Here is a 57,671-nt window from a genome sequence, read left to right as displayed (position 1 = left end):
ACACTGTTAGCGGCTGCTCAGGGGTGCAAACACATAACTGTTGGATACGGACAGTGCGGGAATATTATTCAAGACATTGCGGCAATAAAAAGTTTAAAAAAAATAACAAGAAAATATTTAGATTTAAATGGATTCTCTGATGTAACAGTTACAACTGTATTACACCAATGGATGGGCGGTTTTCCACAAGATGAATCTAAGGCTTTTGGCGTAATATCATGGGGAGCAGCTACGGCATCCCTGGCAGGGGCAACAAAAGTAATTGTCAAGACACCACATGAAGCTGTGGGAATACCTACAAAAGAAGCAAACGCAGCGGGATTAAAAACAACAAAGCAGATAGTATCTATGTTAAAAGATCAAAGTTTATTAAGTCTTAAAGAAGTTATAGACGAGTGTAGAATTATTGAAGCTGAGATGGAGAATATACTTTCTATCACTGAGGAATTGGGCAAGGGGGATTATGCTATTGGTACTGTCAGATCATTTGAAGCAGGAATCATAGATATTCCATTTGCACCAAGTAAGTACAATATGGGCAAAGTTATGCCAGTTAGAGATAATAATGGAGCAGTACGTTTCTTAGACTACGGCAATATACCTTTTTCAAAAGAGATTATAGATTTTCACAGAGCTAAACTTGATGAAAGGGCAAAGAAAGAAAAACGCGATGTAAATTTCCAGATGGTTATAGATGATATTTACGCTATTGGTAAGGGGTATTTAGTTGGAAGGCCAAGACAATAAATCAAACATTTTATATCTAATATATTGGAGGTGTGTTTATGAAAATAATTGATTTGATTTGTTCAAAAGGTAAGACAGGTTTCTTTTTTGATGATCAAAATTCTATTAAACAAGATGCCAAAGCAGACGGAAGTACATATGTTGGAAAACCTGAATTGCCTGGATTTAAGAGTATTAGAGTTGCAGGTGAATCCATATCTGTTATGTTTTTATTAGAAGATGGTCAGGTGGCATATGGAGATTGTGCAGCTGTTCAATACTCTGGTGCAGGAGGTAGGGATCCGCTGTTTTTAGCTGATGATTTTATACCCATTATAGAACGATGTATTAAACCTATATTTATTGATAAAGACATTACAACTTTTAGAGAGATGTCAGAAGTGGTAGACGGTTTAAAAGATGAAAAAGGGAACAAACTTCATACAGCTATACGTTATGGTGTAACTCAGGCTGTTCTAGATGCTGTAGCTAAATCAAAGCACAAGTTAATGGCACAGATTATAGCTGAAGAGTACGGTCTAAAAGTATCGGATAAACCAATACCTATATTTTCACAGTCTGGAGATGATAGATACTTAAATGCCGATAAAATGATTTTAAAATCATCAGATATTTTGCCTCACGCTTTGATTAATAATGTAGATTTAAAACTTGGTAAAAATGGTAAAAAATTAAAAGAATACGTTGGATGGCTTAGAAATAGAATTATTGATAAACGACCTCATGAAAATTATAATCCAATACTACATATAGATGTTTATGGTACATTAGGAATTGCGTTTAATATGGACTTTGCAAAAATTGTGGATTATTTAGGAGAGCTAGAGAAAGAAGCGAGACCCTTTAAGTTGCGAATAGAAGGACCTGTAGATGTAGGCGGTAGAGAAGCGCAGATGGAAGCATTGAAAATTATACGCAGTATGGAAGAAGAAAAGGAAATTAATGTAGAGATTGTTGCAGATGAATGGTGCAATACTTATGAGGATATACGCTATTTTACAGACAATAAGGCTGGACATATGGCACAAATTAAAACACCCGATTTAGGCGGAATAAATAATACTATTGAAGCTGTAATGTACTGCAAGGAGAATGGTATGGGAGCATATCTTGGAGGAACTTGTAATGAGACAGATCGTTCAGCTCAAGTATGCGCACATATTGCTATGGCCACAATACCAGATCAATGTCTCGCAAAACCAGGTATGGGTGTCGACGAAGGATACATGATTGTTTACAACGAAATGCAGAGAATAATTATGCTTAATGATAAAATGGGAGGTAATTAACATGAAGGAGTTAAGAGTACTTTCACCTACAGCTATATTAGGTTATGGATTTCCAGAGGAATCATTTCTTGAGGGAATAAAAAAAAATCCTCATGTAATAGCGGTTGACGCTGGGTCAACAGATCCGGGGCCATACTATCTTGGAGCTGGGGTTTCATTTACGGATAGAAATGCAGTTAAAAGAGATATGGAGTATTTGCTAAAAGCTGCTGTAAAAAAGAATATACCAGTGATTATAGGAACGGCTGGTGGATCAGGTGCGAATTGTCATTTAGAGTGGAATCTAGAAATACTAAAAGAGATTGCTAAAGAAAATCAGTTATCTTTTAAGATGGGCATAATTGAAGCGGAAATAGACAAATCGATAGTTATGCAGGAACTAAAAAATGGAAAAGTCACACAACTTTACCCCGCACCCAAAACAACTGAACAAGATGTTGAAGATTCAGTAAGAATTGTAGCGCAAATGGGTGTGGAACCTTATATTAAAGCTTTGGAAGGAGGAGCGCAGGTAATTTTAGCAGGAAGAACTTATGATCCTGCTGTATTTGCATGTTTAGCGGTTAAAGAAGGTTTTGATAAGGGGTTAGCTATCCATATGGGGAAAATACTAGAATGTGCTGCCATTACTGCTACTCCGGGAAGTGGAAGCGATTGTATGTTTGGATATTTAAGAGAAGATCATTTTGAATTAGAGCCATTGTCATCTATACGCAAGTGTACAACGATGTCTGTTGCAGCACATACTCTATATGAAAAGAGCAACCCAACTAGTCTACCAGGTCCAGGGGGAATATTGGATTTATCGAATACCAAATTTGAACAGTCTAAAGAAAATACTGTTATAGTGAGAGGAAGTCGATTTATACCGACACAAGGAACTTACTATGTGAAGCTAGAAGGAGTTAAAAAAGTAGGATATAGAACGCTTTCTATTGCAGGTGTTAGAGATTCTATTATGATAAGCAAAATAGACGAAATTATCGATACAGTTAAAGATAAGGTGTGGTCTAACTTTGAAAATTTCAATTCCAACGAATCCTTCTTGGATTTTAAAATATACGGTAAAAATGGAGCTATGGGGATTTTTAAAAATTTAGAGTTTGAAAGTAGTCAAGAAATTGGAATTGTTATTGAAGCTGTGGCACCGACACAAGAATTGGCAAACACTATCTGTAGTTTTGCTAGATCTACCTTATTGCATTTTGGATATGAAGGTCGAATCTCAACAGCGGGTAATTTAGCATTTCCGTTTTCTCCTTCAGATTTTAAAGCTGGGGAAGTATACGAGTTCAGTGTATATAGTTTATTGGAATCACCTGATCCATGTAAGTATTTTCCAGTAGAAATTAAGATGTGTAACGAGGGGGAGTTAGAATAATGTATAAATTAATTGATGTTGCTGATGTTATAAGGAGCAAGAATTCAGGACCATATGAATTGACTTTTGATATTATATTTTCTGATCTTGAAATATATAATAAATTTTTTAAGGCTAGTGTAATAACTAAAGAATCTTTTGCGAAATTGTATAAAATTGATATTAACGATGTAATAGATGTTATATACTTTGATCCAGCAAAGGCAGTTAAAATCACAATAGTTAGACCTATAAGTTCAGGAGCACTTGGAGAAACAGATGTGTATGGAGCTCAACAACATTCTCCGCTTTTAGATTTCGAATTCGATCTTTAGGATTCGTTATATTAATCTAGAAAATATTAGCTATGATAAGCTTATTATTATAAATTTGGAGATGATTTAATGAGAGCATTGCACGAGTTTCATATATACTCTGTATATTTTGCCCCTAGGGGAAGGGAGAGGCTTCTAAAGATGGGGGATCAGATTTCACAGTGGTATTTAAGTTATGAGGATAGATTAATCGGGATAGTTGGTGACTCTGGAAGTGGTAAATCACTAATATTAAAGGGAATGTTTCCGGGTGTTGACCTTTCTAATGATGATGATGGACTGGATATACATAAGGTAATGCAGGTTCGCAACGCTCTAGACCAAAATTATAGAAATGCGTCTTATCATATAGATATGAGATTTCAACTGGCCTTTGCTCAGATGTATGAAATCGTGGATTTTGTGAAGGGTGCACTAGATAACGGTAGAAGGGTTATAATTGAACATTTTGATTTGATTTATCCGTATTTGAAAATTAATGCAGATTTATTATTGGGTATTGGCGAAGAGATTATAGTAACCAGACCGAACCTGTTTGGACCTCTGCCTAAAGATATCTACAATATAGTTATATCTTCATTAAAATACCGAAGAATGGCCCATACTGCGGAAGATTTGACTACCTTAGTTTTAACTAAGGATTATGAAAAACCATTTAAACCTATAAACAGTGATGTCAGGGGTGGATTTATTCTAAACTTTGAAAAAAACCTGATATTAATATAGAAGAGTTGGAAGACAAAGTGAAAAATATTATATCAAAAAATTTGGATATTAGTTATCGTGATGAGGAACATATATGTATTGGAGAGTCAGAGATAGTGAATTGTACAGGTCCAAGGATACATGTTAGAAATACCTCTGAAATAGAAAATTTTAATTTGTTAAAGGAGTTTAAATATGACCGTTCAATAGATTTATACTCTTTAGTAGGAACTGTAGGGAAGCGCAGGACTGATATTGAAGGTGACGATTTAAATAAGATATTCTGGAAGGAAATGTAATCTATTTTAATGAGATATCAGCGTGATAATATTAGATTATAGCTTTAGGATATGATTAAAGTTATATATTTATAAAACATTTATTGTAAATTTTATATAAAAATATAGTTACCTATATAATTGTACAATTATATAGGTTTTTTGCGTAACTTTTTTTAAAAAATATAAAAATATTATAAAAACTTATAAAGTCGCGTATAGTAAAAAATGTTATAATAAAATAGTTAATTGAAAAAATGATATGTTATAATGGAATATGAGTAAGTATGTAATAAATAATTGAAACTTTACTGAATTTTGATTAAAAAATGAGAAAGATCATTTGACATAAATTAAAGTAAAAATACGTTGTTGAGGAGTGAAAAATTTGGAAGAAAAGAATAACTTAATAAAAAATACTGTTTTGAATGTAGCATCGAATTTCTTAAAACAAGAGACTAAGATAAATGAAAAAATGGATGCTACTCTAAATAAAAAATTTGAAAAAGTAGACCTGAATGAAAGTAAATATGTTGAACTACTTAAGTTTAATATACTATTCTATAAAACTCTGTCTAGAAACATAGAGCCTTTGATAGGCAAGTGGATAACTGACAAGTACATACCTAATATAGACGAGCTGGAAAAAGATCTTGAATTAATCACCGCAAAATGTAGAAAGTATATAAATAAAGCTATGAAAGAAGATATAAAGCTACTTAAAGTAGACGATTTAAGAAGCTTTTTAGCTTATGATAAGATGGAGATATATGAGAAAAAGAGAAGACTAGAAAAAGATTATAAAGTACTTAATCTATATAAAGATCTTTTAAATATTCTATTTAGAAAAATAAGTTTAGATAGAGATGAATTTGAATTTATATACGATTTAGATTATGTAGAGGTAAAGAGAGATCTAAAAAAAGAAATAATTATATGTGTAAATAAGATATTATCAGATCCAAAATCAGAAAGTGTAGGAGATGCTTTAGATGAAGAGGAGTTCGACTACTCAGAGGAAATGGAACTTGTGTCTGAAGAAAAGAACGATCAATTTAAAAATCACAGTGAGCATTCTGGTTTAAATGATGTTGAGGTAACGTATCTAACTAAACTTGGAGGCCTAAGCGCAAATGGCGTAGAAAAGTACATAAACAATGAGTACAAGAGAATTTTAAAGCTAGAGGATATAACTAATGATGAAGCTCTGGGATTCGGTACAGAGGGAATAATTGACTTTGCAGCGGGATCTATTATTCTCGAATTTTTAAATAAAAAGAATAGAGACCTAATTGAAGGCGCTATGAGACTAGTAGCAATAGGTGAATTTGGAGAAAAAAACTTCAATGACTACATGAAATCCATTATTAAGGATGAAACAGTTATAAATCTTGAAGTATGGAACGAAGCTTGTAAGATAATTAAAAAGAATTTTGAAAATATAACAGGTTCAGAAATTGCATCAAAAAATGTAGCTACTTTTAACGATATAGATATGGATGAATACATCTATATGATAAAAAATGCAGACAAAAATAAGCATTTTAAAGATAGTTTTACTACAAGAGAGGTAGTTATAGCTAAAGACGACAAAAATAAAGGCACGAACGATAATATAAGCAGTGATACCCATCCAGAAGAAACCAAAGTATTTAAAGAACTTGAATTACTTAAATCAATGGGAGAGAAAGATGGAGAAAATGTTGAAAGAAACGAAAAGCATAAGTTTATAGAATTAGCTGATAGTATTGAGGAAAAAGAAAATCATAAAGAGAGCCATAAAGGTGATGAATTAGAAAATAATGGTTACGTAGCTGGATTTGAAGATTTAGAAAAATTTGATGAAAAGTACAAAAAAAATACAAGCTTTGGCAATTCAAGCAATAGTGAAGATGAAATAATGTTTGAAGATATAGTGATCAATGAGCAAGTAAACTCAAATAGCAAAGACAAAGACGGTCGTGATGAAGATGGAGAAGCCCTTCCGAAGACGAGAAGAGTTAGGGATACTATAGTAGGCATAGCGGTAGTAGCGGTGGTAGTTGTGATGTACTTTACAACAGTTAAAGGAAGCAATAGACCAGATCAAAGTGCATCAAATAACACTCAAACACAGAGCCAAAATACAAATAATAACACAAATAACAGTTCAAAAAAAGCAGTAGACAGGAAAGCTGCGGCTGAGAAAAAGGTAAAAGAGGCTGAAGCAAAAAAAGCAAAAGAAATGGAAGCTCTGAAAGACGGTGGCGGTGAGTACTACAGAGTGTATGCTGGAGCTCACAACAGTGAGGGCAGTGCTAAAGAAGCTCAGGACAAGTTTTCTTCTAAAGGTATAGATACTAAAATTGTTAAGAGCAATGGATACTTCAAATTAGATGCAGGCGATTTTGACGATTACAATGAAGCTACTGAAAGAACTAGTGAACTTTCAAAAAAATCAATTGATACGTATATTGCTAAATATGATAAATATTACGACTACAAATTAGAGGAATTTAAAAAATCTGCAAAGAAGATGAGTGACGAAGAATTAAAAGAAGAGTACAATAATCTTAAAGACGAATTAAAAAGTAAATCGGGTTCTTCTTACAGGGAATACTCTAAGAACTTAGATGAGATTTACGATGAACTTCAACAATAGTATTGGTGTAAATTATTATTTATTGTAGTTAGTGGTGTTTTGTAATTACAAATATCTGTTAGGAGTGTGTAATTATGCTAAAATTAGGTGAAAAAATTATATATGAATTAACTTCGGACTGTTTTGATCTTAATGGAATAAATGGTTTTTCTAAAACAAATAAGAATCTATTTATAACTAATTTAGGGAATATAGTAATTGGAGAAGGTAAAGATATAGATGACTTAGTTGGAGTTAAGTATATCTACAGTTTTTCTGAAAATAAAGAAAAGCTTGTATCATATTTAAAGGATAATAAAATATTTGTTGAAGGTATAGGTTTTTCATTTTATTTGGAGAATGATGGATCTAAAAAAAGTGCTAGAGCGGATTTGAAGATGGTTTTAGGAGTAGTTGATTATGAGATGATATGCACTAATCAGAGGGATTTTATATTTGCTATAAAAGATAGTGCAACTATACTCAGCATCGATGGTTCTAAAAACTTTATGGGTGGTATAAATTGTGATCACGAAAAATTCGTATTTATGGGCAGTAAAAATAGATTTGAGATATACTTTTCAGATATTGAAAGGGATGTTGTAGAAAACGGATACGTCTCTTTAAAAGGATACTTTCATATAGAGAGAGAAGGAATTGTAGCTAGATCTATTACAATATTTAATGATAATATAAAAAATATAATTCCATCAAATATAGCGGAAACAGTAAAAGAAAATCACAAAATCGGTAACTTACCTCCAGAATCGGATGTAGTTTTTTGTAAAGTTACTGGTAATATACAGGGTTGTGACTATAAAAACGCAAATACCCTTATGATAAGATACCAAGGTCAGCTTATATTTATAAATAAAAAGACTAAGAAACAAATACTTACTGTCGATGAAAATAGATGTTACAAGCTTTCATTAGTTAAAGACTTAATTGTATTTGACGGAAAAAATGTTTTTAATTTATATATAAATGATAAAAATAGAGATTTAATGAAAATTGACAGTTTAAATGATATTGAAGATGAAAAAGTCGGTTATACGGGAAATCATACTCCATTTTTTATAGAACAAGTCGATGACAAGCTTAAGATAAGCAAGTATAAGGATTTAGATATACTATCTATAGATAATGAAAAAATTCTAGATATAGTAGTAGACAACAATAAAGTAACAGTAGATAAGGGCTATGTTGAAACCAAGATAGTGTTCCAAAACCAAGTTGTAAGCATGTATTTGAAAAAGTCTATGACAGAAAAACTTATAAAGGATATATATAGATTTTCAAAAGAATCACTTCTCAAAGAAATGACCACTGAAGTTGTTTTTGACAACTGGGCAAAAGCTATGAATGATATGTTTCTTTACAATTTCTTCTCTAATATGTACTATATAAAAGAAGAATTAGATAAAAATTTAGCTAGTCAATTAAATGATGAAATTAGAATCGATTTAGTCAATAGATTTTATAGAGATATACAAATTCAAAAAAATGACTTAGATTTGATTTCAGCTTACTATCCTATAGTAATAGAAGCTCAAAATAATTCTATGTTAGGTAAATTTGGGGTAGACTTTAATAGCGACACATTTAATGTTTTACTTAATATAAAAAGTGTGGCTTTAGATTTGTTAGATAAATTTTATAGACACTTAAATCAGATAGAAGATAGTCTCAATAAAATTATATTTGTTATTTCTGAGGAGGAGCATAAAAAGTACAATTACAGAATGCTTAAAGAAACTGATAGCGATAAACTAGATATATTTTTGAGACAAGCTTTGAAAAAGCTAAATCATTTAGTGAAAGATATGTACCCATACTATATCGAAGAAGCTAGCATATCGATAAAAAGTGTTTTTGACTCTTTAAAGAAATACTATGTAGACATAAAAAGTGATGATATAAAAGATATATTATTTGATAAAATCACAGAGACATATGTATTTAAGCAATTACCTATAAATGAAGAGACAAATTATAGAAGAAAAGATATAATTGAAGATATGTACAAGCTTATAGGCAATGGGCTAAACAATTTAGATAATAAAAAGTTTTTTATTGGAGAAAATACATCTAATACAAATTCTACTGTGTGGAATCTAGAATATAAATTATTAGATTTAAGCTCTCAAGTTAGAGATGAGGTATCGACTTACATCGAAGTTGATTTGGATAAAGAAATCTATGAAAATTTAGTAGAAGAAGAAAGTATCGATGAAATAAGTGAAGATGAGAGTATACTAGGAGAAATTATAACAGAAATGGATATAGACGATGAATCTAGTATAGATATGGCATTTCAAGAGCTTGATGTAGATATAGACGAATTGGATCCGGATTTAGACGATGTAGATTTTGATATAGATATAGATGAAGATATAAAAGAGTTATTAGATGATATATAGAGTAGAATTAGAAAATATTAGTAAAATATTAGCAGAATATGATAAAATTAAGATGAGAATCAAAGTTTAGGAAAGAGGTAAAAGAATGACAGTTTTAGTAACCGGAGGCGCAGGGTATATTGGAAGCCATACCTGTATAGAATTGTTAGAGGCAGGTCATAATGTTGTCATAGTAGACAATTTGTGCAACAGCAATAAAATTGTTGTAGATAGAATTGAAGAATTGTCTGGAAAGAAACCTGTATTCTACGAATACGATGTAACTAATGTGGAAGAAATGGAAACGGTTTTTAGGGAACAAAAAATAGATTCTATAATACACTTTGCGGCTTTAAAAGCAGTTGGAGAGTCTGTAAAAAAGCCTATTGAATACTACAGCAACAACCTTATAAGTACGTTAGTACTATTTGATTTAATGAAGGCTTTCAACGTAAAAAATTTTGTTTTTAGTTCTTCAGCTACAGTTTATGGAGAGCCAGAGACTTGTCCTATATTGGAGGATTTCCCACTATCAGTGACAAATCCATACGGAAGAACAAAGCTAATAATAGAAGAAATGCTAACAGATATATATAAGTCTGATCATTCTTTCAACATAGCACTTCTTAGATACTTTAATCCTGTAGGTGCGCATAAAAGCGGTAGAATAGGTGAAGAGCCTAATGGTATTCCAAACAACTTAATGCCTTATATTACTAAAGTTGCAATTGGAACATTACAAGAATTAAGTGTGTTTGGAGGAGATTATCCTACTCACGATGGAACTGGAGTAAGAGATTATATACATGTACTAGATTTAGCATCTGGACATGTCAAAGCACTTGAGAAACTAAAAGAAAATCCAGGGCTTGTAACATACAATTTAGGGACAGGTAAAGGCTACAGTGTAATTGATTTAGTAAAAGCTTTTTCAGAAGCTAGTGGGAAGGATATTCCATACAAGATAACTGACAGAAGAGAAGGAGATGTAGCTATTTGCTATGCAGATTCTTCTAAAGCATATAAAGAGTTTGGTTGGAAAGCTAAATATAAAATAGATGAAATGTGCCAAGATTCATGGAGATGGCAAAAAATGAATCCAAATGGTTATGAAGATTAATTATAAGTGAATTGATAGTAAGTAATTTGATTTTAAATAGTTCGATTATAAAGAGTTTAATCTTAAATAGTAAAAAGCATTGAGATATGGAATTATAAAATCCACAACTTAATGCTTTTTTTATTTTTTAATTTATTTTACGATGTTAATATTGTCAATTTTCTCTATATTTGTTGAAAATTTATCTCCGTCTATATTCAACTAATACTGTACAAAGTATATTATAGCCTCCTGGAATTACAAAGATAGAAAAAAGCTACATGTGTTTATAGAACTATTTAAGTGTGAACTTGAGTTAAATATCGCTTTTATATAGAAAATAGCTATATTTGTGAAGTAGATTATAAGAAATTTGTATACAAATTTTGGATACAAATTTAACTATATTATATATAATATTATTTGGTATAGAATAATTTGTCGACTTAAAGTCGAACATTAGGAGGAATTATTATGGATAAGAAATTAAAATTAAAGGAAATCGTTGTCGTAGCTATGCTAAGTGCAATTATAGGAGTTGTTTTTACATTTTTAGACGGAATATATAAACCACTTGAGGCTATAGCAGGACCAGTAGGTGGTGATATCATTGGTGGTCTTTACTTTATATCAGCTCTGCTATCAGTGTATATAGTTAGAAAACCAGGTTCGTCACTTATGGGATCTTTATTTACAGGACTTATAAACCTACTTATGGGAAGCCCATATGGTATACATATTATAGTTGCGTCTACACTACAAGGGATAGGAGTCGAAGCAGTTCTTGCTACTAAAAAGTATGAGAATTATTCATTCATTTATATGAGTTTATCTGCGATTTTGGCAACATTATTAGTTACGACTAGAGACTACTTTATATTTGGCCTAGACTTATACGCTGGATTACTACCAGTTATGATCATTATAAGAGTATTAAGTGCAGTAGTATTTGGAGCAGGTTTCACAATAGTACTCGGAAAAGGTTTAAATTCTACTGGTGTTTTAAGTGGATTTAATATAAATAAGAAGAAATAAAAGTTGATGTTAAATCATAATTATGGAGGTGTACATAGTTGTTAGAAATTAAGAATTTATGCCTCAAATTTTTAGAAGAAGAGACAGTATTTGAAGATGTCAATTTCAAGGTTGAAAAAAACACAATAAATCTAATAACAGGTAAGAGCGGTTGTGGTAAAAGTTCGCTACTTATGTGCTTAAGCAGAGTTATTCCAGAGACTGTAGAGGCAATAATGAGTGGTGAAATTATATATAATGGAGAAAACATCGATCATAAGAAAGCAGAAGATATATCTGGAGATATAGCATATATGTTTCAAGACCCTGACAGCCAATTGTGTACATTTACTGTAGAAGATGAGATTGCTTTTGGATTAGAAAATATAAATATTGATCCAAATGAAATGGAAACAATGATAGATAATATCTTAGATTTAGTAGGAATAAGAAATCTTAAACACAGTTATCTCAATAAATTGTCTGGCGGTGAGAAACAGAAGGTAGCATTAGCATCTATCCTAGCACTTGATCCAGATCTAATACTTATGGATGAGCCAACTGCAAATTTAGATCCAATATCGACTAGGCAAATAGTAGAGCTAGTTAGAAGACTTAGGGATGATATGGGTAAAACAATAATTATAATAGAACACAAGTTGGATGAGTTTAAAGATATAATCGATCAAGTTATTGAATTGAACAACAAAAAGACAAATATATTAGATGTAGATTACTTTGTACGAGAATTTAAGAAAAACTCTATTTATCCTAAGAGGCCTTTTATGGATATACAAGGTGATGTTGTTCTGGATGTAAAGGATTTAAGTTTTTCATATAGTTCTGAAAAAGAAGTATTAAAAGATATAAATTTTTCTTTAAATAAGGGTGAGATAGCTGCCTTGGTTGGGCACAATGGAGCGGGTAAATCCACTTTATCAAAGTTACTGATAAGTTTTATGAAACCAACTAGAGGAAATATAATATTAAACAATAAGGATTTAACAAAGTTAAATGTTAAAGATATTGGAGAATATATGGGTTTAGTTTTTCAAAATCCAGAACACCAATTTATTAAGATGTCAGTAGAAAAAGAGTTATCTCTGAGCTTAGAAATTAGAGGTAATAGTGAAGAACTAGTAGAAGAAAAAACAAATTTATATCTTAAAGATTTTGACTTACTAAACAGTAGAGAAGCGAATCCTTTTAATCTCAGTCAAGGGCAGAAGAGAAGGCTTAGTACTGCCAGCATGATGATAAATGGACAACCTATACTTATTCTCGACGAACCTACATATGGTCAAGATAGAGAAAATCTTATTAAATTAATAGAACTTTTATACCAGATTAATTCATATGGGACATCAATACTTATAATAACGCACGACATTGAAATGGTCGAGAGATGTTGTGACAAAATCATTTATTTAAATAATGGTGAAATTGTATACTGTGGTGAAGATGTAGATAAAATGAAAAAACTGTATTTTGACAGAGGGGATAAAACAGATGAATGATAAAATAAAATTGATCGAGAAAATGAACCCTTTTCTTAAAATAATGATTTTAATTGTAGTTACATTAATTGGTTCATTTGAATTTATGCCATATCTACCCCTTGTTTTAACATTACTGGCTTTAATTACAGTATTTTTATTCAGCGATTTGAAAATGTTAGATCTATTTAAAGCGGTTAAAGTATTTATATTAATGTCTATAAGTTATATGGGTTTTATATTACTAGCTAGATATATTAGCGGTCAGCCTCTTATGATTATTACGGTTTTGGGATTAGGTTTTAAAATAATTTTAATAAGCGTTTACTCAGCAATATTTGTAAAGACTACTGATCCTACTGAGCTAGTTATATCTCTTATAAAGTACTTTAAAGTTAGTCCGAAATTTGCATACGCATTTTTAACTGCATACAGATTTTTACCAACATTTAAGGAAGAATTTGAAATCATTAAACACGCCCACCAAGTAAGAGGTATAGAAGAAAGCATAAATGTTTTATTAAAGATATGGAATACAAAAAGATACGTTATTCCTATGATGGCTACCGCAGTTCGTAAAGGGATAAGAATTTCTATGTCTATGGAGACGAGAGCATTTGGAAAAACAAAAAGTAGAACTTACTATAGAAAGCTGACTTTACACAAAGATGAAATAATTTATTCAATAATTTACATTTTAGTAGTATTGTCAATTACTTTGATTCTTTCATATTTTGGACTTACTAATTTTGGTCTAAAATTTGTTTCATAAATATATAAGAGGGGTGATGAATATGCCAATTAAGAATAAAGCAATATCCTATGGTCTACCACAAGATAAATTCAACACAGAGCTTGTAAAGGAATACTGTGAGGATCTAAATTGTATACTGGATATGCCTAGGAAGCCTGTTGGGGTAAAACTTTTATTTACAGAGGAAGAATACGACGATATAGAATGGAGAGAGCCAGGAGGACAACTTGCTTACTGTTGTATAGTTGAAAAAGCTACTAGGGGAATGTCGTTTAAAGCTAGATTAAAACACATAAACTGCGATGGAGGTACAACTGCACTAGCTTTAGAGCCATCTACACCTAGAATAGAATCTGGCGCTGAGTATTTTTCATATAATTTATACGCTACTCAAGCCACAGCTAGAAGAGTAAGAGAAGGAGTTAAAGGGCTTTATAGAACTGGATCTCCTACTTATGGGATTGCAGTAGCACCATTAGAAGATTTTGAGATTACACCAGACGTAGTTATACTTATAGTAAATCCATATCAAGCGATGAGATTACAACAAGGCTATGTATATCATACAGGAGAAAGAATAAACTCAACAGTAGCAGCAATGCAAGGTATATGCTCAGAGGTGACTGTAGAGCCGTATATGGAAGGAAGAATGAATATATCTACACTATGTCCAAGTACTAGATTCTTGGCTAAATGGAAAGCTGAAGAGATGTCGATTGGGATACCTTTTGAGAGATTTACTAGCACTGTTGAGGGAGTTTTAGCTACTTTAAACACAACTGACAATGTAGATACAAAAGAAGAAATAGCTAAGAGGTTTAAAGAGAAAAATAAAGATGCGAGTTTCATTACATATGACATAAAATAATATATAAAAAAATATATGTAAAAATACGTACAAAAAATATGCTAAATTAGTAAAGCAAAAAGAGAGCTGGGGAAGCTCTCTTTTTGCTTTATTAATGATTAAATTAAATTAAAAATATTTATGTTATCTTAGAATTAAGTTAACATCAAGTTTACTGCTGCTAAAATTCCGATTATCCAAAGCGCGATGCTTATCTTATTTGTCTCTTTAGCTACTACGTGCATAAGTACATATGATATAAATCCGAAACATAATCCTGTACTTATACTGTAAGTAAGAGGCATCATTATTATTGTTAAAAATCCTGGTACAGCAATCTTCATATCAGTAAAGTCGATATTTTTAATGTTTTGGAACATAAACACTCCAACCATTACTAATGCTGGTGAAGCTGCATATGTCGGCACTATTCCCAATAGAGGAGTAAATATTAAAGCTAGTATGAATAGAGACGATGTTACTACTGTTGCTAGTCCAGTTCTCGCTCCTGCTGCAATACCTGATGCTGATTCAGCATAAGTAGTTACAGTACTAGTACCTAAGAATGAACCTATGATTGTTGCAGATACGTCTGCGTAAAGCATTTTATTTAATCCTTTTATGTTTCCGTCTTTGTCTTCTAATCCCATTTTCTTGCAACAAGTAATTAATAGTGATAGAGAATCAAATAAATCTATAAACATAAAAGAGAAAATTGGTCCGATTAGTGAAAATTTAAGTGCCGCCATAATATCTAATTTAAAGGCTATTGGAGCTATACTTGGTGGCATTGATATAATTGCTTTTGGTAATTCTGTAAAACCAAATATTATTGAAATTATAGTAGTAATTATTATACTTATAAGAATACTTCCTGTAACCTTTTTATATTCTAGGATAGCCATAAGAGCTAGACCTAAAATTGATATTAAAACTGTTGGAGTAAATTTACCCATAGCTACAATAGTGTCAGGATTTGAAGTTACAAGTCCCATACTTTTAAGTCCTACAAATGATATAAAAAGCCCAATTCCTGCCGCAGCTGCCTGAGCTAAATCTTTTGGTATAGCGTCTGCTACAGCTTTTCTAAGTCCAGTTACTGCTAGAACTAAGAATACACATCCAGATAAAAATACAACACCTAGAGCTGTTTGCCATGGTATGCCGGCTCCAAGTACTAATGAGTATGTGAAAAAGGCATTTAATCCCATGCCAGGAGCTAATGCGAATGGTGCATTTGCTATAAGTGACATTATCAATGTACCGATTGCTGATGCTAATATAGTAACTGTTATAAGTGCTGCTTTGTCCATTCCAGTAGTTGATAGTATTGCGGGATTTACGAATACTATGTACGCCATAGTTAAAAATGTAGTTATTCCGGCAATTACTTCAGTTTTGATATTAGAACCACGTTCACTTATTTTAAATTGCTTGTCCAAAAAAACTGAAAGCTGACCATTATTGTTATTTGTCATTGCTTCATATACCTCCATGTATTATTTATAACTTTTTATTTATATTTTGTATTATAAACCAAAATAAGATTATTTGCAATAAATAAACGTATAATATTCGTGTTTATTACTTTAAAAACAGGTAAAGAGATATAAAGACAAAATAATATTCGTATTTATTGATCGGATTTTAGATATATAATGATAGATATCGATCATTTAGATCATAGTTTGATTCTATAGCTTCTAAAAATATTTTATTATAGTATTTTGTTCATTTTTCAAGTATTATATTAATAGTTTATAGTATTGGAGGGAATAAATAAGTGGTAAAATTAATAAATATTGATAAGCCAAAAATATCAGAGGTACTTACTGAGACAGCAGACGTTTACGAGGAATTAAAATTTAATAATAAATTAGAAGATAGTATAGTTGAAGATGTGGTTATAGAAGAATTGTATAATTTAAAATTAAGTTTTGATTCATGTGTATTTAGAAATGTCGTTTTTTTAGATTGCGATTTAAAGAAGATAGATCTTTTAGATGTAGTTTTTGAAAACTGCGATTTCTCTAACTGCATATTTAGTGATAGCAGTATATACAGAGTTGAATTCAAAAACTGTAAACTTTTAGGGACTAGGTTGGAGGACTCATTTTTTAAAAATGTGTTGTTTATAAATTCAATGGCTAGATACTCTAATTTTTCTTACTCAAAATTTAGCGGAGTAAATATAGTTCAATCTGATTTTTCAGAAGCTGTATTTCAAGAAATAAAAAATGAAAAATTTGCTGTGGACAAAGTCGAATTAAATAGAGCTATTTTTACAGGATCAAAATTAAAAAATCTAGACATATCAACGAGCAGTGTAGAGGATATTGAAGTTCGTATTGAAGATATAAAAGGTGTTAAATGCAGTGTTGCTCAAGCATTAGATTTTACTAGATTTATGGGAATTAAAATCAAATAAAAAAAAGGTACATTTAACAGAAAATTTAATTTATTTAATGAAATCTAAAAAATTGACACAATTCTGCAAATTATATTATACTTTATTTCTGGAATATAAAAAATTAATTTAATTTGGGATTGGAGGTTGGCTTATGAGTAAACAGATGAAAGACATTATTATAGTAGGATTTGCACTTTTTTCAATGTTCTTTGGAGCTGGTAATTTATTGTTTCCACCGTATTTAGGTTTAGTATCTGGGCAAAATTGGCTTTTATCAATATTTGCGTTTGTTTTAGCAGATGCTGGTATCGCACTTTTAGTCATAATAGCTTCAGCTAAATGTTCGGGAAGTCTTGACGATATACTTTCTAGGTCAGGTAAAACTTTAGCAAGAATTATAAGTATTGCAGCGCTTTCGTGCCTTGCTCTACTAGTAATACCAAGAACGGCGGCGACAACTTACGAAATGGGAATAATGCCTATAATAGGTGATTTTGGAAGCCTATCAAGAATAATTTGTTCGATGATATTCTTTGCGCTTACACTTGTTTTAACAATAAAAGGTTCAAAAGTAATCGACATAATAGGGAAGTTTTTAACACCTGCATTATTATTAGTACTATTTATATTAATTATTAAAGGAATTATTTCTCCAATAGCGGATCCAAATCCAGCACAGTTGATAGATCGAAATTTATTTGCAGAAGGATTTACGCAAGGATATCAGACTATGGACGCGTTGGGCGCTGCTTCAATGGCAACTATTATGTTGTTATCTTTAGCGCATAAAGGATATACAGACGAAAAACAAAAAATAAGCATGACTATTAAATCTGGGGTAGTAGCTTGTGTATTCCTAGGTCTTGTGTACGGTGGTCTTGCATTCTTAGGATCTACAGTATCTACGATGTTTGGTACAGATGTACCACAGGCGTCTTTACTAGTTGAGATCACAAACTTACTATATGGATATACTGGCAAAGCTATACTTGGACTTATAGTAGCACTTGCTTGTTTGACTACTGCAATAGGGCTTACTTCTGCTATAGCAAACTATTTTGCCGGAATAACAAAGATCAAGTATGAGCAATATGTAATTGGAATTTGTGCGGCAAGTACAGTAATAGCAAACTTAGGTGTTGATTTTATAATTACGTTTTCAGTACCTATACTTCAACTTGTATATCCAGTACTGCTTGTGTTAGTATTGATGACACTTGCAGGAGCTCACATTAAAAATGACAATGCATTTAAAGGGGCTGCATATGCGACACTAGCTACGAGCATGTTTAATATACTTTACAGTTTGACTGGTACATGTGGATTTATAAATCAAATTCCACTTGCAGATTTAGGTTTCAACTGGATTATACCAGCAGTAATATTTGGGCTTATAGGATCTTTTATAAATAGAGGATCAAACGATCATTCTCAAAATGCATAAAGTTAAAATTCTATAACGCATTATGTAACAGTTAATATAAGAGTAGCGAATAAAAATAAGTGAATTAGTAAAGCTTGTGAACTTATATAAAAACCTATGGAGAACTCAAGGAAAAGTTTGAATTCTTAATAGGTTTTTTTATGCTATCATTCCTATATAAATTTGACATAAAATATGATAAAATTAAATGATAGTTAATTTGTAGATATTAATATAATTATGCGATAATTTAATGCAATCAGGAGGCTCTAGAAATATGTTTAAAAAAGTTACAGCACTGCTGATGACGATGACATTAGTGGTTATGACGTCAGGATGTAGTATGTTGACAAAGAATAAAAATAAAAAAGAAGAAGTAAAAGATTTTAAGGTTATTGTATTTACCGAAAGTAAAAATGTAAATAAAAATCAATACGATGCCGTAAATACTTTAATAAAAGACATTAAAAAGAAGAAATTAGAAGAAGAAGAGAAAGGTAAGAAAAACCCAAAGCAAGAGATCATTCACGAAGTTCTTCCAATGAATTTTGAAAAAAATCCATCTGAAACTGAAAAGAAGATAGAGAAACTTGCGAAGGATAAAACTGTACAGGCTTTTGTAATTGCAACAGAGGAGCCAGGACTTTTACCCGCACTAAAGAATGTTAAAAAGAAAAGACCTGAAGTAATAACTATGTCTGCACCAATGGGAGAGAGTGTAAACGATTTAAGTGAATATGTAGATGTAAACTTAGGGATGAATCCAAAACAGAGAGCTATTTCGATGGTTAAGTTAGCTAAAAAGCTTGGAGCGAAGACGTTTGTCCACTACTCAACACCACAAGATCTAACTGATAAGAAGATATTAGAAAGAAAAGATCAAATTAAAATTGCTTGTAAAGATGAGCAAATAGGATTTGTGGAAATCGGACTACCGAACTATACAAATGACCAAGAGAAAGAAGTTATGAAGGATTTTTTAGAGAAAAATATTGAAAGCCAAGTTAATAAATTTGGCAAAGAAATAAATGTGTTTGGGGCTAATGAAGATTTAGATACTATTATACTCGACAAAGCTAAGGATTTAAAATATATTGTAGCTGAGCAAAGCACTCCAAATCCATCTAAGAGTTATCCAGAAGTTATGGGATTTAAAGTTGCTAAAAAGGATGAGGTAAACTACGAGAAGTTAAATGATAAAATAAGCGAAGGTGCAAAAAATATGGCCTATCTAGTAGGCTTGGAGGATACATAATGCCTTACGATGTATTTTTGACAAGGTTTGCAACAGAATTAGCTTATGAGATGGTAATAGAAGACCTTACTCAAGAAGATGTATGCGATGATGAGTATTTAGAAGCTTTTGCAGAGAATAAGTACGGAGTTGGGACAAAGTTTGAAGATTTTAGCGATACAATTTACAATTATCAACTTATGGGATTAGATCCGTTAATCTATTAAAGGGCTTGCCACAAAACATATCGATTTATCATATTCGCTCAAAAGCAATTTTATCGGTACGAAATTGATTGTCGATCATATAATAAAATCGATATGTTTTGCAGGTTAAAGCTATTAAATTACATTATTGTTTAACTCAGGTGATTTTTGTTGCCTGATTTTTTTATAAAGATTTGGGGTATTTATATTTTTTAGAAAGTTGTTTAAAAACAACTTTTAAAAATTATTTGTTTAAAAATATACTAATAATCAGATATAATGCAGTTGTAAGAAACTATGATTTTTAACTTTTTTGGAGGTGTTAAAATGGGTAAGTATGATTTTGACAAAGTAGTAGATAGAATAGGTACAGATTCTGTGAAGTGGGATTTTAGAACTATGTGCTCTCCTAAAGCTCAAAAAGATAGTCTACCTCTATGGGTTGCCGATATGGATTTTGAATGTGCTGATCCTATAATAAAGGCTCTACACGATAGAGTTGACCATAAGATATTTGGCTATAGCTCTAATAATTCTGATGAGTATTTTGATGCGTTTTGCAATTGGTTCAAAAGAAGATTTGACTGGGAGATAGACAGAAAAAGCGTGGTATTCGCTCCTGGTGTTGTTCCTGCATTGGCTATACTAGTTAGAATTCTTACCAATCCTGAGGATGGGGTTATCATACAAAGACCCGTTTACTATCCTTTTGCTAATAAGATTGAAAAAAATGATAGAAAAGTTGTAAATAATTCTTTGATTTATGAAGATGGTACATATAAAATGGATTACGATGATTTAGAGGAAAAAGCAAAGGATCCAAAGAATAAGGCTTTAATTTTGTGTAGCCTCATAATCCAGTCGGTAGGGTTTGGCATGAAGACGAGCTTAGAAGAGTAGTTGATATATGTAAAAAACACGATGTATGGATAGTTGCTGATGAAATACACTCTGACCTTGTAAGAAAGGGAATTAAGCATACACCGATACAGTTACTTTGTAATGATTACAAGGAAAAGATAGTGACTTGTGTTGCTCCGAGTAAAACTTTTAACTTGGCAGGAATGCAATTATCAAATATTATTATAAATAATGCTGAACTTAAAAAGAAATATCTAGATGAGGTAATTGCAACTGGTGGAGTTAATACTCCAAATCCATTTGCGATAGTATCTACAGTAGCGGCATATAATGAAAGCGAAAACTGGCTTGATGAATTAAACGATTACCTAGATAAAAATATTGATTTTATTAAAGAGTATTTAGAAATTAACCTTCCAAAAGCAAAGTTGATTTATCCAGAGGGAACTTATTTAGTGTGGTTAGATTTGACTTCTTACGGATTAAACGAAGTGGAACTTGAAGACTTGATGATTAAAAAAGCAAATATTCTTCTTGATGAGGGATATATATTTGGAAAAGAGGGAATTGGTTTTGAAAGAATCAATGCAGCTTGTTCAAAATCAATACTTGAAGAGTGCTTAATCAAAATGAAAGATGCACTTGGCTCATTATAAATTTAAAATAATATTTAAAAAATTCAAAATAAAATGTATTGACAAAAGATAATTAATATCTTATTATAGTCAATAAGAATTAATCGAACTGATAAAGACTTTGAAAGGAAGAGTAAATACGGCTTAGAGTTTTAGCGAGTTGGTGATGGTGAAAGACCAATAACAATATCTGTATTGAAGAACGTCCCGGAGTTTCTAACCGAAAGCTTTTAGTTAGTAGGCTTAGACGGAGCCAAACCGTTACAATATTGGAATGTATCGAGATAATCTGTACATATGAGAGAGTTTAATTATAAACTAATTCGGGTGGTACCGCGGAAGAGTAGCCTTTCGTCCCTTTGTAGGGATGAAGGGCTTTTTTTATTGAAAATTATTAGATATAAATTTATATTATAAGGAGTGTAACGATATGAAAAAGATAATACCAAAAGGATATAAAAGCAATTTGGGAACTTTAGAAACTCAAATAGCTATAAAAGAATTAAAGGATTTTTTTGAATCTAATTTAAGTAGAGAATTAAATCTAACGAGGGTATCTTCACCGTTATTTGTTCTACCAGAGACTGGGGCTAACGACAATCTTAATGGAGAAAAAGCAGTTAACTTTGATATTCCTTTCATGGGAAAAACGCTGAAATAGTGCAATCTCTTGCTAAGTGGAAGAGACTTGCCCTAAAGAAATACGGATTTCCAGTAGATAGTGGAATATACACTGATATGAACGCAATAAGAAAAAATGAAGAGCTAGATAATATACATTCACTTTACGTGGATCAATGGGACTGGGAATTTGTAATCGATAAAGAGAGCAGAAATATAGATAAATTAAAAGAGACGGTTAGCAGATTATACAAAGTGTTTAAGAACACAGAAGAGTATGTATGCGGTATTTACGATATAAAACCGATTCTTCCAGAAGAGATATACTATTTAACTTCTCAGGAACTACTTGATATGTATCCTGATTTAGATCCAAAAGAGAGAGAAAATGCAATAGTAAAAGATAAGAAAGCTGTATTCTTGATGCAAATAGGAGTTACATTAACTTCAGGGCAAAAACATGATGGAAGAAGTCCAGATTATGATGACTGGGAATTAAACGGAGATATACTATTCTACAATCCAGTACTAGATGAAGTTTTAGAACTATCGTCAATGGGAGTTAGAGTAGATGAAGAGACTTTAGACAATCAGTTAAATATAACTGGATGTCAGGACAGAAAAGAACTTGACTACCATAAGATGTTACTTAATGGGGAGCTTCCATACACTGTAGGTGGAGGTATCGGTCAGTCTAGAATATGTATGTTCTTCTTGAGAAAAGCTCATATAGGAGAAGTTCAAGTTGGAATATGGCCACAGGAAATGATAGATGAATGCAATGAATCTGGAGTTAGGTTATTATAATTTAAATTCAATACTGTAGGTGCTTTTACTAAAGTAAGAACGCTATTTCATTCTGTCAGTATGAAAAGTGTATAACTGATTAATTGAATAATATTATTGGAGTATTAAAGAAGTCTCATTTGTTTTGGTTTGTTACTGTCGTGGGGCATGGGATGAAGATGTGATGATTTTTAAAGATAAAACACTCTGTAAATTGTTACAAAAAGCAGTTGCTAAAAAAGACCCAGAAACCTATGAACCATGGCAATCTGCTTTGATGTGTGCATTGGGTCAGAAATGCGATTGGACAGACAAAAAAAATTGGAACCTTTACTTGCGTATATTGGTATGTGAATTACAATATATATGTAAGTTAAAGAATTTAATTAGAAATAAAACATCTATGAAAAAAATCCAGAAGATAAAATTGCTAAATAAGAAAAATTTATATCTACCCTAAACTATTTCATAAGATTATAAAGGATAAAATGTAGATGCATAATAAACACCTTGTTTACCCTAATTTATAATGATACAATTTAATTACTATTAGATAAATAAGTATTTGAATGAGATATAGGGTCAGTGATGAAAATCAAACTCACGTAGTAAGCTTGGAAGGTGATAAATATGGATATTTTCATTAATATAATAAACAGAATTTTAGATTTCTTTAAGAAAATACTAGTTCGATTTAAAAATGCAAAGTTTGGTCTTTTATTTATTACAAATATATTCAAACTGCCAGAATTTTTATTTGACGTCAGAGGGAGTGTATTTAGCAAATTAAAGGTTATTGGTTCGTTCGTATTCACGTTAGTATATTTTGGATCTCCTATTGATCTAATGCCAGAATCTATTTTCGGAGGATTTGGATTTATCGATGATCTAATAATTCTAATTTGGTTTTTAGGTATTATGAGCGAGGAAGTACAAAAGTACAAAAAGAGTATCGGCGAAGCAAAGGATCCAAACGTTATAGACGATGTTAATTTCAAAGTAAAAGATGATGATTAATGTATAGGTTAAGTTGAAGTCAAAATCGAATTAGAATTGAAGTCGAGATTAAGGTAAAAAATAAGATCCTTAATATTGTTTAGAATTAAAATAGCTATCTCAAAATAAATTTGAGATAGCTATTTTTTATGTAAATAATATCAAATAAAATAAAATCAAAAGTTGTGTTTAATTATTTTTTAAAAAGTTTGATATATTTTAAATTTAGGAAAATTAGACATAATCTTGACTAGAGTGATTAAATTTACTATTATAAAGGTATTGCATTTGTTAAAATAATGTTATATTTGTTAGAAATGTAATGAAAACGTTAACTATGCAAAAAAATTATGGGGGGAAAAGAATTATGGAAAAGAAAAAATTAGGTTTGGTGCCTAAGCTAATTTTAGGTATCATAGCCGGTATTCTTATCGGAAGCTTTTTACCAAAAGGATTCGTTCAAGTTTTAGTTACAATCAGTACTCTGTTTGCTGCATTCTTAAAATTCGTTATACCATTTATAATTATTGGATTTGTAACAGCAGGTATAGCGGACCTAGCAACTGGAGCAGGAAAATTATTGGGAATAACAACTGCAATATCTTATAGTTCAACACTAATAGCAGGTCTTATAGCTTTTACTATTGCAACATTAGTATTCCCATCGTTTATAGATCCTAGCGTTGCTAGTCAAATAGGCGATCCAGAGGCAGGAATGTTATCTGCAATTTTCACGATACCACTTGAACCAATGGTAGATGTAACTGCTGCAATAATATTTGCATTTATGATGGGTCTTGGGATATCAGCACTTAGAAATCATGGAAAAGGAGAAGTAATGTTTAGTTTCTTCCAAGATTTCCAAGAAATAGTTACTAAAACGTTGTCAACTGTAATTATACCTTTATTACCATTATACATAGCTGGTACGTTTGCTAATATAACTTATGCAGGACAAGTTTGGAATATACTTAATATATTCTGGAGAGTGTACTTAATAGTTATACCTCTGCACTTAATATACGTTGCATGTATGTTTGTGGCTGCAGGAGCTTATTCAGGTAAGAACCCTTTCCAACTTATAAAAAATCAAGTACCAGGATATTTAACAGCTGTAGGAACTCAATCTTCAGCGGCTACTATACCAGTTAACGTAGAATGTGCTGAAAAGAATGGTGTGAGCAAGCAGATAAGAGAGTTTGTTGTTCCACTTTGCGCTACTATACATCTAGCTGGAAGTATGATATCTATCACTTGCTTTACAGTTGCTGTTTTAATGATGAACGGTATGCCATACGGAGCAGGAGTAATATTCCCATATATTGCTATGCTAGGGGTTGCAATGGTTGCAGCGCCAGGAGCACCAGGTGGAGCGATAATGAGTGCACTTCCATTCTTACCAATGGTTGGAATACCTTCAGATGGAGGATTGGCAAGTTTAATGATCGCTTTATACTTAACTCAAGACAGTTTCGGTACTGCTGCCAATGTATCTGGAGATAATGCAATAGCTGTAATTGTCGATAAGATAAACAACAGACTTAATAGAAAAAATGGCGGAAAAGAAAAGACTGCCTAGTCTCGATCGAGAATATTCAATCTCGAATAAGTACAAACAATTTATACAAACAGTAAGGGATGAACAAGTTATATTTAGACCTGTTCATCCCTTTATTTATTGAAGTAAAATACCTGAAAATTCTATCGACTAATCACAGAAAATTTCATTTAACGATTTAATTAAAAGCTCATTCTCTTCGTGTTTCAATGTACACACTCTAAAGAAGTACTCATCTAAACCTTCAAATGAAGCACAGTCTCTAACAATTATCTTATTAGGAATAAGCTTCATTCTAAGATCAGCAGCAGTCATAAGACCTGATTTTATCTTGCAAAGTATAAAGTTTCCTTGTGTATCAAAAGCTTCGATTTTATCTATTTTTTCGAGTTCGTTTAAAAGATAAGACCTCTCATCGCTTATAGCATTTATAGTTTCGTTTATATAGCTTTTATCTGCAAACATTATTTCTCCCATATTAGATGCGATAACATTTATATTCCACAGATCCATATGGCTTTGGATTTTATTTTTAATATCGTCATTTGAAATAAGTCCGTATCCAAGTCTAATTCCCGGAGTAGAAAAAAATTTAGAAGTACCTCTAATTACAAAAAGATTTGGATAATCGTCTACTAACTGTGTAGCTGAGTAGATATCGGTATCAGTAAACTCGATGTAAGTCTCATCCACCATTATAAATGTATCTGTAGATTTTATTATTTTTTCAAGTTCAATTTTAGTAAAAGCAAATCCAGTTGGATTATTGGGATTGCAGATCACTATAATATCGTACTTGTTGTTTGATATATGTGAAATTAAGTTGTCCACATTTATTTTGAAGTTATCCTCAGATTTATTAAAGTACTTATCAATTTTTGATCCAATCGACTTTAGTTCTTTTTCGTACTCAGAATAAGCAGGTGATAACAGCAGCGATTTTTTAGGATTAATTGTATTAATATACTGAGATATAAGTTCTGTTGCACCACTTCCAAGTATCATGTTTTCTTTTTTACATTTACAGTATCCTGAAATAGATTTTTTTAAATTTATATAATCAGGGTCTGGGTACATAGATACAAAATCCATGTTATTTATAATAAAATCTTTTGCTTTTTGAGATGCCCCAAAAGGATTTATATTCGAGCTAAAATCCATAAACTCTTCTTTAGAGAATCCATATTTTCTAGATAGATCGTACAAATTTGCACCATGGTTATTTTTCATTTTAAATCCTCCATTATAATTATCTATTTGATATAGTAATTATAATATAAATAATAGTATATTCCAAATTTTTATCAGAAATTTAAATTATATCTAATTTAGCATCAAAATGTCTGAAATTTATTCAATTTGAGATTTTCATATGTTATACTTTATATGAGTTGATTTTTGAAACGGAGGATAAAAATGTATAAGATCACAGGGGTAATGTTGTCAGAAGAAGAGATAAAAGCTAAAGTATTTGAATTAGCAAAACAAATAGAGAAAGATTATAAAGGAGAAGATGTCCTTGTAGTTGGAATCTTAAAAGGAGCAAGTGTGTTTGTTGCAGATTTAATCAGATGTATCGATTTAGATGTAAATATCGATTTTATGAGCGTATCTAGTTATGGTGCAGGAACTCAAACATCTGGTTCAGTTAAAATATTAAAGGATCTAGATGTAAATATCGAAGGTAAAAATGTTTTAGTAGTTGAAGATATAATAGATTCAGGTCTTACACTTAGCAATTTAGTTGCGACTTTAGAGACTAGAAAGCCAAAGTCTTTAAAACTATGTACACTTTTGGACAAACCAGAAAGACGTACAGCAGATATATATGTAGATTATGTAGGATTTGTTATTGAAGATAAATTTATAGTTGGATATGGAATTGACTATGATGAGAAGTATAGAAATCTACCTTATATAGCTTTTGTAGAAGATATATAAGGTTTTAAGAGTTTAAATACAGAGGCTTACCTTAATTGGTAGGCTTTTACTTTTTAATTATTTGTGAATTTTAAATAATTTGCTAGGAGATAAATATGGATATACTGTTGTTTTTGCAAAGTATTAGATCAGTTTTTTTAAATATGGTATTTTTAATGTTTTCAATTAGTGCTGAAGTTATTATTGTGTTTATAACTGCTATTGTATACTGGTGCATAAATAAAAAATTTGGACAAAAGATTTTGTTTTCACTGTGTGGTAATATAGCATTAAATTCTTTTATAAAGGAATTTGTAAGGGCTCCTAGACCAATTGGTAGCCCAGGGTTAAAATCGTTGAGAGTAAATACTGCAGGAGGTTATTCATTTCCGAGTATGCACACGCATATGGCAACAACATTTTGGATTAGCATTTCAGACTGTTTTAAAAAGAAGTTTTTATATGTAATTGCATTCATTATGATAGTAGGCGTTGGAATATCGAGACTATATTTAGCGGTGCATTGGCCATTAGATGTACTTTTCGGTTGGATTTTCGGCATAATTTTTACAATTTTACTTGGAAAAGTTTTTGACTACGTGGATGGTACTAAAAACTATACACCTATGATTTTAATGTTTATAGCGTTTTTTGTATACGCATTATTTATACAGAGTCATGAGTTTTTAAAAATGTTTGGTATATTTACAGGGTTTTTATTTGGATATATCGTAGAAGATAAATATATAAATTTTAGTACAGACTTAAGTAGAAAATCAAGACCTGGCGTAATCGGAGGAAGGTATGGAAGATTTTCCAGCAGAAGATCAGTAAAAGAATTAGCAGAAATATACGTTAAGAGACTGGTTTTTGGGCTTTTTACTCTAGGAGCTTTATATATTATATTAAAACTTTTAACAGTTTTTATAACTGGCAATCTAGGTTTGGAGTTTTTAAGATGGATTCTAGATTATACAAGGTATGCAGCGGTTATTTTTTACGCAATAGCAGGAGCACCTGCGCTTTTTAAGATTATTAAATTAGATTAGAAGAGAGTGGATTATTTGAAGAGAATAATAGTGATTGGTGGCGGTCCAGCTGGAATACTAGCTGCTTGTACTGCCTCAGATAGAGGAGAAAAGGTAACATTAATAGAAAAGAATCACAAGCTTGGAAGAAAGCTTTTGATAACAGGAAAAGGTAGATGTAATATTACTAATGATTGTGATACAGAAGATTTTATAGAAAATGTTCCCACAAACGGTAAATTTTTGTACAGTGCATTTTATACATATACAAATTACGATGTTGTCAAAATGTTTAACGATGGTGGAGTAGCTACAAGAGTTGAAAGAGGGAAGAGAATATTTCCTGAGAGCGACAAATCAGTAGATGTAGTAAAATGTCTTGAGAGAAAGTTGAAAAAAAGCAATGTAGAAGTGTTATTGAACACAAAGGTGCTAAAGATAGTAGCAGAAGATAAAAAAATTGAAAAAGTAATCTTGGATAATAACAAAGAGATAGAATGTGATTCAGTTATTATTGCTACTGGTGGAGTAAGTTATCCGCTTACAGGATCAACAGGCGACGGATATAAATTCGCTAAATCACAAGGTCATACAATTGTTGATACAAAGCCATCTCTTATTGGAATAGAGGTTCAAGAAAAGTTTGTGTCATTGCTTGAAAAGCTTTTGCTTAAAAATGTGAGTATAGATGTGTACAACAGTAAAAATAAAAAAGTGTACACAGATTTTGGAGAGATGGAATTTACTAAATTCGGACTAGATGGAGCGATAATAAAATCAGCAAGCTCTAGGATGAAGGATACAACTAAAGAAAACTACACTATTATAGTAGATCTAAAACCAGCTTTGAACGAAAGTAAATTGGATAGCAGAATTCAAAAAGATTTTAAAAAGTACAACAATAAAAAATTTGAAAACTCTTTAGACGATTTACTTCCTAAAAAGATGATTCCTATAATTATAGAGCTCAGCGAAATAGATCCGCATAAACCAGTGCACCAAATTTCACGTGAAGAGAGAAAAAATTTAATCAATCTACTTAAAAATCTTAAGTTTACTGTAAAAAAATACAGACCAATTGAAGAAGCGATTGTTACTTCTGGAGGAGTAAAAGTAAGTGAGATAAATGCAAGTACAATGGAATCTAATTTAGTAAAAGGATTGTACTTTGCTGGAGAAGTTATCGATGTAGATGGCTATACTGGAGGATTCAATTTACAGATAGCTTTTTCAACTGGATACTTAGCTGGGTTAAATTGTTAGATAAAAAGATACTAAAATAAAGGAATTGCTGTAAGAATAAAAGCTTTTTATTAATTAATTTTTTTTGTTAATAATTACCTGAATTAAAAAAGATTATCTTCACATAATATAATCAGCAACACAAATAAATCAACAGAAGGAAGGTAATCATTATGGCAAGTAATAACAACAGTTCAAACAGAGTAGTAGTTCCAGGAGCTAAACAAGCTTTAAACCAAATGAAAATGGAGATAGCTAACGAGTTAGGAATGAATAACTACCAAGCTATGGACAAAGGAAATTTAACATCAAGAGATAACGGTTATGTAGGTGGTTACATGACAAAAAGACTAGTTGAAATGGCTGAGCAACAAATGGCTGGTAAACAACAATAGTCTAAACAATTTAAAGAGCTACAAGATGTAGCTAGAGCTATCTCAATTTTGGAGTAAATCTTCGAAATGGAGATAGCTCTTTTATTTTAAAAAAAATGTAATAAAAATTTTATTTGAGGATAGACTAATAACAAGAGAATTATCAAATAAGGAGTGAAAATGATGGTAAATTTTGAAGAAATAAAAACTCAATTTATAAATGCAGATTTAGATGAAAAAATAAGAATTTATACAACTACAGAAGGTTTAACAGTGGAACAGTTTAAAGAGTTACTTAAATACTATCCAATACAGTACTTATCAAAATTAGAAAAGGCACTTGGATAAAATAAAAATACCGATATGCAAATTTTAATTTGAATATCGGTATTTTTATATTTATATCCCTAAAACAATTGAAGCGACATAGAAATAAAGAACTAAAACTATAGAATCAACTATAGTCGTTATAAGTGGACTTGCCATCAAAGCTGGGTCAAAACCAAGCTTTTTAGCTCCAATCGGTAAAACTCCTCCGACTAATTTAGCAATTATAACAGTTAAAGCTATAGTTATACAGACGACAAAAGCAATTCCAATTCCAACTTTGCTTATATAGACAAGCCTTAAGAAGTTGACAACTGATAGGATAAGTCCACATATCAAACTTACCCTAAACTCTTTCCACAAAACTTTTAGAAAGTCTCCTGTTTTAATTTCTCCAAGTGCTAGTCCTCTTATTACAAGAGTTGCAGACTGTGATCCTGCATTTCCTCCAGTATCTGTAAGCATAGGTATAAATGTAGTTAAGATTATCATTGCGGCTAGTGTATCTTCAAAATAAGAAATAATAGAGCCTGTGATTGTTGCGGATAACATAAGGATTAATAGCCAAACAATTCTGTTTCTAGCCAGTTCCCATACTCCTGTTCTAAGGTATTCATTTTCTGATGGAGATATAGCCGCCATTTTTTCGAAGTCTTCTGTATTTTCTTCTTCTATTACATCCATTGCATCATCTACAGTGATTATGCCGACCAGCCTATTTTCGCTATCTACAACAGGAAGGGAAAGAAGATCGTATTTTCTGATCATATCTGCAACTACCTCTTGATCTTCATTTGTAGTAATAGATATTATTTTGGTAGTCATAACATCTTCAACTAGAATTTCATCAGATTCAAACATAAGTGTGCGAAGAGGTACTATACCAACCAGTTTTCTTTCATTATTTTTCACATAACATGTGTAAACCGTCTCTTTATTTGATCCAGTCTTCTTTATTATATCTATTGCTTCTTTTACAGTGTTTTTTAAACCTAGCTCTACAAACTCTGAAGTCATTATACTACCAGCTGAGTCCGATTTATATTTCAAATATTGATTTATAAGAACTCTTTTTTCATCGTTTATATTTTCTAGAATTTTTTTCACCATACTAGCTGGAACTTCTTCTAAAAGATCCACTGCATCATCGACAAATAGTCCGTTCAAGAGATATCTTATTTCGCTGTCGGTAATAGACTCTATTAGATATTGCTGTTGATTGCTCGTAAGATATGAAAAAACTTCTGCACTCATATCTTTAGGGAGCAGTCTAAATACAAGTACCATTTTATCTTGTTTCAATGTTTCTAAAAAGTCTGCAATATCAACTACGTTGTATTTTTCAAGCTCCATTTTTAAACCTATATAGTCGCTGGAATTAATAAATCCCATTAATCTCAATATACTTCCCTCCTTATAAATGCAAATAATTCCTTATTACTATAATTTCTTCAAATATACAATTTATTCATAATAACAAAAATACAATTACAACATGTGTTTGAATAGTCAAATAGTTTAGCGTATTATAAGATAATTTATAAAATTAGGATAGATCATGTAAATATCAATATATTGACGTATAGATACAATCGATTGGATTACCACAGATTGGCAGTGTAGACTAGTGATAAGACGGTATTTACATTAGCCTGTATACAACTTTAGGGAGATACTCAAAAAGAAAACCTATACGCATATATTTATGCAGCGAAAAAATACGGCAAAGAGGCTCAAATAGGTAAAATTTGCAGAGGTGTTTTGGAAGAAGTAGATAATGTAAGCATAATATATAAGCCATGTAAACAAGTGGTGGTATATAAATAGATAATTTGAATACGGTGATTGAATTGTATAGATACAACCGATTTGATTAGCGTTAATTGTAAGTGTAGACTAATAATAGACAATGATGAAATAGTCTAACTGCACTGTTTAGAGACAAAATTCTAAAGGGGGAATTTAATGAATTACGAAGAGCTTTTACGTGATACAGATAATTATAAAAATACTATGACAGTTAGTGAACGTATGGCAGCCTATTTTAAAGGCGAGTTAGTCGATAGGATACCATATAAAATGATTGGTCCAGACGTTTCTGCTCCACTTTATGGCATTCAATAGGAGAATTTGGAAGGTCTAAAGCTGTGTCAAGGTCTTGATGAAGAGAAGCTTCTGAAACAAGTTTTTCTGAAATAAGCCTTTCAGAATAAATAAGAACTTTGGAGATGTATTAAATGACTAAGATACATGTGATTTCGGGATTTTTAGGGTCAGGCAAGACCACATTAATAAAGAAGTTAATCGAGAAACTAGATGGAAAAAAAGTAATAATAGAAAATGAATTTGGAGAAGTTGGAATAGATGGAGAGATTATAGGTAGAGAAAACTACGAAGTCGTTGAATTAGCTCAAGGATGTATATGCTGTTCAATGAAGACAGATTTTGAAGAGGCTATACTCTCAATATTAAAGGACTTAGATCCAGATCATATAATTATAGAGCCTACAGGAATAGGTATGTTAAGCCAAGTATTAAGCATACTTAAGTATAAAGAAATTAGGGACAAGTGTGTGGTAATGTCTCCTATAACTTTGGTAGATACACTAGATTATTTTGAACAGCTAGATAATTTTGGAGGATTCTTTACTGATCAAATTGGCAATGCAGGTACAATAGTTTTCAGTAAGGTACAGTTAATAGAAGATGATATTATAGATAAAATCGTAGGCTCAGTTAGAGAGTTGAATAAAAATGCTGAAATTATCTCATGTGACTGGGATAACTTTGATGAAATAGATTATAACTATCTTACAAATTTACAGTATGATTTGGATGAAATGGATACAAGTTTTATAGAAAATTCAAATGAAATAAGCGAAAGAATACATAGTATAAGTGTAAAAGAACCGAAGAGATTTAGTAAAAGCGAATTAGAACAAATGTTGATAGATATATCAAATGATGAATATGGAATTGTAATAAGAGCTAAAGGATTTATCACAGGTAATGATGGAGACTTTGAATTTAGCTATGTTAATGGGAGATACACTATTACAAAAAACATTCTCAGCAATTCTGAGAGAATCTGTGTAATAGGTAGAAATCTCGATGAAAATAATATATTTAAATTATTATTAGATTAAGGGAGAGCAAATAATTATTCCAAGAAATAAGTGAAGCAATAAATTTTTAGAGACGGCTGAAGAAGTAAATGTAGACTTTATATGTATGTCTACGCTTATGACTACTACAATGTCAGGAATGTAAAGAGCTATAAAAATGCTTGAAGAAAAAAATCTTTGAAATATATATAAAGTTATGATAGGCGGAGGCCCTATATCTCAAAAATTTGCGGACTCAATAGGTGCTGACGCGTATATAGAAGATGCTAATGAAGTTGTTAAGAAAATAAAAGAGCTAGTAGTTGCAGTTTAAAAAAGGAGTAAGAGATGCCTAAAATAGACTTTTTAAATGAATCTAGATGTATTGAAGTAGAAGAAGGGATTCTTTTACTAGATGCAATAAGAAGTGCCGGATTAGATATAGAAACTCCATGTAATGGAAGTGGAACTTGCGGAAAATGTAAGGTAATCGCCACAGGAGAATTGTCCGATCCAAACGAGAGTGAAAAGAAAATGATAGATTTAGATAAAGAAGAAAGATTGTCATGTATGACGCTTGTATATGGCGATGTTGAAGTAGAAGTAATTAAAACTGACAAAAATCTCAAAACTATCAACAGAGGAAAGAGTATTGAGTTGCCTGTAGATAGTTCTATAAAAGTAGTTAAATTACCGAATATTGATAGATATAATAAAACTCCATATATAGACACATTAAATTACGATGTAAATTCATTGAAATTATACAACGAGATTTCAAAGATAGATTTTAATTATGTAGATAATATTTGGGGGATAGTATTTGAAGAAGAGTTACTAAATATAGATAAAAATAAAAAACGTATACTGGGAGTTTCAATAGATATTGGTACGACTGGAATATCGTATTACTTGATAGATTTAGAAAGTGGAGATATTATCGATAAATTTTCATCTCTAAATCCACAAACAAAATACGGAAGCGATGTTTTAACTAGGATTACATTCTGTATGGAAAATTCAAATGGTGCTGAGCTACTACAAGAGTTAATAGTAGAGGAAATAAATCTATCAATAAAGACTTTAGCTAGTAGATGCAATTTAGCTTTAGATGATATTTACCATATAACTGTTGCGGCAAATACAACAATGATGCACCTGTTATTGGGAATAAGTCCAAAATCATTAGCTAAATCACCGTATAGACCAGTTTTTCTAGAAACTAAAGACACTAAAGCTACAAACCTAGGTATAAAAACAAATGAAGAAGCTATACTCAGTATTGTTCCCGCTGCATCTGCATATATTGGAGGGGATATACTAGCTGGAATTATAGCATTAGATCTTCCTAAGTACGATGGAGCTGTGTTTATAGACATCGGAACCAATGGAGAACTAGCGGCGCTAAAGGATGGAAAGATAATATGCACTTCTACAGCAGCAGGACCTGCCTTAGAGGGAATGAATATTGAATGTGGATGTAGGGCTGAAAAAGGAGCTATAGAGTCTTTTAGCATAGATGAGGACTATAATATGAACTATGAGACTATAAGTGACAGTAAAGCAAAAGGTATTTGCGGAAGTGGGCTTATAGATATAGCTGCGTCTTTAGTAAATAGAAATATTTTAACAAAGACTGGAAGATGGAATAAGAACTTAGATGAAAGAATATCAGATAGATTAAAAGATAAGAAATTCTATATAACTGATGATGTTTACATATCTCAAAAAGATATAAGGCAAATTCAGTTGGCAAAAGGTGCTATATCCACAGGTGTCGTTATGATGCTAAAAGAAATCGATCTTAAATTAGAAGAAGTATCTAAAGTATTTATTGCAGGTGCATTTGGATTTCATATAAATCCAGACAGTATTAGATCAATAGGATTAATTCCCAAGGAAGTAAAAACGGATATAGAGTTTTTAGGAAATACTTCTCTTGAAGGGGCTAGATTAGCTCTTATAAATAGAGAATGTTTAAAGGGTCTACATAATCTAAATGGTGATACAGAGGTATTGGAATTATCTCTCAAACCTGAATTTCAAGAAGAATTTATAAGGCAGTTAAATTTTTAGAAAAGGTGATAATATGTCTGTTAAAAATATTTTTAAATGTATTGGCAGTGATAATACAACTGTTTCGGATGAAATACTCGATAAGTTGGGAGTAAGTTTTGAAGTTGCTAATAAAGATTCAAAGAAAATAGCAGAATTGTCTAGAGAATTAAAGTATAATATGGGGATTATGTACTGCATAGTTCCATTTTGCCACACTGCTGAAGCAGATGCTTTTGGAAGTACTGTTGTATTTGATTCAAAGGCAGGAAATAGGATAAATCAGTCATTTGTTAAGGATGTTGAGTCATTGGAAAGAATAGAGCCGATAGATTTCAGTACTGGTAGAATGCACGAGATACTAGAATCTATAAAAGAGCTAAAAGATGCTGGCGAAAAAGTATGTTTAAATGTAACTGGTCCAATAACAATAGCGACAGCGATAGTAGATAATAGACTTTTTTATAAATTAGTTAGAAAAGATAGGGAAGTTATAGATAAACTTCTCGGTAAAATTGAGGACAGCTTAGTTGAGTACATCACTAAAGGTGTAAATGCTGGGGTCGATATTATCTCATTCGCAGATCCGGCTGGAACTCTTGATATTGTAGGCCCGAAAGTATATGAAGACCTTTCAGGTAAGTCTACTTTAACAGTATTTAAAAGAGTAGAAGGTGTACTTGGAGATTCGGTAGTCCATATATGTGGTAAAACTTCTACATCTCTTGAAGAATCTGGCTTAATAAACAGCAAAAGAGTAAGCTCTCATGGAAATAGTTATGGAGAGATTATTGAAAACTATAAAAGCGAAGATGGAGATGCAAAGTTTATAGGTCATTGGTGTATTAAAAGAGAAAAAATGATAAGAGTTTAATTTGTTGCGAATTATTGTAAAATTAAATGATAAAAGATTATAGATTATTTAAAAATATGCCCAGAAATGGCATTTTTGCTTATAATAATTTATATTTAATCTTTAATGAAATATGTATTGATATGTATTGACTCAATAGAAGAGATTCTATAATAGAAATTATAAGCTAAAAATATTACAGAGTTTTTGGAAAAAACAAAAAAGCAAAATGACACATTAAATAAAATGTCATTACTGCTTTTTCTTAGTATTTTCTCATCAGAAGCTTTCTGATTCTGAATATAAATCTTTTGTTTATGTTTACTACAGCTTATAGACGTAATTGTAGAATCTTTCATCGCCAAGATCAATAGATCCAGTCATTATAAATTTAGATAAACAATCTATATCATCAGCTGTTAAATACGTGTCTGGAATGTTCAGCTTAAACCCGCTAGAAGCAAGCAAATGCTTAAATTCAATTCTTTTTCTTATTTCATCAGATTCTTCTGTTTTGCCATTGAGACATTTTTTATGGTCGGTTAAACTCTTGTTTTGATTGTCGATAAGTATGTTGATATAGTCAACATAAGAATGTTTGAAGTTTTGATTTGACAGAAGACTTTCGTTGACGACATTGGTTATTGATCCATCTTCAAGTATATTATCAATAAATTTTTCTGCAGTCAGCTTACCTGAACTAACACCTTTTTGATATTTTCTAAGTACTTTTTTTGTTTCGCAGTAGATCTTATTTCTAGTTTCTAGATCAAAGTCCTTAATTTGCATTAAAACACTTCCTTCTAATTATTTTACATAATTGTATTATTTATCGATATTTTGCCAATAATTGAGAGAATAGATTTATTGTCTAACTCTATTATAACCAATATTGAGTGCAATATGATGGAAAACAAGAAAAGAAATTGTAAAACATTAGAGGTGATTGTATGATAAATGGATTAATTAAGCTTTTTTATTCGGAAATTGTAAAAACTAAGATGAAAAGTATGAATTCAAATGGCTATGATGTAAGGGATGAATATAAAGGAATAAGAGACATTACTTTAAAGATAGATAGTGTATTCTATAAAATACTAAAATTAGCCTTGGGTTGTATAGTGATTCTACTAGCGTACAGCATAAATAAAATCTTATCTGTAGGGGTAGTGCTGGTGGGAATTATTTACATTATTTACAAAATAAAATTAGAAGTAGAAATAAAAGAGTACATTGCTAATATTAAAACAAATATAGAAGTATCAAAAATAGCGAATATAAAAGAAAAAGGCAGGATTGGAATAAATGCGCTGATCACTCTGCTAGTTATAGGATTTCTTACAGGGTTCAATATATTTATAGTTTGTAGTTTCGCAATAGTTTTTATGTTTACACTTAAAAATATATGTTAGAATACTTGTATGTAGTTTAAATGTTTTTATGGGGGAAATTCAGATGAACAATGAAAGTTATAAAATGAAGAATTTAGTTGAAATAACAGCTATTGTAACAGAATCAACAGACTTTTATAGTATAAAAGATAAAATAGTAGCAAAAATGCTTGAAGTTGTGCATCCAGCGAAAGCTTGTGTTAATTTATTCTACGAAAATGATTATAATAATGCTTATTTGGTGTGCTCTGGCACACTTGAACATGTGCCTGGCATATTCCCGGCTAGTGATAGAAAGGGCGCCAAAATAGATTTTGATATGCATTCACAGTATATTCACGATGCTGTTGAGCAAAAGAAGGTTATATATATAGAAAATGTATTTGAAGATGAGAGAGCTATAAATGAAAGAGATCTGGCTAAAGACGAAGGTTATCTAGGGAGAATAGTATTTCCTCTTATGATAGATGGAAAAGTTGTAGGATTTATGACTTGCTTCTTAACAAAAGATGATTATGTTACAGAAGAAGATATAAACTTTATAGCATCAGTTGCATCTCTTCTTAGTTTATCAATTGAGATAACAAATAAAAACAACAGTGTACAAAGTTTGATCGATAAGTTTAGAGTAGCTATCAGTTATATTAATGATGCGACTAAAAAGCTATATCAAAACAAAAGTATAACTGAGTTTTTGGAGAATCTAAGTAAACAAGCTTGTAATATCACTAATAGTAGAGAGTCTCTTATAATACTCGATGAGCACGACAACTTCCAAAAGATGATGAGTTGTTACAATAAGGATGAGAACAAAACAAATCTCTATCCAATAAAAAATAAAATCTTATCAAATGAATCGCTAGGTGGATTTGTCAATGATATTAAAAGTGAGAATGCTATAAAAGTTGATAGTTATATATACTATAAATTGCAAGATAAGGACAAGATAATCGGCTGTATAGTGTGTGCTAACAGTAAGAACTACACAAATGATGACCTAAATATACTTAGAATATTAGCGAGTCAGGTATCGGTGGCAATGCAGCTTTACGAGTACAATGATCAAGAGGTAAAACACAAGGTTCTTGAAAAAGAGTTAAATATTTTGAGCAAGCAGCAACATCTTATTATGGACAAAGGTAAGATGGAGTTTAACTCAGAAAAGGAATTGTATTTTTATCACAGACCTGCAAAAGTTGTAGGAGGCGATTTCTACTATGCAATGGATTTAGATGAAAAGCATGTTGTATTTATTGTCGCGGATGTTATGGGGCACGGTATAGTATCTAACTACGTAGTAGCTATGATAAAAGGAGCGTTTAAAGTTCTTTGTCACCAGTACGAATCTACCAGCGAAATACTCACAAACCTAAATAAAATACTGTACGATGAGTTTGATAAAATGGGTGTATTTACTACGTGTTTAGTGGGAATAATAAATACTGAACACAACATAATAACAGTATCAAATGCAGGCCATTACTCACCTATAATAGTTACAAAAAAAGGTGATATAGTAAAAAACATCAACTGCAATAAAGGGATTCCTATAGGAGTTATGCAAGATGCTTCGTATGATGAAAATTCATTTAGTATTATTAACTACTCAATGCTTTGCATGTACACTGATGGTGTGTTAGAAATTAAAAATGAATCAAAAGAAGAGTACGGGATAGAACGATTGGAAGAATTTTTAAAAGATAACTACACGCTTAATCAAGAAGTAATTGTTGAAAATTTAAAATCAGACTTACAAGAGTTTTCGTCTAAAGAGTATTTTGAAGATGATATATTAGTTGTTATGTTAAAAGATATTTAGTGAAATTTACATTAATATTTAAATTTATATTGATATATTGAATTTACATCTATTTGAATTGACTTTTTTTAATAGATGTAAATTTTTGTGTCAATTTAACAAAAAATTAACAATGAGCGGGGAAAACGTTTATAGCTTTATTCTATAAAAAGACTGATCATTATTGACTTTTATTTCATATTATTTTCATGTTATTACATGAAATATGTAAGTTATTGTAGAGATAAGTATATTCCAATGCTTTGGTATATACGAATTTTCAGAAGTTTATAGAAAAATTAGAAAATTAAGAGATTTACTTGTCAAAAAATACATTAAGTCTTATAATAAAATTGATTTTATGTAAATCTTTATGTATAATCGAAGTGTAAGTTGGTTAAAAGTAAGTTAAAAGAAATCAAGTAGTATAGGAGGTATTATATGAATTTACCAATAGCATTGTCTAATAGACATATTCATTTAAGTCAAAATGACATAGATGTATTATTTGGAAAAGGACACCAATTAACAGAATTTAAACCATTATCTCAACCAGGGCAATATGCATGTGAAGAGAAAGTGGATTTAGTAGGTCCAAAAGGAACTATAAAAGGAGTTCGAGTACTAGGTCCAGCAAGACCAAAAACTCAACTAGAAGTTTCTTTAGCTGATGGATTCTCACTTGGAGTGAAAGCTCCAATAAAAGAATCAGGTGATTTAGCAGGATCTCCAGGTGTTAAATTAGTTGGACCAGCTGGTGAAGTTGATTTAGCTGAAGGAGTTATTGTTGCTGCTAGACATATCCATATGAGTACTGCAGATGCAGAAAAATTTGGTGTTAAAGACAAGCAAATTGTTAAAATAAAAACTTCAGGGCCTAGAGCATTAGTATTTGAAAATGTTTTAGTTAGAGTTAGTGATAAGTTTAATTTAGAAATGCACGTTGACCTTGATGAGGGAAATGCTGCAGCTGTTAGAAATGGGGATTTAGTTGAGCTAATAGCTGAATAATTAAACTTTATTTACTATGGAAAAATTTAACTGAATAATTTTAAATTTATGATATAATGTATGCAGATTGACAAATCGATTATTTATTTTGAATAATTTCAAAATTTAACACAACTATTTTGAAAATTTATAAAAAATAATTGGATTTTATTTAATTTGTAGTATCATAAAGATAAGGTGATTATTTGCATATTTTTGTGCATTTATATATTTATACTTAATATAATATTTTAAATTTTAGATGATTTTGGTAGGTAGTTTTGATATAAGCGAAAGAAAAAAATGTAGTTACAAGGGAGGATGTATTTAATGGCTAAATTTATGAAAACAGTTGACGGTAATACAGCTGCAGCACATGTTGCTTACGCGTATACAGAAGTAGCGGCTATATACCCAATCACACCATCTTCAACTATGGCAGAATTAGTTGACGAGTGGGCATCACAAGGAAGAAAAAATGTATTTGGAGAAATTGTAGACGTTGTTGAAATGCAATCTGAAGGGGGAGCAGCTGGTGCATTCCACGGTTCTCTTCAAGGTGGAGCATTAACATCTACATTTACTGCATCTCAAGGTTTACTATTAATGTTACCAAACATGTACAAAGTAGCAGGAGAATTATTACCAGGAGTATTCCACGTAACAGCTCGTGCCCTTGCATCACAAGCTTTATCAATATTCGGAGATCACCAAGATGTTATGGCAGCTAGAGCAGCTGGTGTTGTTTTACTAGCTTCTGGATCAGTTCAAGAAGTTGCTGACATAGCTCCTGTTGCACATTTATCTGCAATAGAAGGTAGATTACCATTTATCCATTTCTTTGATGGATTTAGAACATCTCACGAAATACAAAAGGTTGAGTTACTAGACAATGAAGAATACGCTTCATTATTAGACTTCGACGCAGTACAAGCATTTAGAGATGGATCATTATCTCCAAATCGTCCTGTAACTCGCGGTACAGCTCAAAACCCTGATATATACTTCCAAACTAGAGAAGCTTCTAACAAATACTATGACAACATAGTTGGAATAGTTGAGAAGAACATGAAGAAAATGAGCGATTTAACTGGTAGAAAGCACTGTTTATTTGATTACTACGGAGCACCTGATGCTAAACATGTAATCGTAGCAATGGGATCAGTTACTGAAGCAATAGAAGAAACTATAGATTTTGCAAATGCAAACGGAGAGAAATTCGGTTTAGTTAAAGTTCATTTATACAGACCATTCTCTATGAAACATTTCTTAGATGCTATGCCATCTACAGTAGAAAGAATCTGTGTACTTGATAGAACTAAAGAGCATGGAGCTAATGGCGAGCCATTATACTTAGATGTTAAAAATGTATTCTATGGAAAAGAAAATGCTCCATTAGTAGTTGGTGGAAGATACGGATTAGGATCAAAAGATACTACTCCTTCAGATCTAAAAGCAGCATTTGATAACTTAGTATCAGCTGAGCCAAGAGACGGATTCACTATAGGTATAGTTGATGATGTAACTCATACTTCATTACCAGTAAAAGAAGAAGTTAAGATAGCTTCTAAAGGTACTGTAAGATGTAAGTTCTGGGGATTAGGATCAGACGGTACAGTTGGAGCTAACAAACAAGCTATCAAGATTATCGGAGACCATACAAACAAATATGCTCAAGCATACTTTGACTATGACTCTAAAAAATCTGGTGGTATAACAATGTCTCACTTAAGATTTGGAGACGAGCCAATAAGATCTACTTACCTAATAGACGAAGCTGATTACATAGCTTGCCATAAGCAATCATATGTTAACCAATACGATTTATTAAAAGGTCTTAAAAAAGGTGGTACATTCGTACTTAACACTATATGGGATCAAGAAGGTATAGAAGAACATCTTCCAGCTCATATGAAACAATATATAGCTAAGAACGATATCCAATTCTACACAGTTAACGCTGTTAAATTAGGACAAGAAATCGGTCTTGGAAACAGAATAAACATGATAATGCAATCTGCATTCTTCAAACTAGCTGAAATAATACCAGTTGAAGATGCTGTTAAATACCTAAAACAATCAATAGACGCTGCTTACGGTAAAAAAGGTGAAAAAGTATTAAACATGAACTACAAAGCTGTTGATGCTGGTATAAACTCACTAGTTAAAGTTGAAGTTCCAGCTGCTTGGGTAGATGCAGTAGATGCTCCAAAAGCTGAAGTAAAAGAGCCAGACTTTATAAAGAACATATTAAGACCAATGACTGCACAAAAAGGTAACGATCTACCAGTAAGTGCATTCAACGGATATGAAGACGGTACATTCCCTTCAGGAACAGCTGCATACGAAAAACGTGGTATAGCTGTTAACGTTCCTGAGTGGCAAATAGAAAACTGTATCCAATGTAACCAATGTTCATTCGTTTGTCCTCATGCTACAATAAGACCTTACTTATTAACGGAAGAGGAAATAGCTAATGGTCCAGAAGGATTAACAGCTAAGAAAGCTATTGGTAAAGGATTTGAAGGATTACAATATAGAATTCAAATAGATACTATGGACTGTACTGGTTGTGGAAACTGTGCTGACATCTGTCCAGCTAAAGAGAAAGCTTTAGTTATGAAGCCTATCGAAACACAACTTGACGAGCAAGTAGCTAACTGGGATTACATAAGCGATCCTGAAAAAGTTGCACCAAAAGGTGATTTAATGGCTCCAACATCTGTTAAAGGAAGTCAATTCAGACAACCATTACTTGAGTTCTCTGGAGCTTGTGCTGGATGTGGCGAGACTGCTTACGTCAAGTTAGTAACTCAATTATTTGGAGACAGAATGATGATAGCAAATGCTACAGGATGTTCTTCAATATGGGGAGGATCAGCACCATCAACTCCTTATACTACGAACCATGAAGGTAAAGGTCCATCTTGGGCAAACTCATTATTTGAGGACAATGCTGAGTATGGATTCGGAATGTACACAGCTGTTAAGCACTTAAGAAACAAAATAGCTGGAGACATGAAGAAATTATTAGAAATGGAAATATGTGATGAGTCTAGAGCTGCTTACACTGAATGGTTAGAGGCATTCAACGATGGGGAAGCTTCTAAAGTTGCAAGTGCTAAAGTTATAAGCTTCTTAGAAAACTTCGATTACAGTAAATTTGACCCAGAAATGGAAGCAATCAAATTAATAAAAGATATAGATAACAACAAAGATTACCTAGTTAAGAGATCTCAATGGATATTCGGTGGAGACGGTTGGGCATATGACATCGGTTACGGTGGATTAGACCATGTTCTTGCATCAGGAGAAAATGTAAACGTACTTGTTATGGATACAGAGGTTTACTCAAATACAGGTGGTCAAGCTTCTAAAGCTACTCCAGCTGCTGCAATGGCTAAATTCGCAGCTTCAGGTAAAAAGTCTAAGAAGAAAGACCTTGGTATGATGGCTATGACTTACGGTAACGTATATGTAGCTCAAGTTGCTATAGGAGCAGACAAAAACCAATTTGTTAAAGCACTTATAGAAGCTGAGAAACATGAAGGACCATCTATCATAATAGCTTATGCTCCATGTATAAACCATGGATTAAAAGAAGGTATGGGAAGAACTGTAGCTAATGAAGAGCAAGCTGTTAAAGCTGGTTACTGGCATTTATACAGATACAACCCAGAGCAAAAAGTAGATGGTAAGAGCGGATTTAATTTAGATTCTAAGGCTCCATCTGCAAGCTTCAGAGATTTCATACTTGGACAAGTAAGATACGCAGCAATAGCACAACAATTCCCAGAGCAAGCTGAAGGTCTGTTCACTATGGCTGAAGATGATGCTAAAGAAAGATACGAAGGATACAGAATCCTAGCAGAAAGAAACTAATATAAAATTAATATTTTATAATATAAAAGGCGACTTCAATTTATTGAAGTCGCCTTTCTTTTAGATATCTCAAGTGACTTAAATGTTTTAAGTATCTCAAGCATCTCAAGTGTTTTAAGTATTTTAATTACTTGAATTGATTTAAGTGATTTATTGTTTTGTGTTTACTTACAATAGTTTGGGTAATAAAGTATAATGTATATAAGATAAATTACAATTATGAAGAAGGGAATGAAGAATATGAAAATAGGATTTATTGGAGCAGGACATATGGGTGGAGCCATGATTGAAGGTTTAATTAAAAGTGAATACATACCTGCTGAGTCAGTAGTAGTAAAAGGTGGCAGAAGTAAAACTACATCAAATCTTCAAGAAAAATTACACTTTACATTAATTAATGATTATAAAAGCTTTTCGGATTGCGAAATTGTAGTTATAGCTACTGGATCAAATATAGTCTTAAAAGTGTTAGAGAAGTTTAAGTCTGAAATAACATCGAATCCTATAATTGTATCTGTAGCAGCGGGTTGTTCAATGAATGAAATGAAGACATTATTAGGGGAGTCTTTCTCGATAGGACATGCTATCCCAAATACACCTGTAAGCGTTAATGCAGGTATGACTGGTATATCATTTAGTGAGAATTTCACAGAGGAAAATAGAGAAAAGGTAATGAGTATGTTTAAGGCATTAGGTGGTATTGTAGAGGTTGAAGAAAGATTATTAGGTACATTTGGTACTGTAGCTGGTTGTAGTCCTGCATTTGTCGATGTATTTATGGAAGCTCTTGGCGACGCATCTGTTATGAATGGACTTCCAAGAGACTTATCTTACGAAGTAGTAGCTCAGATGATGCTTGGCTCTGCTAAGTTAGCTTTGGATTCTAAAAAGCACCCTGGCGAGTTAAAGGATGGTGTTTGTTCTCCAGGTGGAACAACTATTAAAGGTGTTGCTGCTCTAGAGAAAAATGGATTTAGATATGCTGTAATAGATGCTGTAAACACAGCTAATAACTAGGAATCAATGATATAGTAAAAAGCTGATTTTCTGGATCAGCTTTTTTATTTATGTGAAGTGTTATCGATTATATTCAAATTGTCTGATCTTCTTCAATAGGGTTTAACATATTTTTCATTTTTCTATCCATAAGATAGTAGAACATAACGTTTCTGTGATTGAATTTAAAGACTGCAAGCTCGATATCTTTTTCATAAGGTTTCATATATAAGTCTTCATTTTTATACATCTCTTTATCACTTCTCGGGTAGTATCCAAGCTTCTCGTAGAAACTCCATGCGTTATCCCTAGCATCTAATACGATCTTTTTAAATCTAAAAAACTTAGCTATTTTTTCTGCACTAGTCATTAATTTTTTTCCAATACCATGACCTTGTAGTTTTGAGGAAATAGCAACTTGTCTAATTTGTACAGCGTCCGAAGACAGTCTGTCGATAGATAAAGTACCTACGATTTCATTTTTATGATATGCTGCTAAAATAATGAATTTCTTCTCGTTTTTAGGCATACTTTCTATCAAAGGTAGGTTTGAAGGTTTATTTAGTATTTCATTTCTAAGTTCCAAAACCTGTTTATAAGATTTAGACCCCCATGTTATTGGTCTTATTTTAATTTTTCCTGCCATAGACATTCCTCCTTTTCTCTTTGGTACCTAACTAATGTGTAAACTAGTAAAAATACAGATTACCTATCTAGTTTTGAATCTATACTTTTATTTAATTCTTTAAGTTTCGAACATAAAGTAGACTGTTCTTTTTCAGTTAAAGAATCAAATATATCTTTAGTCATATCTCTGTACAATACTATAAATTTTTGAACTTCTCGCATCCCTTTTCCAGTTAAGAAAATATTTGTAACTCGTTTATCATCAGGATTTATTCTTCTTTCGATTAATTTTCTATTTTCGGCTTTTGTGACTAACTCACTTAGTGATCCTGGTCGAATTTCCAACATTTCTGAAAGTTCTTTTTGTGCGATTCCGTTGTTACTATGTAAACATTCCAATAGTCTTCCTTGACTCATAGCCGTACGACCTATTTTATGTTTTTTTAATAATTCTATTTGTCTGAGTCTTGATAAAATCACAAAATCCCTAAACTCATCAAATAAAATTTCTGATATTTCTTTGTGCATTTAAATTACCTCAATTTTTTATATAGTTAGGTGCCTTAGTAATATTTTATTATTTTCATTTTAAGTTGTCAATAATTTTTTTATAATTTAAATTAATTTTTTTATTCATCAGTAGTACTTATATCACCGAACAAATTGCTTTCAGTTTTATAGTTTTTTGGAGAAACTCCATAAGCTTTCTTAAAAGCCCTAACAAAGCTAGAGTAGTCGTTAAATCCACATTTATTGCATACATCCGTCATTAAATTTCCCTCTTTGATCAGGGACTTAGCTATTAAAAGTCTTTTTTGAACTATGTAATTGTGTATAGAAGTACCTGTTTGTGACTTAAATTTCCTCATAAGGTAGTATTTACTTATATAGAATTCTGTCGAAAGAGTATCTATAGAAAGATCATTACCTATATTTTGATCAATGTAGTAAAGTACATTTTCAACTGTGCTATCGTATTTGACGTTTCTATCATCGTTTTCAGAGTTTAATAGAGATCTGTTTAAAAATACCATCAACTGTAAAAATAATGAATTTCTAAGAATATCGCTTCCAAAGTCAGAGTCTTTTTCGGCATCTTGAATTTGTTCAATAGATTTTCTTAGAATATCTATTTTAGAATCGCTAAGCGACAACAAATAATGTTTATTGTCTTTAGATATTTCAAAGCACTTGTTTAAGTTATTATTTTCTTTATTGTATTTTTGAAAACAATCTGGGTTTATCCAAATTGCTATCCTGTTGTAATTTATATTAGGATTTATAACTGGTTTATGAATTTCGGTGTTACTTATAAATAATATATCTAATGGTTGTAGCTTGTACTGTTTACCTTCTATATAATATGAAACATCACCGTCTAAAAAAATTATTATCTTGTCAAAGTCATGATGATGGTATTCGAATTCTATGTCTTTTTTATCGTTTATACTAAATATTTTAAAATCCTCATTTAAATAACCTATTTTATTATGTTTATCTCTCATATTTACCCTCACATAAGTTTTTATATATATAATAGGGCATTTTTTGCAATATTTCAAGCATTATTAGCAATTTACTTAGCAAATAGATAACAATATAATGGGGAAAGGAGGATTTTAAATAATAGCAATATGATGGAACTTTTGTTGATATGTAGTTATTCGCTACATGTCAGACAAGGTGCGTCTGAAAACGGCGCGAGTATCTACATATCAACAAAAATCCCATCATATTGCTATTATTCAAAATCACTTTTGAAGTAAAGGCGAAGATTAAAGCAAAGAACAAAAATATAAGAATTGAAATATATTTATATGATATGAAGTTATAGAGTATATAAGGTATAAAAAATTAATGACTGTTAAAAATAGGCGTTTTTTAGGAGGAAGTTTTATGTTGTTGAGTGATGTGATTAAGGGACTTGATGTTGTTAGTGTTGTGGGAGATTTGGATGTTGAGATAAAAGATGTTCAGTATGATTCTAGAAAGGTTTCTGAGGGAACTTTGTTTGTCTGTGTTAAGGGATTTGTTTCTGATGGACATAAGTATATAAATAGCGCGATTGAAAAAGGTGCAAAGGCATTTTTGGTTGAGGAGGATGTTTTTGTTGAAGGCTGTACTTTTGTAAGGGTTGATAATTCTAGAATGAATATGGCTAAGGTCGCTGATAATTTTTATAATCATCCTTCTACTAAATTCGATGTTCTTGGAGTTACGGGAACTAATGGTAAGACTAGTATAACTACTTTTTTAAATGAGATTTTGTCACGAGCACAAAAAAAAGTGGGGCTAATTGGTACTATTAAAATATTTGATGGTATTCAGGAGGTTACTTCTAGTTCTACTACTCCTGAGAGCATTGATCTTCAACATACTTTTGATAATATGCTAAATAATAAGTGCGATTATTGTGCTATGGAGGTTTCTTCTCATTCGCTTGCTCTGAATCGCGTTGAGGAGACTAAGTTTAAGCTTGGTATATTTACTAATCTTACTCCTGATCATCTTGATTTTCATAAGGATTTAGAGGATTATAGACAGACGAAGGAAAAGTTGTTTTTTATGACTACTGGAGCCAATATCATAAACATAGATGACGAAGGCGGACAAAAGATTTATGAGAATATTAAAGATTTAGATACTCCTTGTTATACTTACGGTATCGAAAATAAGGCTGATTTTATGGCTAAGGATATAAAGTCTGATTCTGATGGTGTATCATATAGACTTATAACTCCGACTTATGAGGAGGTTATATTTGTTCCTGTTCCTGGTATGTTTACTGTTTATAATACGCTTGCTGTTATAGCTGCGTGTTACAATTTAGGTATTGATAAGTCTGTATATAAAGAGGGGCTTAGAGTTACTAAAGGGGTATCTGGGAGATTTGAAACTGTGCCTAATGATAGAGGAATGAGCGTTATTGTAGATTATGCACATACTCCAGATGCTTTAGAGAATGTACTTAAAACTAGTATGGAATTTGCTAAAGGAAGGGTTATTTCTGTATTTGGTTGTGGTGGAGATAGAGATAGTGAAAAGAGACCTCTTATGGGCGAAATAGGGCAGAAGTATTCAGATGTTTGTTTTATAACTTCAGATAATCCTAGAACTGAGGATCCAAATACTATAATAGAAGATGTTCTTAAAGGTATAGATATAAATGTAGATAACTACAATGTAGTTGTGGATAGAAAAGATGCTATTGAAAAAGCTGTAGCGATTGCAAAAGAGGGAGATGTCGTTATTATTACTGGTAAGGGACACGAAGATTATCAGATAATAGGTACTACTAAACATCACTTTGATGATAAGGAAGTTGCGAGAGATTTTTTAGATAGTTTGGATAAATAGAATACAGCATATGATTAACAATTATTTATAGGTGGGATGTATCACAATCTGATTTTTAAATCGATTATGATACATCCCACTTTATTTTTATAAAAATTAAAGTTTTATTATAGTTTTGTTTTTGGGCAGGGATTCGGAGATCTTTTGTTTAAGAAAGAATGTATCCCTTGGGGGGAGTATGTAAAATTATTATACTAAAATGGGCGATCAATAGTATTATTGATCGCTCATTATTATTTTACAATCTATTAAACGTTAAATCTAAACAGGATAACATCTCCATCTTTAACGATATAGTCCTTACCTTCAAGTCTTACTAAACCTTTGTCTTTAGCTGCAGACATAGTTCCATGTTTAACTAAATCGTCGAATGCTATTGTTTCTGATCTTATGAAACCTCTCTCGATATCAGAGTGAATTTTTCCACCTGCTTGAGGAGCTTTTGTTCCAACTTTTACAGTCCAAGCTCTAACTTCTTGTGGCCCAGCAGTTAAGTATGATATAAGACCAAGTAGTGCATAAGATGATTTTATAAGTTTATCTAGACCTGATTGCTCAAGACCAAGAGTTTCTAAAAACTCTTTTTTCTCATCATCAGAATCAAGTTCAGAAATTTCAGCTTCTATTTGCGCGCATACAACTACAACTTCAGCGTCTTCTGTAGCAGCATAATCTCTTACAATTTTAACATATTTATTGCTATCTCCATCATCAGCTAAATCGTCTTCTCCAACATTTGTTGCGTATATAACTGGTTTTGAAGTCAGTAAGTTTAATGAATTTACAAAAGTTTGCTCATCTTCATTAAATTCCATAGTTCTTACACATTTGTTGTCTTCAAGAGTAGCTAAGATTGATTTTAAGAACTCTAGCTCAGAAGCAAGAGTTTTATCAGCTTTAGCAGCTTTTTGAGTTTTTTGTACTCTTCTTTCTAATATTTCTATATCAGAAAATATAAGCTCTAAGTTTATAGTCTCTATATCTCTAAGTGGATCTACAGAACCGTCTACGTGAACAACGTTTGGATCTTCGAAACATCTTACAACGTGAACAATAGAGTCAACCTCTCTTATGTGAGATAAAAATTTGTTTCCAAGTCCTTCACCTTTAGAAGCACCCCTTACAAGACCTGCTATATCACAGAATTCTATTGCAGTAGGAACTATTTTTTTAGAACTGTATAGTTCTTGTAATTTATTTAGTCTTTCATCTGGAACAGATACAACACCAACGTTTGGATCTATTGTACAGAAAGGATAGTTTGCAGATTCAGCTCCTGCCTGAGTTATTGCATTGAATAGCGTACTTTTACCGACATTCGGTAATCCAACTATACCTAATTTCATTATGATCTTCCTCTCATTTGTTTTATATAAATTTAAACAATTTTGTCTAATTGTAAATTTTAATTATAGACATATACGTTAATTATAACATAAACAAATAGTATGTTGTTCAGATTTCAATAAAATTTGTTGGTTTATACTTTAAGAATTTTACGTTTATAGGCATTTATAGGTAATTTAACAGCGTTTGTATTAAATTAATTGTCTATTAAGGTTAAATTGGCTAATTGGAGTAGATATCTAAATGAATAATAGATATACTTTGGTCAAAGTACGATTGATAATGATTATCAGCTTGTTTATATTAAGGTTTGATAAAAAAGGAGAGATTAAATGAGTACAGCAGTTTTGGATACAAAAGAAAAACAAAAACAGTTTATTTTAAATGATAATCTGTGGAAAGTGATGTTTCAGCTGTCGTGGCCTGCCGTAATTGCTATGGTATTTTATGGATTCAATACAGTGTTAGATGCCTTTTTTGTAGGGCGTTATGTTGGAGAAACAGCTCTTGCGGGTGTGTCATTAGCTTATCCGATTACACAGATCAGCACGGCATTTGGATCTTTGATTGGTGTAGGAGCTGGCTCTGTATTGAGTATAGCTTTAGGAGCGAAGAATAGAGACACACAGAGAAAAATTTTAGGTAACGTAAATGTAATAACAATAATTTCTACAGCTATTTATATGATAATAACTCTGTTGTTTTCTAAAGAGCTTATTGCAGCAATGGGTGGATCTGGTGAAGCTTTGATTGCGGGTAATAACTACTTTAGGATTACGATATTAGGTTCAATATTTTGGATTTACGGTTTAGCTGGAAATATGATAATTCGTGCAGAGGGTAAAATGAAAACCGCTGCTTGGATGATGGGTACTGGTTTAGTTGTAAATGCTATATCGAATTACATCTTTATAGTACTACTTAATATGGGGGTTGATGGAGCAGCTTGGGGTACTAACGTAGGTATGTTTGCCTACTCGCTATTAGGCTGGATATATTTTGGAAAAGGTCATGCTACTTTTGATGCTAAAGTAGCTACATTTAAACTTGATAAAAAAACAGCATCAGGAATTATGAGACTGGGTATGCCATCTCTTATAATGTCAGTTATGAGTCTTATACAAGCAGCTGTTGTATTTAATGCCTTAGCGATATATGGAACAACTTCTGATGTTGCTTTTTACGGTGTAGTTTATAGAATATTCCAATTTCTACTTACACCTATATTTGGGTTAATGCGTGCTTTGCAGCCTGCTATTGGTATTAATTATGGAGCGAAACAATACGATCGCGTAATAAGTTCATATAAAATCTTCGGTTTTTCTGCAATGATTTTGACTATTCCATTTTGGATAGTATCACTTATATCACCTAGTTCCATTTTGGGTCTGATGATCACTGGAAAGGTGTTTGCTATTTCACAACTAGGTTATTTTAGAATTTATATGGCTATCTTGCCAGTACTGTCATTTATATTTATGGCAATGACATTTTTTCCAGCTATAGACAAAGGAAAGCCGGCAATGATTATTGGAATGGCTCGACAGTTTGTATTTTATATTCCAGTAATGCTTATTTTACCTAGATTTATTGGTGTTGCAGGTATATATTATGGCTCATTTGCAATCGATTTTGTGATTGTAATTTGGACTGTCTTCATGGTAAAAAAAGAATTTAATTTACTAAGAGAAAGAGCTGGTAATGTAGTAGTGTAATATAGTACAGTAAGCAATAGAATGATACCGTTTCCCTTTTTAGTTGTTTATTTATGATAAAGGATAAAATTCATTGATTAGAAGAAATAAATTTGTTAGTATTATACAAAAGAAGAATAACCTTGTGTGAATGCTTTAAAATGGGGGAGTGAAAAGTATGAGCTCAACAATTGATAGATGTTTAGATATTTCAGAGTTTGGATTGCATATCTCTGAGAGGAAGCAACACTATACTGTATACAAATTAAATCCGGAGTTTGGTCATGGAAAACTAATCATATACAGTATTTTACCCGGAGTCGATGTTATTTATAGTGAATATTGTACAGATGAAATATTTAAAGGCAGAGTGGAGTTAGAAGAATTTATAGAAATTGCATATAGTCACGAGGGAATTTACGATTACCAACTAAAGGATAAAAAGCATATGCAGATTGGAGCTGGCGATATTGCAATGCTATACAATATCAATGAATCAAATTATTCTAGGCTTCCAATAAGCATATATAAAGGAATAAACATAATGCTACATTTAAATTATGTAGATAGTGAAACATATAGTCTATTTGATCATTTCAATATTTCAATAGATAGGATTTTCTCAAACTTTTTTAAGGATAAACCTATTTTTTTAATGAAAGACAATGTTATATTAGTGAAGGCGCTTGAAGAACTATATCACGCTACGTTTAATAAAAATATGTCGTATATAAAAATAAAGACTCTAGAAGCTCTATTTTTAATGGGGGAAGAAGTAGTAGTCTCTAAAAATGAGTACAGAGTATTTTCGAAAGAGCATGTTATAAAGGTTCATAAAATAAAAAATCTATTAGAAGAAGATATTGCCCATCACTATACGATAAAGGAGCTTTCATATAAGTTCAATATGTCGCAGACGATGTTGAAGGATTGCTTTAAGCATATATATGGTTTTCCTCCATACGAATATTTAAAAAGGCTAAGAATCAGGCATGGATTGGCGTATTTGAGAGATGATCGATATTCAGTAGCAGATGTGGCCAACATAGTAGGCTATGGAAATCCGAGTAAATTTACTAAAGTATTTAAAGATATATCAGGTGTTACTCCAAGTGAATACAAAAGGATTGTCCAACTGGGGCAAAATGGCGATTTGGAGTAGATGGTAAAATGAATAATTGATATACTTTGTCTAGCTGATGAGAATGATAATCGATTTCTTTATAGTTGGACTTTTTTTATGGCAAAACAATTACAATTTTATTCAATGACAGTTTTAGCAACACGAGATTGAGTTTATTTTATCTTGTTGAACTACAATTATACATATAGAAGGTGGATGTGTTGGATCAATATCTGTTGGATAAAGATGATATACAACATGTAAAATAATATTTTATAGGAGGTTAGCGTATGAAAATTTCAGAAAAAAGGGCCCAAAAAACTGGATGGTCAAGACTTTTAGAATTAGCTTTTATGAAGAAAGGCTTGGTGATTATATCGACAATTCTTTCTTCTTTAGCATCGATAATAAGCTTTGTTCCGTATATAGCTATTTATTTTATTATTAGAGAAGTTTTATCAGTGTATCCAGAATATTCGGCTATAAGCACAGCAAATTTAACTTATTATGGTTGGATGGCTTTATTAGGAGTGATCGGAAATATATTATTGTATTTCTTAGCTTTAATATGTTCGCATCTAGCGGCTTTTGGAACTTTGTATGAGTTAAAGGTAAATTTCAGCAATCATTTAGCAAAAGTTCCCCTAGGTTTTCATATAGTTGTCGGCAGTGGAAAGCTTAGAAAAATAATGGATGAAAATATTGAAAAAATAGAAGGGTTTATCGCACATCAACTACCTGATATTGTAGCGGCAATTGTAGCTCCTATTGTAATGATTGTTATATTGGTTAGCGTTGACTGGAGGTACGGACTGGTTGCAATATTAGGAATTGTAATTGCTTTTATAATACAGTTTTTAGGATACGGAAATGATGGGGCGCAAAAAATGATGAAAAGCTATCAGTCATCACTGGAAGAAATGAATAACGCTTCTGTTGAATATGTTCGTGGAATCTCAGTTGTAAAGGCATTTAAGCAGACGGTCTACTCTTTTAGCAGTCTTCATAAAACTATAAAAGCTTATACAGATATGGTTATACCTTATACATTAAAATGGGAAAATTATATGTCGGCGTATACAACTATAATAAACAATATATATTTATTTATAATTCCAGTAGGAATATTTATAGGCATGAATAGCACAGATTATAGAGATTTTGCTGGGGATTTTATTTTCTATCTAATATTTGTGCCGTCTATTGCCTCTGTAATGCTTAAAATTATGTATGTAAGTTCAAGTGGTATGCAAATTATAAGGGGAGTAGAGGCTATGGATGAATATTTGTCAAAGCCACCATTATCTGAACCGTCTGTTGGGAAACATCCCAATAGCTACGATATTTATTTTGAAAATGTAGAGTTTTCTTATAACAAAGATAAAAAGGCTCTAAATGACATATCTTTTACAGCAAATCAAGGCGAAGTCACAGCTATTGTGGGTCCTTCTGGAGGAGGAAAGAGCACTATAGCTCATCTAATACCTAGATTTTTTGATGTAGATAGCGGAAGTGTACAACTCGGAAATGTAGATATAAGGGAAATTGAGACAGAGGAATTAATGGAAAAATTAAGTTTTGTGTTCCAAGATGTATTTTTATTTAAACAAAGCGTTATGAGCAATATTCGTATGGGGAATTTAAAAGCTACAGATGAGCAGATAATCGATGCTGCAAAGGCAGCGCAATGCCATGAGTTTATTATGCAGTTGCCAAATGGCTATAATACTGTTATTGGAGCAAAGGGAGTTCATTTATCTGGAGGAGAAAAACAGAGAGTCGCAATTGCGAGGGCTATTGTAAAGGATGCACCTGTAGTAGTTCTCGATGAAGCTACGGCATTTTCTGATCCAGAGAATGAACACATGATTCAAAAGGCATTTGAGACGTTGATGCACAACAAAACCGTAGTTATGATTGCACATAGATTAAATACAATAAGAAGTGCTGATAAAATTGTTGTTGTATCAGGCGGAGAAGTCATACAGGAGGGAACACACGATGAACTTGTAGATGTAGACGGAAAATATAAAGATATGTGGAATACATATACACAGACAATTAGTTGGAGCATGAAAAGAAAAGCTGAAGGAGGGAAAGATTATGCATAAATTACAAATTGCATTTATGCTATCAGAGAAAGGATATACTGATTTAAAGAAAGCAATCTTTGCGGTTACACTTACAAACTTAGCTATGATGTTACCTTTTATTGTCACTATACAGATATTTATGGAACTTATAAAACCTTTTACAGGAGGGGAAATTTCGTGGAATTACATGTGGATGCTATTTACTTTAGGTATAATTTCAGCGGGAATTGTGTTTATTGCTAGTAAAAATGACTATAAAAAAACATATGTAACTTCGTATTTAGAATCAGAAAATGCAAGAATATCAATATCAGAACATATACGAAAACTACCTATGAGTGTGTTTAATGAAAAAGACTTAACAGAGCTAACTACGAATATAATGGGAGATTGTGCAATTACAGAGCATGTATTAAGCCATATACTTCCTCAATTAATTGCAAACTTTATTTCTATTACCGTTGTTTGCGTTATTCTTTCATTTGCCAACTGGCAGATGGCGTTAGCAGTATTTTGTTCTGTTCCTATTGCATTTTTAATAATATACTTAACAAGAAAAATACAAGAAAAACTAGGAGTTAAACATACAGAAGCAAAACTAGAAGTTTCTGGTCAAGTTCAAGAATATATAGAGGGAATAAAGGTGATAAAAGCCTGCAACTTAAATGGAGAAAAATTCTCGACTCTTGAGAAAGCTCTTAAAATAATGCGTAATTTAGCTATAAAATTTGAGTTTATTACAGGTATTTTTGTTACAGGAGCTCAAGTTATTGTTCAAGCAGGAGTTGGTATAACCATATTTCTAGGATGTAGCTTACTTATAAATAGGAAAATAGAGATTATTCCTCTTTTTATGTTTCTATTGGTAATTACTAGAATTTATGGTCCAGTATTAACTATTCTTACTCTATTACCTGAGCTTTTATACAACAATATCGTAATAAAGCGTATGAAAAAATTGAATGAACTCCAGATTATGGAGGGCGATGCTACAAAAGAGATTAATGAATTTACTATTGAACTAGATGACATCAGCTTTAATTATAACAATGCTGGAAATAAAGCAATTGCAGGGATCAGTACAACTATTCCAGCTGGTGGTATTACAGCATTAGTTGGTCCATCGGGAAGTGGAAAAAGTACACTTTCACGTTTGATAGCAAGATTCTGGGATGTTTCAAGCGGAAAGATTACAATTGGAGGAGTAGACATTAAATCATTAGATCCAGAGCATCTAATGAGCTATATGTCTTTTGTATTCCAAGATGTTATTCTATTTAATGACACTGTTTACAATAATATACTGATTGGAAATAGAGATGCGACTAAAGAACAAGTTTTAGCAGCATCGAAAGCGGCTTGCTGCGATGAATTTATAAAAAATCTACCTAATGAATACAACACAGTATTGGGTGAGAATGGAAGTACTTTGTCAGGAGGTGAAAGGCAGAGGATATCAATTGCACGTGCTCTTTTAAAGGATGCACCTATTGTTTTATTAGATGAGGCAACAGCTTCTTTGGACCCAGAAAACGAATCTTTTATACAAAAAGCCATTTCTAAATTGATTGAAGGTAAAACTGTTATTGTTATAGCGCATCGTTTGAGAACTATTGCCGGAGCTGATAAAATTATCGTGTTGGATAAAGGAAAATTAGTGGAAGAAGGATCTCATAATGATCTTATGGAAAAAAATGGTATGTATTTTAAATTGTATTCAATTCAACAGCAAAGTTTAAATTGGAGCGTGTAGTAAATAAAGTCAAAAAAAATATATTTTATATAATAAATAAGATA

47 protein-coding genes, 2 pseudogenes and 1 other annotated feature (1 of these 50 running past the window's edge) are annotated in these 57,671 nt (G+C 31.6%); of the genes and pseudogenes, 41 read left to right on the top strand and 8 right to left on the bottom strand.

The window, feature by feature from the left end:
* From T473_RS0111420 to T473_RS0111355, 13 genes are all read left to right on the top strand, one after another.
* Positions 1-747 carry the 3' portion of a methylaspartate mutase subunit E gene (locus T473_RS0111420; protein WP_024622023.1) on the top strand. Its footprint begins 714 nt before the window's first position, so only the last 747 of its 1,461 coding nucleotides appear in the window; its start codon lies off the left edge, out of view; it ends in the stop codon at positions 745-747.
* Positions 748-785: 38 nt separating this feature from the next.
* Positions 786-2,036, top strand: coding sequence for a methylaspartate ammonia-lyase (locus T473_RS0111415; protein ID WP_024622022.1), 1,251 nt, complete (start codon positions 786-788; stop codon positions 2,034-2,036).
* A gap of 1 nt (position 2,037) precedes the next feature.
* Positions 2,038-3,417 carry an acyclic terpene utilization AtuA family protein gene (locus tag T473_RS0111410; RefSeq protein WP_024622021.1) on the top strand — a complete coding sequence of 460 codons (1,380 nt, stop codon included), beginning with the start codon at positions 2,038-2,040 and terminating at the stop codon, positions 3,415-3,417.
* Positions 3,417-3,731 carry a DUF4387 domain-containing protein gene (locus T473_RS0111405; protein ID WP_029791731.1) on the top strand — a complete coding sequence of 105 codons (315 nt, stop codon included), beginning with the start codon at positions 3,417-3,419 and terminating at the stop codon, positions 3,729-3,731. The genes T473_RS0111410 and T473_RS0111405 overlap by 1 nt, the downstream gene beginning before the upstream one ends.
* A gap of 69 nt (positions 3,732-3,800) precedes the next feature.
* Entirely contained in the window at positions 3,801-4,457 is a 657-nt protein-coding gene (locus T473_RS16725; RefSeq protein WP_242825921.1) for a hypothetical protein, read from the top strand.
* A 5-nt stretch (positions 4,458-4,462) separates the two neighbouring features.
* Positions 4,463-4,735 carry a hypothetical protein gene (locus T473_RS19210; protein ID WP_242825920.1) on the top strand — a complete coding sequence of 91 codons (273 nt, stop codon included), beginning with the start codon at positions 4,463-4,465 and terminating at the stop codon, positions 4,733-4,735.
* 358 nt (positions 4,736-5,093) lie between these two features.
* Positions 5,094-7,355 carry an SPOR domain-containing protein gene (locus tag T473_RS0111395; RefSeq protein ID WP_024622019.1) on the top strand — a complete coding sequence of 754 codons (2,262 nt, stop codon included), beginning with the start codon at positions 5,094-5,096 and terminating at the stop codon, positions 7,353-7,355.
* A 74-nt stretch (positions 7,356-7,429) separates the two neighbouring features.
* Positions 7,430-9,754 (top strand): hypothetical protein, encoded by a 2,325-nt coding sequence (locus T473_RS18125; RefSeq protein ID WP_152522301.1) that lies wholly within the window; start codon positions 7,430-7,432, stop codon positions 9,752-9,754.
* A gap of 85 nt (positions 9,755-9,839) precedes the next feature.
* A complete protein-coding gene (galE, locus tag T473_RS0111375; protein WP_024622018.1) occupies positions 9,840-10,853 on the top strand; it encodes a UDP-glucose 4-epimerase GalE in 1,014 nt (337 codons plus the stop codon).
* A 453-nt stretch (positions 10,854-11,306) separates the two neighbouring features.
* A complete protein-coding gene (locus tag T473_RS0111370) occupies positions 11,307-11,867 on the top strand; it encodes an ECF transporter S component (RefSeq protein WP_024622017.1) in 561 nt (186 codons plus the stop codon).
* Positions 11,868-11,905: 38 nt separating this feature from the next.
* Complete coding sequence (locus T473_RS0111365) at positions 11,906-13,363, top strand: ABC transporter ATP-binding protein (RefSeq protein WP_024622016.1); 1,458 nt, start codon at positions 11,906-11,908, stop codon at positions 13,361-13,363.
* Complete coding sequence (locus T473_RS0111360; RefSeq protein WP_024622015.1) at positions 13,356-14,114, top strand: energy-coupling factor transporter transmembrane component T family protein; 759 nt, start codon at positions 13,356-13,358, stop codon at positions 14,112-14,114. Before T473_RS0111365 ends, T473_RS0111360 begins: the two co-directional genes overlap by 8 nt.
* A gap of 22 nt (positions 14,115-14,136) precedes the next feature.
* Positions 14,137-14,964, top strand: a complete 828-nt coding sequence (locus T473_RS0111355; protein ID WP_024622014.1) for a DUF169 domain-containing protein — start codon at positions 14,137-14,139, stop codon at positions 14,962-14,964.
* A gap of 134 nt (positions 14,965-15,098) precedes the next feature.
* Here T473_RS0111355 and T473_RS0111350 read toward each other — a convergent pair whose 3' ends face one another.
* Positions 15,099-16,421 carry an NCS2 family permease gene (locus tag T473_RS0111350; protein WP_024622013.1) on the bottom strand — a complete coding sequence of 441 codons (1,323 nt, stop codon included), beginning with the start codon at positions 16,419-16,421 and terminating at the stop codon, positions 15,099-15,101.
* Between the two features lie 305 nt (positions 16,422-16,726).
* Between T473_RS0111350 and T473_RS0111345 the strand changes: the two genes are divergently transcribed.
* From T473_RS0111345 to T473_RS0111310, 9 genes and pseudogenes are all read left to right on the top strand, one after another.
* Positions 16,727-17,371, top strand: a complete 645-nt coding sequence (locus tag T473_RS0111345; protein ID WP_024622012.1) for a pentapeptide repeat-containing protein — start codon at positions 16,727-16,729, stop codon at positions 17,369-17,371.
* A gap of 133 nt (positions 17,372-17,504) precedes the next feature.
* Positions 17,505-18,797, top strand: a complete 1,293-nt coding sequence (gene brnQ / locus T473_RS0111340) for a branched-chain amino acid transport system II carrier protein (protein WP_024622011.1) — start codon at positions 17,505-17,507, stop codon at positions 18,795-18,797.
* A gap of 256 nt (positions 18,798-19,053) precedes the next feature.
* Complete coding sequence (locus tag T473_RS16720; RefSeq protein WP_051365914.1) at positions 19,054-20,031, top strand: DUF3798 domain-containing protein; 978 nt, start codon at positions 19,054-19,056, stop codon at positions 20,029-20,031.
* Positions 20,031-20,237 carry a hypothetical protein gene (locus T473_RS18120; RefSeq protein WP_051365913.1) on the top strand — a complete coding sequence of 69 codons (207 nt, stop codon included), beginning with the start codon at positions 20,031-20,033 and terminating at the stop codon, positions 20,235-20,237. The genes T473_RS16720 and T473_RS18120 overlap by 1 nt, the downstream gene beginning before the upstream one ends.
* A 276-nt stretch (positions 20,238-20,513) precedes the next feature.
* Positions 20,514-21,733: pseudogene (locus tag T473_RS16715) on the top strand (MalY/PatB family protein).
* A 91-nt stretch (positions 21,734-21,824) separates the two neighbouring features.
* Positions 21,825-22,074, top strand: a binding site (T-box leader).
* A 68-nt stretch (positions 22,075-22,142) separates the two neighbouring features.
* A pseudogene (gene asnA, locus T473_RS16710) lies at positions 22,143-23,140 on the top strand (aspartate--ammonia ligase).
* Positions 23,141-23,264: 124 nt separating this feature from the next.
* A complete protein-coding gene (locus T473_RS16705; protein WP_152522299.1) occupies positions 23,265-23,579 on the top strand; it encodes a hypothetical protein in 315 nt (104 codons plus the stop codon).
* A 170-nt stretch (positions 23,580-23,749) separates the two neighbouring features.
* Positions 23,750-24,136 (top strand): YkvA family protein, encoded by a 387-nt coding sequence (locus T473_RS0111315; protein WP_024622009.1) that lies wholly within the window; start codon positions 23,750-23,752, stop codon positions 24,134-24,136.
* A 346-nt stretch (positions 24,137-24,482) separates the two neighbouring features.
* Positions 24,483-25,694 carry a dicarboxylate/amino acid:cation symporter gene (locus T473_RS0111310; protein WP_024622008.1) on the top strand — a complete coding sequence of 404 codons (1,212 nt, stop codon included), beginning with the start codon at positions 24,483-24,485 and terminating at the stop codon, positions 25,692-25,694.
* Positions 25,695-25,823: 129 nt separating this feature from the next.
* Here the strand turns inward: T473_RS0111310 and T473_RS0111305 are convergent, their stop codons facing one another.
* Entirely contained in the window at positions 25,824-26,903 is a 1,080-nt protein-coding gene (locus T473_RS0111305; protein ID WP_024622007.1) for a pyridoxal phosphate-dependent aminotransferase, read from the bottom strand.
* Positions 26,904-27,089: 186 nt separating this feature from the next.
* Between T473_RS0111305 and hpt the strand changes: the two genes are divergently transcribed.
* The 5 genes from hpt (at position 27,090) to T473_RS18770 (ending at position 30,585) form a co-directional block, all read left to right on the top strand.
* Positions 27,090-27,614: a hypoxanthine phosphoribosyltransferase gene (gene hpt / locus T473_RS0111300; protein WP_024622006.1), complete on the top strand. Its 525-nt coding sequence runs from the start codon at positions 27,090-27,092 to the stop codon at positions 27,612-27,614.
* A 95-nt stretch (positions 27,615-27,709) separates the two neighbouring features.
* Positions 27,710-28,642, top strand: coding sequence for a phosphatase PAP2 family protein (locus T473_RS0111295; protein ID WP_024622005.1), 933 nt, complete (start codon positions 27,710-27,712; stop codon positions 28,640-28,642).
* Positions 28,643-28,657: 15 nt separating this feature from the next.
* Positions 28,658-29,884 (top strand): BaiN/RdsA family NAD(P)/FAD-dependent oxidoreductase, encoded by a 1,227-nt coding sequence (locus T473_RS0111290; RefSeq protein ID WP_024622004.1) that lies wholly within the window; start codon positions 28,658-28,660, stop codon positions 29,882-29,884.
* Between the two features lie 152 nt (positions 29,885-30,036).
* A complete protein-coding gene (locus T473_RS0111285; protein WP_024622003.1) occupies positions 30,037-30,258 on the top strand; it encodes an alpha/beta-type small acid-soluble spore protein in 222 nt (73 codons plus the stop codon).
* Between the two features lie 162 nt (positions 30,259-30,420).
* Positions 30,421-30,585 carry a hypothetical protein gene (locus T473_RS18770; RefSeq protein WP_162531329.1) on the top strand — a complete coding sequence of 55 codons (165 nt, stop codon included), beginning with the start codon at positions 30,421-30,423 and terminating at the stop codon, positions 30,583-30,585.
* A gap of 51 nt (positions 30,586-30,636) precedes the next feature.
* On the opposite strand, the gene mgtE is transcribed toward T473_RS18770, so the two are convergent.
* Positions 30,637-31,965 carry a magnesium transporter gene (gene mgtE, locus T473_RS0111275; protein WP_330369488.1) on the bottom strand — a complete coding sequence of 443 codons (1,329 nt, stop codon included), beginning with the start codon at positions 31,963-31,965 and terminating at the stop codon, positions 30,637-30,639.
* Between the two features lie 564 nt (positions 31,966-32,529).
* Here mgtE and T473_RS18525 point away from each other — a divergent pair.
* From T473_RS18525 to T473_RS0111250, 4 genes are all read left to right on the top strand, one after another.
* Positions 32,530-32,688 carry a hypothetical protein gene (locus T473_RS18525; protein ID WP_161627555.1) on the top strand — a complete coding sequence of 53 codons (159 nt, stop codon included), beginning with the start codon at positions 32,530-32,532 and terminating at the stop codon, positions 32,686-32,688.
* A gap of 113 nt (positions 32,689-32,801) precedes the next feature.
* Positions 32,802-33,710: a CobW family GTP-binding protein gene (locus T473_RS0111265; RefSeq protein WP_024622001.1), complete on the top strand. Its 909-nt coding sequence runs from the start codon at positions 32,802-32,804 to the stop codon at positions 33,708-33,710.
* 306 nt (positions 33,711-34,016) lie between these two features.
* Entirely contained in the window at positions 34,017-35,744 is a 1,728-nt protein-coding gene (locus T473_RS0111255) for an ASKHA domain-containing protein (RefSeq protein ID WP_024622000.1), read from the top strand.
* Positions 35,745-35,757: 13 nt separating this feature from the next.
* Positions 35,758-36,597, top strand: a complete 840-nt coding sequence (locus tag T473_RS0111250; RefSeq protein ID WP_024621999.1) for a uroporphyrinogen decarboxylase family protein — start codon at positions 35,758-35,760, stop codon at positions 36,595-36,597.
* A gap of 303 nt (positions 36,598-36,900) precedes the next feature.
* Here T473_RS0111250 and T473_RS0111245 read toward each other — a convergent pair whose 3' ends face one another.
* Entirely contained in the window at positions 36,901-37,365 is a 465-nt protein-coding gene (locus T473_RS0111245; RefSeq protein WP_024621998.1) for a hypothetical protein, read from the bottom strand.
* Between the two features lie 161 nt (positions 37,366-37,526).
* Here T473_RS0111245 and T473_RS0111240 point away from each other — a divergent pair, with 161 nt between their 5' ends.
* The 5 genes from T473_RS0111240 to proC all read left to right on the top strand — a co-directional run bounded on the left by T473_RS0111240 (position 37,527) and on the right by proC (position 45,654).
* Positions 37,527-37,988 carry a hypothetical protein gene (locus tag T473_RS0111240; protein ID WP_024621997.1) on the top strand — a complete coding sequence of 154 codons (462 nt, stop codon included), beginning with the start codon at positions 37,527-37,529 and terminating at the stop codon, positions 37,986-37,988.
* Positions 37,989-38,031: 43 nt separating this feature from the next.
* Complete coding sequence (locus T473_RS0111235) at positions 38,032-39,786, top strand: GAF domain-containing SpoIIE family protein phosphatase (RefSeq protein WP_024621996.1); 1,755 nt, start codon at positions 38,032-38,034, stop codon at positions 39,784-39,786.
* A 420-nt stretch (positions 39,787-40,206) separates the two neighbouring features.
* Entirely contained in the window at positions 40,207-40,776 is a 570-nt protein-coding gene (pduL, locus tag T473_RS0111230) for a phosphate propanoyltransferase (RefSeq protein WP_024621995.1), read from the top strand.
* Between the two features lie 309 nt (positions 40,777-41,085).
* A complete protein-coding gene (nifJ, locus tag T473_RS0111225; protein WP_024621994.1) occupies positions 41,086-44,637 on the top strand; it encodes a pyruvate:ferredoxin (flavodoxin) oxidoreductase in 3,552 nt (1,183 codons plus the stop codon).
* 240 nt (positions 44,638-44,877) lie between these two features.
* On the top strand, positions 44,878-45,654 hold the full coding sequence (gene proC, locus T473_RS0111220) for a pyrroline-5-carboxylate reductase (RefSeq protein WP_024621993.1): 777 nt from the start codon (positions 44,878-44,880) through the stop codon (positions 45,652-45,654).
* A gap of 73 nt (positions 45,655-45,727) precedes the next feature.
* Here the strand turns inward: proC and T473_RS0111215 are convergent, their stop codons facing one another.
* From T473_RS0111215 to T473_RS0111205, 3 genes are all read right to left on the bottom strand, one after another.
* Complete coding sequence (locus T473_RS0111215; RefSeq protein WP_024621992.1) at positions 45,728-46,279, bottom strand: GNAT family N-acetyltransferase; 552 nt, start codon at positions 46,277-46,279, stop codon at positions 45,728-45,730.
* 59 nt (positions 46,280-46,338) lie between these two features.
* Positions 46,339-46,788, bottom strand: a complete 450-nt coding sequence (locus T473_RS17305) for a MarR family winged helix-turn-helix transcriptional regulator (RefSeq protein ID WP_024621991.1) — start codon at positions 46,786-46,788, stop codon at positions 46,339-46,341.
* Positions 46,789-46,889: 101 nt separating this feature from the next.
* Entirely contained in the window at positions 46,890-47,765 is an 876-nt protein-coding gene (locus T473_RS0111205; RefSeq protein ID WP_029791727.1) for an AraC family transcriptional regulator, read from the bottom strand.
* A gap of 391 nt (positions 47,766-48,156) precedes the next feature.
* On the opposite strand from T473_RS0111205, the gene T473_RS0111200 reads away from it, so the two are divergent.
* Positions 48,157-49,617, top strand: coding sequence for a UDP-N-acetylmuramoyl-L-alanyl-D-glutamate--2,6-diaminopimelate ligase (locus tag T473_RS0111200; RefSeq protein WP_024621989.1), 1,461 nt, complete (start codon positions 48,157-48,159; stop codon positions 49,615-49,617).
* 248 nt (positions 49,618-49,865) lie between these two features.
* Here the strand turns inward: T473_RS0111200 and ychF are convergent, their stop codons facing one another.
* Positions 49,866-50,963 (bottom strand): redox-regulated ATPase YchF, encoded by a 1,098-nt coding sequence (gene ychF / locus T473_RS0111195; RefSeq protein ID WP_024621988.1) that lies wholly within the window; start codon positions 50,961-50,963, stop codon positions 49,866-49,868.
* A gap of 333 nt (positions 50,964-51,296) precedes the next feature.
* Here ychF and T473_RS0111190 point away from each other — a divergent pair, with 333 nt between their 5' ends.
* The 4 genes from T473_RS0111190 to T473_RS0111175 all read left to right on the top strand — a co-directional run bounded on the left by T473_RS0111190 (position 51,297) and on the right by T473_RS0111175 (position 57,627).
* Positions 51,297-52,679 carry an MATE family efflux transporter gene (locus tag T473_RS0111190; protein ID WP_024621987.1) on the top strand — a complete coding sequence of 461 codons (1,383 nt, stop codon included), beginning with the start codon at positions 51,297-51,299 and terminating at the stop codon, positions 52,677-52,679.
* A 157-nt stretch (positions 52,680-52,836) separates the two neighbouring features.
* The gene (locus T473_RS0111185) at positions 52,837-53,820 is read left to right on the top strand and encodes a helix-turn-helix domain-containing protein (protein WP_024621986.1); all 984 of its coding nucleotides are present in this window, start codon (positions 52,837-52,839) and stop codon (positions 53,818-53,820) included.
* A gap of 251 nt (positions 53,821-54,071) precedes the next feature.
* Positions 54,072-55,892, top strand: a complete 1,821-nt coding sequence (locus T473_RS0111180; protein WP_029791725.1) for an ABC transporter ATP-binding protein — start codon at positions 54,072-54,074, stop codon at positions 55,890-55,892.
* A complete protein-coding gene (locus T473_RS0111175) occupies positions 55,885-57,627 on the top strand; it encodes an ABC transporter ATP-binding protein (protein ID WP_024621984.1) in 1,743 nt (580 codons plus the stop codon). The genes T473_RS0111180 and T473_RS0111175 overlap by 8 nt, the downstream gene beginning before the upstream one ends.
* Positions 57,628-57,671 lie beyond the last annotated feature (44 nt).

Source organism: Clostridioides mangenotii TR, assembly GCF_000498755.1.
GTDB lineage: Bacteria > Bacillota > Clostridia > Peptostreptococcales > Peptostreptococcaceae > Metaclostridioides > Metaclostridioides mangenotii_A.
Note: the sequence above shows the minus strand (reverse complement) of the source record. Positions and strands in the feature narration are given on the sequence as shown.

Bases quoted from the DNA above. Each gene is read 5' to 3' on its own strand.
- T473_RS0111265 (WP_024622001.1), top strand. From the start codon at position 32,802: ATGACTAAGATACATGTGATTTCGGGATTTTTAGGGTCAGGCAAGACC.
- T473_RS0111250 (WP_024621999.1), top strand. From the start codon at position 35,758: ATGTCTGTTAAAAATATTTTTAAATGTATTGGCAGTGATAATACAACT.
- T473_RS0111285 (WP_024622003.1), top strand. From the start codon at position 30,037: ATGGCAAGTAATAACAACAGTTCAAACAGAGTAGTAGTTCCAGGAGCT.
- T473_RS0111185 (WP_024621986.1), top strand. From the start codon at position 52,837: ATGAGCTCAACAATTGATAGATGTTTAGATATTTCAGAGTTTGGATTG.
- T473_RS0111370 (WP_024622017.1), top strand. From the start codon at position 11,307: ATGGATAAGAAATTAAAATTAAAGGAAATCGTTGTCGTAGCTATGCTA.
- T473_RS18120 (WP_051365913.1), top strand. From the start codon at position 20,031: ATGCCTTACGATGTATTTTTGACAAGGTTTGCAACAGAATTAGCTTAT.
- ychF (WP_024621988.1), bottom strand. From the start codon at position 50,963: ATGAAATTAGGTATAGTTGGATTACCGAATGTCGGTAAAAGTACGCTA.
- T473_RS0111175 (WP_024621984.1), top strand. From the start codon at position 55,885: ATGCATAAATTACAAATTGCATTTATGCTATCAGAGAAAGGATATACT.
- T473_RS0111315 (WP_024622009.1), top strand. From the start codon at position 23,750: ATGGATATTTTCATTAATATAATAAACAGAATTTTAGATTTCTTTAAG.
- T473_RS16725 (WP_242825921.1), top strand. From the start codon at position 3,801: ATGAGAGCATTGCACGAGTTTCATATATACTCTGTATATTTTGCCCCT.
- T473_RS0111310 (WP_024622008.1), top strand. From the start codon at position 24,483: ATGGAAAAGAAAAAATTAGGTTTGGTGCCTAAGCTAATTTTAGGTATC.
- T473_RS0111215 (WP_024621992.1), bottom strand. From the start codon at position 46,279: ATGGCAGGAAAAATTAAAATAAGACCAATAACATGGGGGTCTAAATCT.
- T473_RS0111205 (WP_029791727.1), bottom strand. From the start codon at position 47,765: ATGAGAGATAAACATAATAAAATAGGTTATTTAAATGAGGATTTTAAA.
- T473_RS0111355 (WP_024622014.1), top strand. From the start codon at position 14,137: ATGCCAATTAAGAATAAAGCAATATCCTATGGTCTACCACAAGATAAA.
- T473_RS0111255 (WP_024622000.1), top strand. From the start codon at position 34,017: ATGCCTAAAATAGACTTTTTAAATGAATCTAGATGTATTGAAGTAGAA.
- T473_RS0111360 (WP_024622015.1), top strand. From the start codon at position 13,356: ATGAATGATAAAATAAAATTGATCGAGAAAATGAACCCTTTTCTTAAA.
- T473_RS18770 (WP_162531329.1), top strand. From the start codon at position 30,421: ATGGTAAATTTTGAAGAAATAAAAACTCAATTTATAAATGCAGATTTA.
- T473_RS0111405 (WP_029791731.1), top strand. From the start codon at position 3,417: ATGTATAAATTAATTGATGTTGCTGATGTTATAAGGAGCAAGAATTCA.
- brnQ (WP_024622011.1), top strand. From the start codon at position 17,505: ATGAGTAAACAGATGAAAGACATTATTATAGTAGGATTTGCACTTTTT.
- T473_RS0111305 (WP_024622007.1), bottom strand. From the start codon at position 26,903: ATGAAAAATAACCATGGTGCAAATTTGTACGATCTATCTAGAAAATAT.
- T473_RS18525 (WP_161627555.1), top strand. From the start codon at position 32,530: ATGAATTACGAAGAGCTTTTACGTGATACAGATAATTATAAAAATACT.
- T473_RS0111415 (WP_024622022.1), top strand. From the start codon at position 786: ATGAAAATAATTGATTTGATTTGTTCAAAAGGTAAGACAGGTTTCTTT.
- T473_RS17305 (WP_024621991.1), bottom strand. From the start codon at position 46,788: ATGCACAAAGAAATATCAGAAATTTTATTTGATGAGTTTAGGGATTTT.
- nifJ (WP_024621994.1), top strand. From the start codon at position 41,086: ATGGCTAAATTTATGAAAACAGTTGACGGTAATACAGCTGCAGCACAT.
- T473_RS0111240 (WP_024621997.1), top strand. From the start codon at position 37,527: ATGATAAATGGATTAATTAAGCTTTTTTATTCGGAAATTGTAAAAACT.
- T473_RS0111350 (WP_024622013.1), bottom strand. From the start codon at position 16,421: ATGACAAATAACAATAATGGTCAGCTTTCAGTTTTTTTGGACAAGCAA.
- T473_RS0111180 (WP_029791725.1), top strand. From the start codon at position 54,072: ATGAAAATTTCAGAAAAAAGGGCCCAAAAAACTGGATGGTCAAGACTT.
- T473_RS0111410 (WP_024622021.1), top strand. From the start codon at position 2,038: ATGAAGGAGTTAAGAGTACTTTCACCTACAGCTATATTAGGTTATGGA.
- T473_RS16720 (WP_051365914.1), top strand. From the start codon at position 19,054: ATGTTTAAAAAAGTTACAGCACTGCTGATGACGATGACATTAGTGGTT.
- T473_RS0111245 (WP_024621998.1), bottom strand. From the start codon at position 37,365: ATGCAAATTAAGGACTTTGATCTAGAAACTAGAAATAAGATCTACTGC.
- galE (WP_024622018.1), top strand. From the start codon at position 9,840: ATGACAGTTTTAGTAACCGGAGGCGCAGGGTATATTGGAAGCCATACC.
- pduL (WP_024621995.1), top strand. From the start codon at position 40,207: ATGAATTTACCAATAGCATTGTCTAATAGACATATTCATTTAAGTCAA.
- T473_RS0111295 (WP_024622005.1), top strand. From the start codon at position 27,710: ATGGATATACTGTTGTTTTTGCAAAGTATTAGATCAGTTTTTTTAAAT.
- T473_RS0111190 (WP_024621987.1), top strand. From the start codon at position 51,297: ATGAGTACAGCAGTTTTGGATACAAAAGAAAAACAAAAACAGTTTATT.
- T473_RS0111235 (WP_024621996.1), top strand. From the start codon at position 38,032: ATGAACAATGAAAGTTATAAAATGAAGAATTTAGTTGAAATAACAGCT.
- T473_RS18125 (WP_152522301.1), top strand. From the start codon at position 7,430: ATGCTAAAATTAGGTGAAAAAATTATATATGAATTAACTTCGGACTGT.
- proC (WP_024621993.1), top strand. From the start codon at position 44,878: ATGAAAATAGGATTTATTGGAGCAGGACATATGGGTGGAGCCATGATT.
- T473_RS0111200 (WP_024621989.1), top strand. From the start codon at position 48,157: ATGTTGTTGAGTGATGTGATTAAGGGACTTGATGTTGTTAGTGTTGTG.
- hpt (WP_024622006.1), top strand. From the start codon at position 27,090: ATGTATAAGATCACAGGGGTAATGTTGTCAGAAGAAGAGATAAAAGCT.